The 55,031-nt window shown below is 34.4% G+C and carries 44 protein-coding genes; 30 read left to right on the top strand and 14 right to left on the bottom strand.

All coding sequences use genetic code 11. The features are described 5' to 3' along the window. The 17 genes from dut to Q0L29_RS04450 form a co-directional block, all read left to right on the top strand. Window positions 1–218 (top strand): dUTP diphosphatase (gene dut / locus Q0L29_RS04530; protein ID WP_296619451.1); only part of this gene is annotated, 218 nt, incomplete at its 5' end. Between the two features lie 366 nt (window positions 219–584). Further along, window positions 585–1,595, top strand: coding sequence for a sugar phosphate nucleotidyltransferase (locus Q0L29_RS04525; protein WP_296619450.1), 1,011 nt, complete (start codon window positions 585–587; stop codon window positions 1,593–1,595). Further along, on the top strand, window positions 1,588–3,363 hold the full coding sequence (locus Q0L29_RS04520; RefSeq protein ID WP_296619449.1) for a tetratricopeptide repeat protein: 1,776 nt from the start codon (window positions 1,588–1,590) through the stop codon (window positions 3,361–3,363). Before Q0L29_RS04525 ends, Q0L29_RS04520 begins: the two co-directional genes overlap by 8 nt. Further along, window positions 3,347–4,093 carry a DUF4292 domain-containing protein gene (locus tag Q0L29_RS04515; protein ID WP_296619448.1) on the top strand — a complete coding sequence of 249 codons (747 nt, stop codon included), beginning with the start codon at window positions 3,347–3,349 and terminating at the stop codon, window positions 4,091–4,093. Before Q0L29_RS04520 ends, Q0L29_RS04515 begins: the two co-directional genes overlap by 17 nt. Further along, window positions 4,083–5,288, top strand: a complete 1,206-nt coding sequence (locus tag Q0L29_RS04510) for a peptidoglycan DD-metalloendopeptidase family protein (protein ID WP_296619447.1) — start codon at window positions 4,083–4,085, stop codon at window positions 5,286–5,288. The genes Q0L29_RS04515 and Q0L29_RS04510 overlap by 11 nt, the downstream gene beginning before the upstream one ends. A gap of 138 nt (window positions 5,289–5,426) precedes the next feature. Continuing rightward, complete coding sequence (locus Q0L29_RS04505; RefSeq protein WP_013455447.1) at window positions 5,427–5,669, top strand: twin-arginine translocase TatA/TatE family subunit; 243 nt, start codon at window positions 5,427–5,429, stop codon at window positions 5,667–5,669. Between the two features lie 2 nt (window positions 5,670–5,671). Then, window positions 5,672–7,096, top strand: coding sequence for an Asp-tRNA(Asn)/Glu-tRNA(Gln) amidotransferase subunit GatA (gatA, locus tag Q0L29_RS04500; RefSeq protein ID WP_296619444.1), 1,425 nt, complete (start codon window positions 5,672–5,674; stop codon window positions 7,094–7,096). A gap of 22 nt (window positions 7,097–7,118) precedes the next feature. Continuing rightward, window positions 7,119–8,591 carry a lytic transglycosylase domain-containing protein gene (locus tag Q0L29_RS04495; protein ID WP_296619442.1) on the top strand — a complete coding sequence of 491 codons (1,473 nt, stop codon included), beginning with the start codon at window positions 7,119–7,121 and terminating at the stop codon, window positions 8,589–8,591. An 11-nt stretch (window positions 8,592–8,602) separates the two neighbouring features. Beyond that, window positions 8,603–9,709 carry a DUF4837 family protein gene (locus Q0L29_RS04490; RefSeq protein WP_296619441.1) on the top strand — a complete coding sequence of 369 codons (1,107 nt, stop codon included), beginning with the start codon at window positions 8,603–8,605 and terminating at the stop codon, window positions 9,707–9,709. Window positions 9,710–9,845: 136 nt separating this feature from the next. Beyond that, complete coding sequence (locus Q0L29_RS04485; RefSeq protein WP_296619439.1) at window positions 9,846–12,125, top strand: NADP-dependent malic enzyme; 2,280 nt, start codon at window positions 9,846–9,848, stop codon at window positions 12,123–12,125. Continuing rightward, the gene (gene ruvA, locus Q0L29_RS04480; RefSeq protein ID WP_296619437.1) at window positions 12,122–12,715 is read left to right on the top strand and encodes a Holliday junction branch migration protein RuvA; all 594 of its coding nucleotides are present in this window, start codon (window positions 12,122–12,124) and stop codon (window positions 12,713–12,715) included. Before Q0L29_RS04485 ends, ruvA begins: the two co-directional genes overlap by 4 nt. Window positions 12,716–12,836: 121 nt before the next feature. Beyond that, on the top strand, window positions 12,837–19,877 hold the full coding sequence (gene sprA / locus Q0L29_RS04475) for a cell surface protein SprA (protein ID WP_296619436.1): 7,041 nt from the start codon (window positions 12,837–12,839) through the stop codon (window positions 19,875–19,877). Window positions 19,878–19,951: 74 nt separating this feature from the next. Next, complete coding sequence (gene gcvH / locus Q0L29_RS04470; protein WP_296619435.1) at window positions 19,952–20,332, top strand: glycine cleavage system protein GcvH; 381 nt, start codon at window positions 19,952–19,954, stop codon at window positions 20,330–20,332. A 41-nt stretch (window positions 20,333–20,373) separates the two neighbouring features. Then, window positions 20,374–20,706: a VanZ family protein gene (locus tag Q0L29_RS04465; protein WP_296619434.1), complete on the top strand. Its 333-nt coding sequence runs from the start codon at window positions 20,374–20,376 to the stop codon at window positions 20,704–20,706. A gap of 84 nt (window positions 20,707–20,790) precedes the next feature. Next, window positions 20,791–21,468 carry an energy transducer TonB gene (locus Q0L29_RS04460; RefSeq protein ID WP_296619432.1) on the top strand — a complete coding sequence of 226 codons (678 nt, stop codon included), beginning with the start codon at window positions 20,791–20,793 and terminating at the stop codon, window positions 21,466–21,468. A gap of 143 nt (window positions 21,469–21,611) precedes the next feature. Next, entirely contained in the window at window positions 21,612–22,940 is a 1,329-nt protein-coding gene (rmuC, locus tag Q0L29_RS04455) for a DNA recombination protein RmuC (protein WP_296619431.1), read from the top strand. Between the two features lie 89 nt (window positions 22,941–23,029). Beyond that, window positions 23,030–23,782 carry a carboxypeptidase-like regulatory domain-containing protein gene (locus Q0L29_RS04450; protein WP_296619430.1) on the top strand — a complete coding sequence of 251 codons (753 nt, stop codon included), beginning with the start codon at window positions 23,030–23,032 and terminating at the stop codon, window positions 23,780–23,782. 32 nt (window positions 23,783–23,814) lie between these two features. Here Q0L29_RS04450 and Q0L29_RS04445 read toward each other — a convergent pair whose 3' ends face one another. The 4 genes from Q0L29_RS04445 to recQ all read right to left on the bottom strand — a co-directional run bounded on the left by Q0L29_RS04445 (window position 23,815) and on the right by recQ (window position 29,307). Next, the gene (locus Q0L29_RS04445) at window positions 23,815–24,249 is read right to left on the bottom strand and encodes a gliding motility lipoprotein GldH (RefSeq protein ID WP_296619428.1); all 435 of its coding nucleotides are present in this window, start codon (window positions 24,247–24,249) and stop codon (window positions 23,815–23,817) included. Window positions 24,250–24,278: 29 nt separating this feature from the next. Then, window positions 24,279–25,523: a regulatory iron-sulfur-containing complex subunit RicT gene (locus Q0L29_RS04440; protein WP_296619426.1), complete on the bottom strand. Its 1,245-nt coding sequence runs from the start codon at window positions 25,521–25,523 to the stop codon at window positions 24,279–24,281. Window positions 25,524–25,624: 101 nt separating this feature from the next. Continuing rightward, window positions 25,625–26,908, bottom strand: a complete 1,284-nt coding sequence (purD, locus tag Q0L29_RS04435; protein ID WP_296619424.1) for a phosphoribosylamine--glycine ligase — start codon at window positions 26,906–26,908, stop codon at window positions 25,625–25,627. A 221-nt stretch (window positions 26,909–27,129) separates the two neighbouring features. Continuing rightward, window positions 27,130–29,307 (bottom strand): DNA helicase RecQ, encoded by a 2,178-nt coding sequence (recQ, locus tag Q0L29_RS04430; RefSeq protein ID WP_296619423.1) that lies wholly within the window; start codon window positions 29,305–29,307, stop codon window positions 27,130–27,132. 400 nt (window positions 29,308–29,707) lie between these two features. Between recQ and Q0L29_RS04425 the strand changes: the two genes are divergently transcribed. Further along, on the top strand, window positions 29,708–30,781 hold the full coding sequence (locus Q0L29_RS04425) for a mannose-1-phosphate guanylyltransferase (RefSeq protein ID WP_296619421.1): 1,074 nt from the start codon (window positions 29,708–29,710) through the stop codon (window positions 30,779–30,781). Between the two features lie 14 nt (window positions 30,782–30,795). Here Q0L29_RS04425 and Q0L29_RS04420 read toward each other — a convergent pair whose 3' ends face one another. Both Q0L29_RS04420 and Q0L29_RS04415 read right to left on the bottom strand, forming a co-directional pair. Beyond that, window positions 30,796–31,089: a hypothetical protein gene (locus tag Q0L29_RS04420; RefSeq protein ID WP_296619420.1), complete on the bottom strand. Its 294-nt coding sequence runs from the start codon at window positions 31,087–31,089 to the stop codon at window positions 30,796–30,798. Between the two features lie 7 nt (window positions 31,090–31,096). Beyond that, window positions 31,097–31,825: a VIT1/CCC1 transporter family protein gene (locus Q0L29_RS04415; protein WP_296619418.1), complete on the bottom strand. Its 729-nt coding sequence runs from the start codon at window positions 31,823–31,825 to the stop codon at window positions 31,097–31,099. Window positions 31,826–32,319: 494 nt separating this feature from the next. Here Q0L29_RS04415 and Q0L29_RS04410 point away from each other — a divergent pair, with 494 nt between their 5' ends. The 5 genes from Q0L29_RS04410 (at window position 32,320) to queG (ending at window position 36,994) form a co-directional block, all read left to right on the top strand. Next, window positions 32,320–32,709, top strand: coding sequence for a BlaI/MecI/CopY family transcriptional regulator (locus Q0L29_RS04410; RefSeq protein WP_296619415.1), 390 nt, complete (start codon window positions 32,320–32,322; stop codon window positions 32,707–32,709). After that, complete coding sequence (locus Q0L29_RS04405; protein WP_296619414.1) at window positions 32,706–34,235, top strand: M56 family metallopeptidase; 1,530 nt, start codon at window positions 32,706–32,708, stop codon at window positions 34,233–34,235. Before Q0L29_RS04410 ends, Q0L29_RS04405 begins: the two co-directional genes overlap by 4 nt. Window positions 34,236–34,305: 70 nt before the next feature. Continuing rightward, entirely contained in the window at window positions 34,306–34,887 is a 582-nt protein-coding gene (locus Q0L29_RS04400; protein ID WP_296619412.1) for a TonB-dependent receptor plug domain-containing protein, read from the top strand. Between the two features lie 152 nt (window positions 34,888–35,039). Next, window positions 35,040–36,068 carry a Holliday junction branch migration DNA helicase RuvB gene (gene ruvB, locus Q0L29_RS04395; protein WP_296619411.1) on the top strand — a complete coding sequence of 343 codons (1,029 nt, stop codon included), beginning with the start codon at window positions 35,040–35,042 and terminating at the stop codon, window positions 36,066–36,068. Then, a complete protein-coding gene (queG, locus tag Q0L29_RS04390; protein WP_296619409.1) occupies window positions 36,068–36,994 on the top strand; it encodes a tRNA epoxyqueuosine(34) reductase QueG in 927 nt (308 codons plus the stop codon). The genes ruvB and queG overlap by 1 nt, the downstream gene beginning before the upstream one ends. Window positions 36,995–37,073: 79 nt before the next feature. Here queG and Q0L29_RS04385 read toward each other — a convergent pair whose 3' ends face one another. The 5 genes from Q0L29_RS04385 to Q0L29_RS04365 form a co-directional block, all read right to left on the bottom strand. After that, window positions 37,074–38,135, bottom strand: coding sequence for a BF3164 family lipoprotein (locus Q0L29_RS04385; RefSeq protein ID WP_296619408.1), 1,062 nt, complete (start codon window positions 38,133–38,135; stop codon window positions 37,074–37,076). Window positions 38,136–38,190: 55 nt separating this feature from the next. Next, entirely contained in the window at window positions 38,191–38,403 is a 213-nt protein-coding gene (locus Q0L29_RS04380) for a hypothetical protein (protein WP_296619407.1), read from the bottom strand. A 261-nt stretch (window positions 38,404–38,664) separates the two neighbouring features. Beyond that, window positions 38,665–39,270, bottom strand: a complete 606-nt coding sequence (locus tag Q0L29_RS04375) for a hypothetical protein (protein WP_296619405.1) — start codon at window positions 39,268–39,270, stop codon at window positions 38,665–38,667. A gap of 207 nt (window positions 39,271–39,477) precedes the next feature. Then, a complete protein-coding gene (locus Q0L29_RS04370; protein WP_296619404.1) occupies window positions 39,478–40,140 on the bottom strand; it encodes a hypothetical protein in 663 nt (220 codons plus the stop codon). Between the two features lie 202 nt (window positions 40,141–40,342). Continuing rightward, on the bottom strand, window positions 40,343–41,527 hold the full coding sequence (locus tag Q0L29_RS04365; protein WP_296619402.1) for a DUF1343 domain-containing protein: 1,185 nt from the start codon (window positions 41,525–41,527) through the stop codon (window positions 40,343–40,345). Between the two features lie 22 nt (window positions 41,528–41,549). On the opposite strand from Q0L29_RS04365, the gene Q0L29_RS04360 reads away from it, so the two are divergent. Together Q0L29_RS04360 and dnaE are read left to right on the top strand one after the other, a co-directional pair. Further along, a complete protein-coding gene (locus tag Q0L29_RS04360; RefSeq protein WP_296619401.1) occupies window positions 41,550–42,767 on the top strand; it encodes an FtsX-like permease family protein in 1,218 nt (405 codons plus the stop codon). A 483-nt stretch (window positions 42,768–43,250) separates the two neighbouring features. Continuing rightward, on the top strand, window positions 43,251–47,552 hold the full coding sequence (gene dnaE / locus Q0L29_RS04355; protein ID WP_296619399.1) for a DNA polymerase III subunit alpha: 4,302 nt from the start codon (window positions 43,251–43,253) through the stop codon (window positions 47,550–47,552). A 92-nt stretch (window positions 47,553–47,644) separates the two neighbouring features. Here the strand turns inward: dnaE and Q0L29_RS04350 are convergent, their stop codons facing one another. Next, window positions 47,645–48,037, bottom strand: coding sequence for an Hsp20/alpha crystallin family protein (locus Q0L29_RS04350; RefSeq protein WP_296619398.1), 393 nt, complete (start codon window positions 48,035–48,037; stop codon window positions 47,645–47,647). Between the two features lie 191 nt (window positions 48,038–48,228). On the opposite strand from Q0L29_RS04350, the gene Q0L29_RS04345 reads away from it, so the two are divergent. The 5 genes from Q0L29_RS04345 to Q0L29_RS04325 are packed head-to-tail and all read left to right on the top strand — an operon-like array spanning window position 48,229 to window position 52,814. Beyond that, the gene (locus Q0L29_RS04345) at window positions 48,229–48,918 is read left to right on the top strand and encodes a glycosyltransferase family 2 protein (protein ID WP_296619396.1); all 690 of its coding nucleotides are present in this window, start codon (window positions 48,229–48,231) and stop codon (window positions 48,916–48,918) included. 2 nt (window positions 48,919–48,920) lie between these two features. Next, window positions 48,921–50,396: a cellulose synthase family protein gene (locus tag Q0L29_RS04340; RefSeq protein ID WP_296619452.1), complete on the top strand. Its 1,476-nt coding sequence runs from the start codon at window positions 48,921–48,923 to the stop codon at window positions 50,394–50,396. A gap of 1 nt (window position 50,397) precedes the next feature. Continuing rightward, a complete protein-coding gene (locus Q0L29_RS04335) occupies window positions 50,398–51,696 on the top strand; it encodes a hypothetical protein (RefSeq protein ID WP_296619395.1) in 1,299 nt (432 codons plus the stop codon). A 16-nt stretch (window positions 51,697–51,712) separates the two neighbouring features. Then, complete coding sequence (locus Q0L29_RS04330) at window positions 51,713–52,198, top strand: rhodanese-like domain-containing protein (RefSeq protein WP_296619393.1); 486 nt, start codon at window positions 51,713–51,715, stop codon at window positions 52,196–52,198. Next, window positions 52,191–52,814 carry a TIGR04282 family arsenosugar biosynthesis glycosyltransferase gene (locus tag Q0L29_RS04325; protein WP_296619391.1) on the top strand — a complete coding sequence of 208 codons (624 nt, stop codon included), beginning with the start codon at window positions 52,191–52,193 and terminating at the stop codon, window positions 52,812–52,814. The genes Q0L29_RS04330 and Q0L29_RS04325 overlap by 8 nt, the downstream gene beginning before the upstream one ends. Window positions 52,815–53,134: 320 nt before the next feature. Here Q0L29_RS04325 and tsf read toward each other — a convergent pair whose 3' ends face one another. Both tsf and rpsB read right to left on the bottom strand, forming a co-directional pair. Beyond that, on the bottom strand, window positions 53,135–53,965 hold the full coding sequence (gene tsf / locus Q0L29_RS04320) for a translation elongation factor Ts (RefSeq protein WP_296619390.1): 831 nt from the start codon (window positions 53,963–53,965) through the stop codon (window positions 53,135–53,137). A gap of 216 nt (window positions 53,966–54,181) precedes the next feature. Continuing rightward, window positions 54,182–55,006: a 30S ribosomal protein S2 gene (gene rpsB, locus Q0L29_RS04315; RefSeq protein ID WP_296619388.1), complete on the bottom strand. Its 825-nt coding sequence runs from the start codon at window positions 55,004–55,006 to the stop codon at window positions 54,182–54,184. Window positions 55,007–55,031: the final 25 nt, after the last annotated feature.

Below are 55,031 nucleotides of genomic sequence, written 5' to 3'. Positions count from 1 at the left end.
GAATTACGGTTTTGAATAGCCCTGGCACGATTGATGCAGATTACAGAGGAGAGATTAAGGTTTTATTAGTTAATTTATCAGATGAAGCTTTTTTTATTGAATCTGGAGAAAGAATAGCCCAAATGGTAGTTTCTAAGCATGAGCAAATTAATTGGGAATTAGTAGATAGTCTGGAAGATTCTGAAAGAAGTGCAGGCGGTTTTGGAAGTACGGGCTAAAGCCCCCTAACCCGCCAGCTGGCGGGGAACGCTCACAGATTAAAATCAGCAAAAACAGCATGTTTCATCACTTTTTTTCTCATTCCATAAGTTAAAGATTCAATGAAGCGATACTATATCAAATTAAAATGCAAATGTGATTCCGTGCCACTCTCCCTATTCCCCCTTTGGGGGTTAGGGGGCATGGCTAGGGGCTTTAAGCAGCAGAACTAAGTTTTTGACATAATAACAAGCTGAAACAATAATTTTACTAATTTTACTAATTTTAAAAGTGATAGATAATTAAATTAAAAAACTAAAGGTCTTCTTTGAATATTCCCCCTTTGGGGGCTAGGGGGCTAGGGGGCTTTAAAAATATAAATAGTTATGAACATTATCATTCCAATGGCGGGCATGGGAAAACGCATGCGACCACATACATTAACAATACCAAAACCATTAGTACCTATTGCGGGTAAGCCAATCGTACAACGCTTGGTAGAGGATATCGCAAAAGTTTGCGGAAGTGAAGTCGATAAAATTGGATTTATTATTAAATCTTCATTTGGTAAAGAAATAGAGCAAAGTTTAATAAAAATTGCTGAATCTGTGGGTGCAGAAGGCTCCATTCATTATCAGGAAGAAGCTCTAGGAACTGCTCATGCCATTATGTGCGCCAAAGATTTATTGGATGGAAATACAGTTGTGGCATTTGCAGATACCCTTTTCAAAGCAGATTTTAAATTGGATACTTCTGAGGAGGGTATCATTTGGACTCAAAAAGTGGATGATCCATCTGCTTTTGGGGTGGTAAAAGTTAATAATGATAACGTTATTACGGATTTCATTGAAAAGCCAAAAACCCCTGTTTCTAATTTGGCTATTATTGGTATTTACTATTTCCAAAAAGGAGAGGATTTAAGGAAAGAGCTTCAATATCTTTTAGATAATGATATTAAAGACGCTGGCGGTGAATTCCAGATCACAGTTGCATTAGAAAACATGAAAGATAAGGGAGTGAAACTGCGCCCTGGAACGGTCACGGAATGGCTAGATTGCGGGAATAAAGATGCAACAGTTTATACCAATCAACGCTATTTAGAGTTTATAAAAAGTGAAGAATTAATAAGTAAATCTGCTAAAATAGAGAATACTGTTATCATACCACCAGTTTATTTAGGTGAAAATGTATCAATTAAAAACTCTGTGATAGGTCCGCACGTTTCCATCGGAGATGATACTGAAATTGAAGATAGCAGAATAATCAACAGCATAATCCAAACAAATTCCATCATATCTGAAGCACAAATTAAAAACAGTATGTTAGGTAATTTTGTATTATATCAAGGTGCAGCTAAAGATTTGAGTATAGGAGATTTTAATAAGGTGATTGAATAAGGAAAGAGTGAATATTAGGGCAGGGTATAGCATAAGTTTATTAGTTATTATAACTCTCTTGATGAGTCCGTTTGTGCTTTTAGCTCAAGTTCCGGAAACTCCTCAACATGAAGATGTATTGCCTGATGCCGATCCTTTAAAGGTTGACCGTTTTAATGTGGAGTTTTTGATCGTGGAGGGGATGCATTTCTTATCCATTGAAAATCCATCTAAAGCATTGGACAGCTTTATGAAGGCTCACCAAATCATGCCTGATAATGCAGCTATTAATTTCAAGATAGCTAAAATTCTCAAAGACAGTGAAGATACTGATCAAGCCTTATTTTATATCTCAAAAGCAACAGAAAAGGAAAAAGACAATTATTATTATCAAGTCTTAAAAGCAGAAATATTAACGGATAAGGGAGATTTGTCAAATGCTATTTCTACATATGAGGATTTATATGAATTTTCGGATGACGCTCCTGATGATTATTTACTAGAATTAGCTGCTTTATATCTTTACAATGGAAAGCCTGATATGGCGTTAAAAACCTATGACAGAATTGAGAACCGATTAGGGATATTAGAAGAAGTAAGTACGCAAAAGCAGAAAATCTATTTAAAACAAAACAAACTAAAAGAAGCAATTGCTGAAGGCAAAAATTTAGTAGAGGCTTATCCTAAAATTGGTGAGTATGCAGTTTCCGTTTCACAAATATTAGTTTCTAATGATAAGAAAGAAGAAGCTATTGAATATCTGAAAGAGTATTTAGATGAACACCCTAATCAAGCGGTAGCTGAAATGGAGTTAGCCAAACTATACAGACAGACTAATGAAATTGAACTTGCACTGGATTATTTTGAAAAAGCTTTCAGTTCTGAAGAAATTCAATTGGAAGACAAACTGAATAACTTTGTTGCACTTATTCAAAAGCTTTCAAAGGACGAGGATTTATCAAGATTAAAAAATTTAGGAAGAAGTATTTTAGAGGTCCATTCCACCGATGCCAATGCTTTTGCTGCTAATGGGGATCTTTATTTTGCACTAAAGGAGAAAGACAGTGCAAAATTTTTCTATAAAAAAGCAGTAGATATTAATGGTAATAATCTTCAGTTGTGGCAGAATTTATTGTCTTTAGAGATGGAGAATAAAAATTATCAAAAGGTAATTGATTATGCTGATGAAGCAATATCCTTTTTTCCGAATCAACCGGTATTATATTTATACGCTGGGTCTGCCCATTTTTCTTTGAAGAATTTTAAGAATGCCATAATGTTCTGGGAACAGGGTAAATCCATAGTTTATGGAAATGATAGACTAAAAAGTACTTTTGCCGCTCAATTAGCTGATGCCTATCATGCCAGTAAGCAATATCAAAAAGCCTTCAAAACTTATGAAGAAGCCATAAAGGCGAATCCTACCAATTATTTCGCTATTAATAATTATGCTTATTACTTATCTCTGAAAAAGCAAAATTTGGAAAGAGCAAAAGAATTATCTACAAGAATGGTAGAAGCTAACCCTGATAATGCTACTTTTTTGGACACTCACGCTTGGGTTTTGTTTCAGAAAGAGGAATATCAAGAAGCCTTAAAATATTTAGAGAAAGCGGTGCAAAATCAATCTTCTGCAACCATAATAGAGCACTATGCTGATGCGCTCTATAAAACCGGGCAGAAAGAAAAAGCATTGGAACAATGGAAGAAAGCCAAATTAATGGGTGGGGCTTCTGATTTAATTGATAAAAAAATATCTGAAAAAAAATATTATGATGCGTCTATTTAGTGTGTTGATTTGTTGTGCAGTTTTGATTTTTTCCTCTTGTGGTAAAAAGCTTTTACCTACATCCTCTGTGGAGAAAGAATACGCATTGGAGAAGTTTGATTTTGAGTATCTTCAAGCTAAATCTAAAATTAGGTTTAGCTCACCTGACAAAAGCTTAAGTTCAAGTGCTACTATCAGAATGAAAAAAGATAGTATTATTTGGGTATCGGTTTCACCAATTTTTGGCATTGAAGCAGCACGAGGATTTATTAGCCAGGATACTATTGTTTTTATGGATAGGGTCAATAAGGATGTCTATCGATATAATTATGAAAGTTTGAGTAACACTCTTAATTTTGAAGTAGATTTTGAAATGATACAATCTATTATTTTAGGAAATCAGGTTTTTGATTTTGAAGGAGATGATAACTTTTCAAAGAAATCTGGAGAGCTTAAAATTGATCAGAAAAGAGGTAGATTTGAATTAGAAACTTCAGCTTCAGTAAAAAATAGAAAAGTGGAAAATATTAAGGTTCGGGAGATACCCGATGGAAGTAAAATGGAAATTATCTTTTCTGAATTTAATGTTGTAGCAGAACAAGCATTTCCGTTTAGTACTTTTGTGGAGATTATATCACAAGGAAATAATGGAGATGAATCTACCCAAGTGGAAATCAATCATTCTAAAGTAGAGGTAGGCAATACTCCAATGTCTTTTCCTTTTAGCGTGCCCGGTAGATATGAAAATTAATTTTTTCCATATTGGTTTATTTGTATTCCTATTTACATTTGGTCATTTAGCTAATGCCCAAAAATCAAGGGAAGAACTCGAGAAAGAAAAAAAAGAAAATCTCGAGAAAATCAGTCAGGCAGAAAAAATATTAAATCAAACCACATCCAAAAAGAGGGCTACTATTGGTCAATTGAATGCCCTGAACTATAAAATTGAAGCTCAACAATCCTTAACGAATTCTATTTCCAATGAGCTTAACTTGTTAAACCAAAGACTAAATGAAATTGGCAGCATCATTAACTCTATGGAAAGCGATCTGGACAAAATGAAAGCAGAATACGCCAGCATGCTTTATGCTACCCAAAAAAGCAATCAGTCCTTAAGTAAACTAGCCTATATTTTTGCTTCCGAATCTTTTTATGAAATGTTTATGCGCCTAAAATACATGGAGTATTACGGGAAAATGCGGAGACAACAGGCAACTCAAATTGAGATGATTAAAAATTTATTAATTGGTCAAAAAGAAAGTGTTGAGGAAGTAAGGTTAGAAAAAAGCACTTTGTTACAGGAACAAATTTTTAGAAATAGGGAATTAAATAAATTAAAGCAGCAACAGAGTAGCCTGGTTGCAGAGCTGAATAAGAGGGAAAAACAAGTTAAAAATGAGATTGACAATAGGAAAAAGGCAGTTGAGAATCTTGAAAAAATTATAGCTGATTTAATTAAGAAAGAAATTGAGAAAAGTTCTAAAGGAGCTTCTTCTACTAAATTTGCTTTAACTCCTGAAGCTAAGGAGTTGTCTGATTCATTTGCTGGCAATAGAAATAAATTATTTTGGCCTGTTAACTCAGGTTTTATTTCTCAAAAGTCTGGTACCCATCCACATCCTGTCTATAAAAATATTCAAATCAATAATGATGGAATAGACATCCAGACTAATGAAAATGAGGAGATAAGAGCTGTTTTTGATGGAGAGGTAAGAAATGTGGCCTTCATTCCAGGTATGAACAATGTGGTGATGGTGCAACACGGAGAGTATTTCACGGTTTACGCCAAACTAAAAGATGTAAAGGTGAAGAAAGGAGATACAATAACTGCTAAAGAGACCTTAGGCATTGTTTACACAGATAGTGATGGTACCTCCGAAATCCAATTCCAAGTATGGAAGAATAACCAGAAACTAAATCCAGAGCAATGGTTGTTTAAGAAGTGATCATTTAATTCTCAACCCCTGAACTATTCTCCCGTTCTTAACCTATAAGATAAACAAGTAAGTAATTTTTTGATGAGTGATTGCTTAGGCAGTCAAATATTATTTAACTTTACGATCACATTTATAATTTAATAAGCAATGAACACAGTATTTGCATTTTTAGGAGGATTAGGAGGATGGGAAATTCTTCTGATCATGTTGGTAATTTTAATATTCTTTGGTGCTAAAAGAATTCCAGACCTTGCAAGAGGTTTAGGTAAAGGCATTAGAGAATTTAAAGATGCTACAACAGAAATTAAAGACAATATAGAAGACGGAGGTACTAAAAATACTACCTCTAAAACAGATAGTACTGAAAGTAGCAATACTAAAGACCAATAAAATTGGAGACCTATCACAGTCTATTTCAACTTCAGCAGGAGTTGAAGCAAGAAAAGTATTTCCTAAAATCAGTTGTTGAGCATTATTTAAAGCAAGTTGAGCAGCAAAAGGACCTCAATGTGTTTTTAGATGTTTATGAAACTGAAGCCTTGGCGAAAGCGGATGAACTTCAAAAGAAGTTAGATGAAGGAAAGCCATTAGGAAAACTATTTGGATTAGTGGTAGGCATTAAGGATGTATTGGTTCATAAAAATCATGAAGTCCGATCTGCATCTAAAATATTAGAAGGTTTTGAATCTCAATTTACAGGAACAGCAGTTCAAAGATTGATAGAGGAAGACGCCATTATCATTGGAGCCCAAAATTGCGATGAATTTGCAATGGGCTCTTCTACTGAAAACTCTGCTTACGGGCCAACCTTAAATGCGGCTGATAACTCAAGAGTGCCTGGTGGTTCTTCCGGAGCCTCCGCTGTTGCCGTTCAAGCAGGTCTTTGCATGGCTTCATTAGGAACTGATACAGGTGGTTCTGTAAGGCAGCCTGCAGCTTTTTGTGGAGTAGTAGGCATAAAACCTACCTATTCAAGAGTTTCTCGATATGGATTAATAGCTTTTGCTTCTTCTTTCGATTGCATAGGAGTTTTTTCAAACAATATTGAGGACAATGCACGCATCTTGGAAGTAATTGCAGGTCATGATGAATTTGACAGCACAGTTTCCAGAGAAAAAGTACCAGCTTATGCTGACAATCTACAGCTTAATAAAAAACTGAAGATTGCGTATGTAAAGGAAACTTTAGAAAACGAAGCTCTACAAGCTGAAATTAAAGAAGCTACTCTTTCTAAGTTAGAGTGGTTGAAGAGTGAAGGACATCAAGTAGAAGAAATTACTTTCCCGCATTTAGATTATCTATTACCTACTTATTACATATTAACTACGGCAGAAGCAAGTTCTAATTTGTCCCGATTTGATGGCGTACGCTATGGATACAGATCACCAGAAGCACACAATATGGAAAGTATGTACAAACTTTCCAGAACCCAAGGATTTGGTGAAGAAGTAAAACGCAGAATCATGCTGGGAACATTTGTGCTTTCCGCTAGCTATTTTGATGCTTATTATACTAAAGCACAAAAAGTTAGAAGAATCATTAGAGATGAAACCAGAGCCATTTTTGAGCACTATGATTTTATTATAATGCCGACCACACCAACTACTGCTTTTCCTTTGGGTGCTAATAGAGATAATCCTGCTGAAATGTACTTGGAGGACATTTTTACCGTTCAAGCTAATGTGAGCGGTATTCCGGCTATTTCTATTCCAAATGGCGTAGATACTCAAAATATGCCAATAGGCTTACAAGTTATGGCCGATATATTCAAGGAGAGCGAGTTATATGCATTTGCTGACTATTTGATGCAATCATAATCTAATTATTATGCAGGGAAAGGTGAAAAAATTATTGAGTATTGGATTGTGTTGGGCTTTTGCGGTTTCGTCTATTTATGCCCAGCAAACTGATTCATTGTCAATACCTACTGCAATTGGTTCCTTAATGGTAAGCATACCAACCGATTCTACTTTTATTACTGAAGATACTTTAAATAAAAGATTGATTCAATTTTCTCATCAATATGAATACATTCCTGAATACGAGCAAGAAATCATACAAGAGCGATTAACTCAAATTGAGAATGAAATACCATTGACCTACAACCCCATAGTCAATTCATTCATTAGTTATTTTACAGTTACAAACAGGGAGTACACTGAAAAAGTAGCCAAGTTACAAACAAAGTATTTCCCGATGATTGAGCGTTATTTGGAGAAATATGATTTGCCTGATGAATTAAAATATTTGGCTATAGTCGAATCTGGCCTAAACCCAAAAGCTAAATCTCCTGCAGGTGCTGTTGGCTTATGGCAGTTTATGCCATTAACTGGTAGACTTGATTACGGCTTATCTGAGAATTGGTATTTGGATGAAAAAATGGATATGGAAAAATCTACAGATGCAGCTTGTCGATATTTGTCTTTTCTCTATAAATATTTCTATAATGATTGGCCACTGGCGTTAGCTGCTTATAATACGGGTCCCGGGAATGTTCGTAAGGCAATTAGAAGAAGTGGTTACAAGAAAGATTTCTGGGAGATTTATCCGTATCTATATAGGGAAACCAGATCCTATGTTCCGCAATTTATCGCCATTATGTATAGCATGAATTATTTAGAGGAGCATAATTTCTTTATTGAGGAGTTCGAATATATGCCTGATTATGAAACCATTCCTATTTCTGGATTCTTAAGCCTACCCTTATTTGCGGAGCATTCTGGTATTTGTTTAGAGACTTTAAATGATCTTAATCCTGAGCTTAAGCGAGGTGTGATTTCTGATAATCACCCAATGTATAAATTGCGTATCCCTACGAATCAAATAGATTTTGTTACTGAAAATTTAAATGATATTATGCGATTTGCTGGTCAAGGAAAAGAACACTTTGAACGCTTGGCTAAAAATGAGGTAGGAAGTACTTATGGAAGACAAAGACTAACTTATAAAGTGAGGTCAGGGGATGTTTTAGGTAAAATCGCCCAAACTTATAATGTTAGAATTGCCGATTTGCAACAATGGAATAATCTTAGAGGAACCGTTATTAGAGTAGGACAACCATTAAACATTTGGATAGCTGATGATTTTTATGATAATGTAAATAAACAACTCACCGCAATAAGCCAAAAAGGGGTCCCAAATCAGGATGCAGCTTTGAAATCAGGTGAATACAGAGTTCAAAATGGAGATACTTTATGGGACATTTCCAGAAAATTTGATGGATTAACGGTTGAGAAGTTGAAAAAATTAAATAATTTGGACGGAAATGGGATAAAACCCGGTCAAGTTCTTAAGATTAAAGAAAATTCATAAAATTCAACACTATGTTAAAATTCAATAAATCATACTTCCTAGTTATCGTTTTAATTGTATCCTTTTTCATGATTTCATGCGATGATGAAGGTAAAGGCGGACAAGAAGATCAAAACTCAAGCTCCACTTTGCAAAAAGCCAGAGGCGAAACAGGAGAAGTGATTCTTGTAATCCCTCCAAGCTTGTGGGATGGAAAATTAGGAGATTTATTGAGAGAAGTTTTCACATCTAACGTTAAGGTTCTTCCTCAAGATGAGAAATTATATGATTTGAAACCCGTTGACCCAAGTAAATTCAATAGCGTATTTAAAGCATCACAAAACTTGATGTTCGTGGCCACTTTAGATAATCAAAAACCTGAAGGGAAATACATGAAAAAATATTTTACGGAAAATTCTTTAAATCAAATTGAGAAAAATCCTGATTTGTTTTCTTTCAATCAACAAGATGTTTATGCACGTGGGCAAGAAGTACTTTACTTGTTTGGGCGAAATGAAGAAGAACTCATTAAAAATATAAAAGGTAATAAATCAGGCATTAAAGAATTTTTCAACGACAAAGAAGCTCAAAGACTAGTGTCATCTTTCAAAAAAACAGCTCAAAAAGGAATAATGAATTACATAGAAGATTCATTGAATCTGGAATTAATTGTGCCTTTTGGATTTGATATTGCAGCAAAAAGCAATGATTTTATTTGGCTAAGGGAATTAGATAGTAAAGAAGAATATAATATTTGGATCGTTAAAATGCCTTATAATGATGAGTCTGTTTTTGATCCTAGTAAAATTAAATCACTAAGAAACTCTTTAGGAAGAAAATATATCACTGATAAAGATCTCCCGGATTTACATTTAACCAGTCAGGATGAAATTGATTTTGTAATCGATACAATCAATCTTAATAATCAATATGCATTAAGAACAAAAGGCTTATGGAAGTATTCTGATAATTCTAGAGGTGGTGCATTTGTTAGTTACCTTTTTGCTAATGAGGAAACCGGTGATTTATATTATCTGGAAGGTTATTTAGATGCCCCGGGAGAATCTAAGCGTGAACCTATGCGCAGGCTGAAAGCCATATTGAGTACAGCCAAAATTCCTGAAAATATTAAGGACTGATCTGTTAAAAAACATGATCAAAGCTGTATGTTTATTGCAGTCTTTTCTAAATTTACTTTAATATTTACTTTTTTCAATTTAGGAAACTTTAGTATATTCCTTATTGACCAATTTATAACAACTATATAGATTTATTATGCCAAAGAAAGTTCGCAGACAAGATGCCTTGAATTATCATATGCAAGGCACTCCAGGGAAGATTGAAGTGGTGCCTACCAAAATGTTAAGCTCTCAATCAGATTTGGCATTAGCCTATTCACCCGGTGTGGCTGAGCCTTGTAAAGAAATTGAAAAGGATAAAGAAAATGCTTATAAATATACTGCTAAAGGAAATTTGGTAGGTGTTATCTCGAATGGAACAGCTGTTTTGGGTTTGGGTGATATTGGGCCTGATGCATCAAAACCGGTAATGGAAGGAAAGGGCGTTTTATTCAAGAAATTTGCTGGAATTGATGTTTTTGATATTGAAATACAAGAGAAAGATCCGAAAAAATTGATCCAAATAATTAAATCCCTTGAACCTACTTTTGGTGGAATCAATTTGGAAGATATAAAAGCACCGGAATGTTTTGAGGTAGAGACTGCACTAAAGGAACAAATGAATATTCCTGTAATGCATGATGACCAGCATGGTACTGCCATTATTTCGAGTGCAGCATTACTCAATGCATTGGAATTGGTAGATAAGAAAATTGAAGATATTAAAATTGTAGTGCTTGGAGCTGGTGCTGCAGCAATTTCTTGCACAAAACTTTATCATTCGCTAGGAGCAAAGCTTGAAAACATCTTTATGTTTGATAGAAAAGGCTTGCTTACAAAAGATAGAGATGATTTAAGTGAATCAGGGAAAATGTTTGCTTCTGGTAATACTAAAATTAAGGAAATAATAGATGCCATGAAGGGAGCTGATGTCTTTTTAGGGCTATCTGCCGGTAATGTTATTAATAAAAAGCATATCAAGGTAATGGCTGATAATCCGATTGTGTTTGCATTGGCAAATCCTGATCCGGAGATTCCATACGCTGAAGCAATGGCGGCTAGAAAAGATATCATCATGGCCACAGGAAGATCTGACCATCCTAATCAAGTGAATAATGTGATTGGGTTTCCTTATATATTCAGAGGAGCTTTGGATGTAAGAGCTACAGCTATCAATGAAGAAATGAAATTAGCCGCTGCTTATGCTATTGCTGAATTGGCAAAGCAACCTGTTCCTGAGTTGATTAATAAAGCTTATGACGATCAGAAAATTGTTTTTGGTAGAGAGTATTTGATTCCAAAACCCCTTGATCCACGCTTAATTACTACCATTTCTCCAGCTGTTGCCAATGCTGCAATGAAATCCGGTGTGGCGAAAACCAATATTAGGGACTGGGCTCAATATGATATAGAACTCCAAAAAAGAATCGGAGTTGATCAAAAATTGATGAACAGAATCTTAACGAAAGCTAAGAAAGATCCTAAGCGTGTTGTTTTCTCTGAAGCGGATAATGCAAATATCCTGAAAGCTGTTCAAATGGTGATTGATGAAGGAATAGCGGAGCCAATTTTATTGGGGAATCGAGAAAAAATTGAGGTACTAATTGAGACACACCAATTAGATTTAGGAGGTGTAACTATCATTGATAACTTCCTTGACGATACAAAGCGTAAAGAATACGGAAAAGTCCTTTATGATAAAAGAAAAAGAAAAGGCGTTACTGAGTATGAGGCGGTCAAATTAATGCGTGATCGAAATTATTTCGGTAGTATGATGGTGGAGTTGGGAGAAGCAGACGCCATGATTTCAGGACTTACTAAAGATTATCCTAAAACAATTCGTCCCGCTTTGGAAATCATTGGAGCTGAAGAAGGTAAAAGAGTAGCGGGTATGTATATTCTATTGACCAAAAAGGGTACATTCTTTTTCTCTGACACTACTGTAAATACAAATCCTACAGTTGATGAACTTGTAGAAATTATTGGTTTAACAGCTAGAGGAGCAAAAGTATTTGGTTTTGAGCCTCGAATGGCTGTGCTTTCATATTCTAATTTTGGAAGTAGTAAAGGTGAAATACCTGAGAAAACCGCTAAAGCAAGAAAGATTGCAAAAGAGAGATGGCCAGAGTTAATTATTGATGGTGATATTCAGGCAAATATTGCAGTGAACGAAGAATTATTAAAGGAAGCTTATCCTTTTAGTGAACTGGCTGAGAAAGGAGCTAATACCTTTATTTTCCCTAGTTTGGCATCCGGAAATATTGCCTACAAACTTTTGATGGAATTAGGAAATGCTGAAGCAATAGGCCCAATTTTATTAGGTATGAACAAGCCGGTTCACATATTGCAATTGGGTAGTTCGATAAGAGAAATAGTAAATATGGTGGCAATCTCCGTTGTAGATGCGCAAAACTATCAGAACCGATCAAATTTATGATTTCATATTTAAAAGGAATTTTAATTGAACTAGAACCTACTCACCTGATCATTGAGGTTGGGGGTGTAGGTTATAAAGTAAATATTCCTATGTCCACTTTTGATGCTTTTAAAAATCAAAAAGAAGCAAAGGTTTTAACTCATTTTCATGTTAAAGAAGATTCTCAAACGCTTTATGGTTTTCATCAACCAGAAGAAAGGACTGTATTTCTAGATCTTTTAGGAATTTCAGGTATTGGCCCTTCTATTGCAATTGGAATGTTGTCTGCCATGAATCCTAATGAGATTAAGTCTGCAATAGTAGCTGAAAATGTAAAACATATTCAATCTATTAAAGGTATAGGTGGTAAAACGGCCCAAAGAGTAATTCTGGAATTAAAAGACCGATACAAAAAGGAAGGTTTAATTTCAGAATCTGGTCAATCTTCTATTGTTTCAAACAATAGCCTAAGGAATGAAGCGTTATCTGCTTTGATAAATTTAGGGTTCGCTAAAAATTCTGCTGAAAAGGTTATTGATAAGATATTGCAAGCTAGTGATGAAAATATTACTTTAGAGCAATTAATTAAGCAAGCCTTAAAATCAGCCTAAACTTAATTGTATTTTGCAGAGTAGAAGCTTTCAAGTTCTTTTACGGGTAATTTTTATTTTATCCTTCATTATTGGAGGCCAAAAATACCTATATGCAAATCTCAACAAGAATACTTTTGTTTTGTTTCAAGAGGTCCAACAGGCTCAGGACACTGTAAAAGCTAAAACTGATAGTGCAAAGACCGATAGCGTAAAAAATTACCAACCCAGCAGGAGACCAACCTACCAGGCCCAAGACCGCTATGGTGATCCATTTTCAAATGATTTAGGGAATAGCCCATTGTTATTGGAAGATCCTGCAGCTTTAAATCTTGAGGTCGAAATCGATACAGGATTTAATTATTCTATATATGAAACCATTGGAGATATTGATTTTAGACCTACTTCCTCTATGTCTTATGATGAATTTTCAAATTATCAAGATGAGCGTATCTTAAAAGAATATTGGAAAGAACGCTCGCTAGGTTTGGATGGGGAAAGTGCAGTTAGTGGACGTTCGTTGATTCCGCCTCTTTATGTGAGCCCGGTATTTGATAGACTCTTCGGAGGTAGTTTTGTAGAATTAATACCGAATGGTTTTATCACATTAGATTTCGGAGGAAGGTTTACTAGGAATGAAAATCCAAATTTGCCGGTTCAGCAACAACGATATTCTAGCTTTGAGTTTGATCAGCAGATCAATATGAACGCTGTTGGAAAGGTGGGTGAAAAGTTAGCCGTAACTGCCAATTTCGCAAATAACAATTCATTTGATTTTCAAAATGACCTTAAAGTAGAATATACAGGTTATGAAGAGGAAATATTAAAGAAAATTGAAATCGGTAATGTCAGCATGCCAGTAAATAACTCTTTGATGTCTGGTGCTCAAAATCTCTTTGGAGTAAAAACTCAAATGCAATTTGGTCATTTATTTATCACCAGTGTTGCGTCTACCCAAAGAGGAAAGGCTGAAAGTGTAAAGGTTGAGGGAGGTTCTCAAAGACAAGAATTTGAAGTAAGATCCTCTGATTATGATGAAAACAGACATTTCTTTTTAGGTCATTTCTTCAGAAATAATTATGAAAGATGGTTGAGCGCACTTCCTAGGGTTAATTCTAGTTTGGATATCAGAAGGGTGGAGGTTTATATTCTTAATCGTACTCAAAATACTCAAAATCTAAGATCTATTGCTGCCTTTATGGATTTAGGAGAGGCTAACCCTAATGATATTTATCAATCACAATATTTGCAATCAGGTACTCCAAATAATAATCCAACAGATAATGATGCCAATAGTTTATGGGGTGAAATCAATAGCTACACCAAGAATTATGATAATTTCCTTAATTCCTTAGAATCTTCAAGCCCGGCTTTATCAAGAACAGTTGATTATGAAATTATTAATGTCGCCAGAAAGCTTGATGCTACAGAATATGATTTCAATAAAGAATTAGGTTTTATTTCATTAAGAAGGCAATTGCAAAATGATGAAATGCTTGCTGTAGCTTATGAATATACTTACAATGGACAACGCTACCAAGTTGGAGAGATGGCTGAAAATTATGGTAGTAGATCAGATGATGAAGTCGTTTTACTTAAATTATTGAGGCCCTCCAAGATTAATGTAGATGTCCCTACCTGGGATTTAATGATGAAAAATATTTATAACCTACAGGGAAATCAAATTAGCCAGGATGGTTTTCAGTTAAGAGTTATCTATAGAGATGATAGAACTGGACAGGATAATCCAAGCTTGCATGAAAGTTCTTTAAGAGATATTCCATTATTAAGAGTATTCAATCTCGATAGTTTAAATCAGAATAATGACCCACAACCTGATGGAAACTTTGATTACATTAACGGGGTCACGATCAATCAGCAGGAAGGGAAAATAATTTTTCCTGTTTTAGAGCCATTTGGGAGCAGCTTAGCCCAACAATTTAGAGATGATGAACAGACTTTTAAAAGCAAATATGTCTTTAATACTTTATATGAGTCAACTAAGAATGATGCCCAACAGCTTACTTCTAAAGATAAATTCTTCATCAAAGGACAATATGAAAGTGGTTCATCTACTGAAATTGCCTTGCCAGGCTTAAATATTGCTGAAAATTCAGTTAGGGTGAGTGCAGGTGGAACCCCGCTTCAAGAAGGTATTGATTTTAGGGTAGATTATAATTTAGGAAGAGTCATTATTTTAAATGAGGGAATTCTGAGTTCTGGTAGAGATTTAGATATTGACTTTGAAACTGAGGATATGTTCAATTTCCAATCTAAAACATTGATTGGAACCAGGTTTGACTATGTGGTCAGTGATAAATTCAATGTAGGAGCTACAGTTTTAAGACATACCCAACGTCCTTTGGGAGTTTCCAGATATACAATAGGTTCTGAACCCTCAAGTAATACTAAATGGGGTTTAGATTTAAATTATAGTGATGAAGTTCCTTTTTTAACTAAAATGGTAGATTTCCTTCCTTTTTTAGATACTAAGGCTCCCTCTTCCTTAACTTTTAGAGGTGAATTTGCTCAATTAATTCCTGGTACAAGCAGTCAGGTAGATGGGGAAGGTACGGCATATTTAGATGATTTCGAACAGTCAGTAACGGTTAATAATTTAGGAAGTGATTTTGTTAGTTGGAATTTAGCAGCCACACCTAAGACACAAGACAACCGATATATGGGGCAGGGCAAATACGGTGAAAATAAAAAGCGTGCGAAATTAGCATGGTATAATATTGATAATACTATTTATAATACTACAGGTCAAAACCTACCTGAGATTTCCGAATCAGCTAAGGAAAATCATTATGCTAGAAGCGTATCTATTCAGGAGATTTATAAAAATAGAGACAGGAATATCGGGATAAATCTTCAACAAACTTTTGATATGGCTTATTTTCCTGATGAAAGAGGGATGTACAATTTTAATAGTGATTTGACCTCTGATGGTCTTTTGAAAAATCCTAAGCAAAATTGGGGTGGAATTACCCGAGCTATAACTTCAGAGGTTGATTTCGATAAAAATAATATTGAATACATAGAATTCTGGTTGTTAGATCCATTTATAGAAACTGAAAGAGGGATAGTAGATGATGGCTCAGCGGACGCAACTAATAATACCACTGGAGGAAAACTTTACTTCAATCTTGGAAGTGTTTCTGAAGATATATTACCAGATAATAAACTGGCTTATGAAAACGGTCTTCCAGCTAATTACGATAATGCATCGGAAGTAGATATTACTGAACAAGGTCGTGTGCCATCAAATTCACCAATAACGGATGTTTTTTCTACTGATCCTGCTGCAAGAGCAAATCAGGATGTGGGATTAGATGGCGTGAGGAATGATCTGGAAGCTGAATTCTATAGTGAATTTGCGAATGAGATTAATTCAAATCCTTCAATTTCTGAGGAGGCAAAGGATAGAGTTTTAAATGATATATCTGCAGATAATTTCACCTATTTCTTAGGAGATGAATTTGATGAAAGAGAAGCGCCTATAGTGGAGCGCTATAAAAATTTCAGCAATACAGAAGGCAATACGCCTGCTGGTAATGGAGGGGAGAATTTTAATCCGTCCGGTAGTAGGTATCCTGATTCTGAAGATCTTAATAATGATAGAACGGTTTCTACTTTAGAGGAATATTATGAATATGAGGTACCCCTAACGAAAAGTAATTTAAATGTAGCGAACAACCCATTTATCGTGGATGAAGTGACTGCTTCTGGTGAGAACGAAAATGTTAAATGGTATTTATTTAGAATTCCAGTAAGAAACCCCAGTAGAACTCAAGGGGATATTCAAGGCTTTAAAACAATTCGGTATGTAAGGACTGTTCTGACAGATTTTGAACAACCTGTCGTACTAAGAATGGCAGATTTTAGGTTGGTAGGTTCTCAGTGGCGTAAATATAATGGCTCACTAGCTAAAACCGGGATAATTGAAACCCCAGAACAGAAACCTTCTAATTTGGTGATTTCTGCTGTTAGTATTGAAGCAAATTCAGAAAGTGGTCAAGGGAAAGTTCCTTATGTTTTACCACCCGGCATTACACGAGATCAAGACATAGCAGCAGTAGCCAATCCTGTAAGGCAAAATGAAAAATCTATTCAATTGTGTGTGGATGATTTGGAAGAAGGTAAGGCGGTAGCAGCATTTAAAAATGTGAACTTCGATTTAGTAAATTATAACACATTAAAGTTGTTCTTACATGCTCAGGGGGCAAATATAAATGATGATGATGTGACAGCTTTTGTTAGGTTAGGAACTGATTTTGATGATAACTATTATGAAATTGAGATCCCTCTAAAAATCACTCCTTATCAAACCACTTCTGCAAGAGATATATGGCCATTAGAAAATGAAATCGATTTAGATATCAATAAACTTTATGAGCTAAAATCTAGGAGAAATAGGGTTTTAGGTAATCAAAATATTTTATTACCCTACTCTGAGCAATTTGGTAAATACACCCTTACTGTTAGAGGTAGGCCTGATATGAGTTCCGTGCAAACCATGATGATTGGTATTCGAAACCCTGATGGAGGAAGTACTTTACCAAAGGATGTTTGTGTATGGGCTAATGAAATGAGGGTAACGGATTTTGATCAAACGAATGGATGGGCAGCAAATGCTACTCTAAATGCTAAACTTGCTGATTTTGCTAATGTCACAATGGGTACTAATTATTCTACTGTTGGCTTTGGGGGAATTGAACAAAATATTGCACAAAGATCAAGAGAAACTACGCAAGCTTACGACATTTCTGCAAATTTTAGTCTAGGTAAATTTTTTGGTGATGAATCAGGAATTAAAATACCTGCTTATTTAGGGTATCAAACTTTTACTGCTACTCCATTTTTTGATCCTAGAGATCCGGATATACCACTAACAGCCGCATTAGAGAGCTTTGAAACTGCCGAAGAAGCCGAAGATTATCGGAATATAGTAGTAGACCAAGAAGTGAGAAGAAGTATAAATTTCACAAATGTTAGAAAGGAAAGGAAACAAACCGATAAACTTGTGTTACCTATTGCTATTTCTAATTTTGATTTTACCTATGCTTATAGTGATATTAACAGAAGTAATCTTCAAACTGCACAATTTGAAACTCGGAATTATAAGGGTGCGATAGGTTATAATTATGGATTTCCAAATGCAAGTATTGCCCCACTAAAAGATGTTGGGTTCTTAAATTCGCCTTACTTACAACTAATCCAGGATATTAATATTAATCCTTTACCAACAACTTTTGGCGTGCGTGCTGATTTAGATAGGAGTTATATAAAAACACAATTACGAAATGACCAATTGGGAATAGAAGGGATAGAGCCTCAGTTTCAAAAGTCATTCACGCTCAACCGAAATTATAATTTAGATTGGAACCTTACAGAAAACCTAAATGTAAATTATTCAGCCAGAGCATTTTCTATTATAGATGAAGAGGCTGGAGAAATAAATACAGAAGCTAAGCGAGATAGTATATTGACAAACCTCCAGAATTTAGGGAGGATGAAAAACTTTGACCAGAGCATAGTGACGGGTTATCAATTGCCTTTAGGGAAAATACCATTTACAGATTGGATGTCTGCAGAGGTTCGCTATAAGGTCGATTTCAACTGGACCTCAGGTTCTTTAAATCAAATTGATACTTTAGGTCACCTGATTCAAAACAGTAGCGAGTGGGGAGTAAACTCTCGTTTAGATATGAATAAGCTTTATAATAAAGTGAAGATCTTGAATAGTATTAACAACCCACCTAGGCTGAGAGCTAACCAAGAAGATACTACTTGGACACAACCAGGAGCGCCTATTATGAAAGGCCTTTTAAAACTATTAATGTCTGTTAAGAATATTACGGGTAGTTATAGTGAAAGAGGAGGTACATTATTGCCAGGTTTCAGACACCGAGCTTATCTTTTCGGACTTGATTCCTCTTTAACTGCCCCCGGGATTCCTTTTGTTTTGGGTAGTCAGGATCCCAGTATCAGATATCGGGCGGCAGAAAATAATTGGTTGGCAAAATCCAACTCTCAATCAAATTTTTACACCCAGTCTATTGTAAAAACCTTAGATTTAAAAGCAACGCTCGAGCCGGCAAAAGATTTGAGCATTCAGTTGGATGTAAATAGAACAGTAAATGAAAATTATAGTGAGCTATTTAGATTTAGTGATGAAGCTGATGCTTTCGTAAACTTAACTCCTACCAGAAGTGGTAATTATATTATGAGTTATAATATGATCAATACTTCATTTGTTTCTACTGATGAAAACAGTTCTCCTTTATTTGAAGAAGTAAGGCAAAACAGAGAAATACTTCAGCAAAGACTATCTGCTAACAATCCAAATGGAGGTGAATATCAGTTAAATCATCAGGATATATTAATCCCTTCTTTCTTAGCAGCTTATTCAGGAACCTCTGCCAATGAAATATCAACTAATCCTTTTCCTAAACTTCCTTTGCCTAATTGGAGGGTAGATTATAAGGGACTTTCAAATATTAAAGCGGTTAAAGAAGTATTTCCAAGTGTTAGTTTAAGCCATGCCTATGTATCCACTCTCACTATTAATAATTATATTAATAATGCGTTTTACAATGGCGAAGGTAAGTTGAACTTAAGTAACAATATCGAAAATTATCCACTCCCCTCAGTTGTGTCGGACAGTGGATTTTATTTACCTGTTTATACTATTGGGCAAGTTTTAATTTCTGAGCGTTTTTCACCTCTAATTGGAGTAAGTCTTAGAAGTAAGGGAAGGCTAACTGCAAAATTCGAATATAAAAAGGAGAGAAATGTAGCCTTAAGCACTGAAACTTCCCAGATAACAGATCAAAAAAGCAATGATATAGTAATCGATATAGGTTTTACTGATCCTAATTTTACCCTTCCCTTTAAAGTAAAAGGCAGAACGGTATCTCTTGATAATGATTTAACCATGCAATTAAGTATTACAGTCAGAGATACGGAGGTAGTGCAAAGGACCCTTGATGATGGAAGAAATGTGTTGGTGGATGGAACCATAAATTTTCAACTGAGACCAACAGTTAATTATACAGTAAATGATAGGTTAAATCTAAATTTTTATTTCCAAAGAAATTTCAACGAACCTAGGGTTCAGAACTCATTTCCAACTACAAATACAGCCTTTGGTGTACAAGTTCGCTTTGGATTGCAATAATTATTTTTGCATCCGGAAAAAGAGTGTAATTTTGGGAAAGATTAATCAATAGCCACTTTAAAATTAATTGAAGAATGAATATTCCTGACAATTTAAAATACACCAAAGATCACGAATGGGTGAGGGTAGAAGGTGATGAAGCCTATATAGGTATAACAGATTTTGCACAGCGTGAGCTGGGTGATATTGTTTATGTAGAAGTTGAAACTATAGATGAAGAAATTGAAGAGGGTGAAGTTTTTGGAACTGTGGAAGCAGTAAAAACTGTATCTGATTTATTTATGCCTGTAGGAGGAACGGTCTTGGAGTTTAATGAATCTTTAGAGGATGCTCCTGAGTCAGTAAATGACGATCCTTACGAAAAAGGATGGATGATCAAATTGAAACTTTCCGATCCTTCATCTGTAGATAAATTATTATCTGCTGAGGATTACAAAGCATTGATTGGGGAATAAGAATGTTTTTCAGGTATAATCTGTTTGGGATAATCTGGTTTTTGCTCATCTTATTATTGGGTCTTACTCCTGGGGAGTCCATGCCAATCACAAATGTTTGGGATTTTTTGAGTTTCGATAAAATCGCACATTTTTTTGTATTTGCTGTTTTGGTATTCCTTTTTATCTTGGGTTTTTCTAAGCAATATACCTTTTTATTCTTTCGTTATTATGCAGTGCCTTTAGCAATAGGCATTAGTATTTTATATGGATTGATCATTGAAATAGGGCAAACCTTTATTCCTGAAAGAGGTTTAGAGCCATTAGATATTCTTGCTAATACTATTGGAGTTTTTGCAGGATGGTTTGCATTTTACATGATTTATAAAATTTAAATTTAATTTATCGAAAAAGATTGTATGGATAATTTGAATTTAAATCATTAAATAATAGTTTTACTATCTAAACGATGTTTTATTATGGAACTTAAAAAGAATCCGAAAGCAGACATCAATAAAAGGTCAACGCTTTTTTTGAATATAGGATTGGTTGTATCCATTTCCTTGGTGTTTTTTGCTTTTGAATACAAATTTTATGATGAAGGACCGGCTATGGATTTAGGTCAGGTCAGTGATGATATGGAGGATATAATGGAGATTCCGCCTACGGAGCAGCCACCCCCCCCACCACCAAAAGTTAAACTTCCTGAAATCATAGAGATTCCTGATGAAGAAGAAATTGAGGAGGAAATCGAATTAGATCTAGATATGGATATGACAGAAGATGACGCCATTGAAGATATCGTGTTCGAAGAAGAAGCTGAAGAAGAAGTTGATAAGGTTTTCCAAATTGTAGAGCAACAGGCTGAACCAGCCGGTGGTATACAAGCTTTCTATGATTACGTAGCGAATCAATTATCTGATAAATATCCACGTCAAGCACAAAGAATGGGTATTGAAGGTGTTGTTTATGTCCAGTTCGTAATTGAGAGAGATGGATCTTTAACTGACGTAACAGCTGTAAAAGGAATAGGTGGAGGTTGTGATGAAGTAGCAGTAGAAGTTGTGAAAAACTCTCCAAAATGGACTCCAGGTAGACAAAGAGGTAGAGCAGTGCGATCTCAGAGGGTAATTCCAATTAGATTTGTATTGAACTAAAATAATATAAAATAATTAGCATAGTAAAAAGCCGGTAGAACCGGCTTTTTTTATGTGCTGTTCAAAAATCTTATTTAAATAATAAGCAATCTGTCCTTTTGAATCTTTAATTTTGTTCTATAAAATAATATCTTAATAATCTAATGGAAATTATAGCAGTAATAATTGGTTTGGTAGTTGGAGTAGTACTGGCTTACTTTATTCTAAAATCTCAAAATAAAAATGGTGATGAATTAGAAGGTGTAAAGGAAGAGAAGCAACAATTATTGACCGAACTGAGTGTTATAAAAAGTCAAAAAGAGAATCTGTTTGCTGAGCTGAAGAGTGAAAAAGAAGCTCATACTCAAGAGAGAGAAAAAAATGTTCAGCTAAACAGACAATTATCAACAGTTGAATCAGATTACAAAAACCTAAAAATTAAATTGGATGAGCATAAATCCGAATTGGCTGAACTGCAGCAACAATTTAAAAATGAGTTCAAAAATTTAGCTCAAGAAATTTTTGAAGAAAAGAGTAAAAAATTCACAGATCAGAATAAGACTAATATTGGTGAATTACTGAATCCATTACGTGAAAAGATCGATAAATTTGAAGAAAAGGTTGAGAAAAGTAATAAGGAAAACTTAATCTGGAATAGTGCGCTAAAAGAACAGATTACCTCTCTCAAAGAATTAAATCTTCAGATCACTAAAGAGGCTGAAAATTTAACCAGAGCTTTGAAGGGTGACTCCAAATCTCAAGGTAATTGGGGAGAGATGCAACTGGAAGCCATTTTAGAAAAAGTAGGTTTACAAAAAGGCGTGCATTACGAAAAAGAGAAGAATTATAAAAATGAAGAAGGTGATAACCAAAGACTGGATTATATCATCAAAATGCCAGATGATAAATATCTAGTTTTAGACTCTAAAGTATCCTTAACCGCCTATAGTAATTATTTTGATGCAGATGATGACGTAAAGCAAGCTCGATTCCTTAAGAATCATCTAGATAGTATGTATTCTCATATTAAAACATTAGGGGACAAGAACTATCAAAATCTTTACGATATCAATCAGCCTGATTATGTCTTAATGTTTATTGCTAATGAACCGGCCTTAACAATTGCCTTGAAAGAAGACCATAATCTTTATGAAAAGGCTCTGGATAAAAATATCGTCTTGGTATCCACGACCACTTTAATGGCAACACTTAGAACTATCTCCTATATCTGGAAACAAGATTTACAAAATAAAAATGCTATTGAAATTGCTACCCAAGCGGGAGCATTGTACGATAAATTCACCAATTTTACTGATGACTTATTGAAGGTTGGTAATAATTTGAAAACGACACAAAATAGCTATTCTGATGCTATGAAAAAGCTTTATGATGGAAAAGGTAATTTAATTCGAAGGACAGAAATTTTGAGAGAGCTAGGAGCAAAGACTACTAAAAATATAGATAAACGACTTTTAGATAGGTCATCTGAATAAGTTTTTTAGATTTATAAAAAATTGCTTAATAGAGGATTACTTTCTTCCTAAATTATACTATTTTTTGATCTACTTACGTTAATGTTTTGATGAGAATAATTATTACACTCATTTTACTGTTTACAGTATCCTTCTGTGTTCAAGCTCAAAAGGTAGAGGGAGAAGTCACTTCAAGTGGTGATAGCTTACCAATTGAAGGCACTCATATTGTGAATACTACTGCGAATAAAATGGCTATTTCAGATGAAAAAGGCCGATTCCACTTAGTAGCTAAAAAAGGGGACACTTTGGTAGTTTCAAATGTAAACTTTAATACTAAGCAATTTATTGTTAATAATCAGACCTTCTTAAAAATCAGTTTAAATCCTGCTGTTATTCAACTCGATGAAATCCGGGTAAGTAATTTACCTGAAACTGAGTCGGAATTCAGGAAGAAAATACTTGATATGGAGGAAATTGAGGATAACTCGATTAAGATTGATGGCTTGATGCCTACCAAGCCAAAGGGTAAAGTTCCCAAGAATTATGATCCTAATTATACGAATTCATTAGGTTATGCTATCAATAAACCCATATCTTTCATTGTTAAGAAACTAAGCAAGTCTCATAAAAATAAGTTAAAATACTATCAAACGGTAGCCAATCATGGAAACACTATTTCTAATAACAAGAAATACAATCCTCAAATTGTAGAAGAGTTGACAGGCTTAAAAGGAGATGATTTAACTGATTTTATTCATTATCTGGACCTTGATCCTGCCTTTGTGAAAAGGGCAAGTGAATATGAAATTGCTGCTAGAATATTAAAAGAATTTGATACTTATAAATCTCAAAAAGGCTAAATTAATAATCCTTTAATATTTTTATAAAAACTTTATCGTAATTGCTCAATTCTAATTCCGGCAGAAACCATTCCTTTTAATTCTTCTTCGCGCATATACTGTTTTAACGCTATTTTATATTTTCCTTTTTCTGGGAAATAAACAGAATCTTGAAGTATTAATTGATGTGAATAGATATCACTTTGATGGTTTCCATAGGGTTTTCCAGTTTTATCCTCAAATAATTTTAAGTTTAATAACTTTTCTTCCATCAAATAGCTTGAGTCTTTAAGTTGATATTTGATATATAGATTTCTATAAGGATAATCCATCGTATTTCTAATATTCAATTTGATTTGATAGGGAAGCTCTACGCTATCAATTTCAAAATTAAATTCAGCTGTTTCCTCCATGTTCCAGATTCTATCATTAAAATCATAGTTATCCTCAAAATATCGTTCTTCTGTGCAGGAAATTAAAAGAAACATGCAACATATAATACTAAATAATGACCTCATTAATCTTTCTTGTTATTATTTGGATTGCTCTTATTTTTGTTAAATCTTTTTTTGTTTTTATGCTTTTTAGCATTGCCTTGAGGCTTTTCTTTATTGGTTGAATTTGGGCCATTTTCAGCCTTTATTCTATTAGGATTAAACTTACCACCCTTTTTCTTTTTCTTCTTAGGTTTAGAAAATTTGCGGTCTAATTTAATTAAGTCACTATTAATCTGAACTGTTTCTTCAATTTCAAGAATGTCTTCCATTAAAGTGTCAGGTTTTTCTCCCTGCTTGTTTAAGGTAATTATTTCGGCTACCCTTTCTACTTTAACAGGATGCCATATATTGTCTTCAGAATAACTAAACCACATGATTTTACGAAAGATATCTGTCTTTTGTAATGTCAAGCTTCCTCTCTTGGTTTGAATTGGTTTTTCTACCTCAGGGATACCACTTAAGGCCTCCATATAAGTATCCAATTCATAGTTTAAGCAGCATTTAAGTCTACCGCATTGCCCTGAAAGCTTACTTGGATTCAATGATAAATTCTGGTATCGAGCAGCACTAGTGGAAACACTTTTGAAATCAGTTAACCAAGTACTACAGCATAACTCTCTTCCACAACTTCCGATTCCACCTATTCTTCCAGCTTCTTGTCGAAGTGAGATTTGGCGCATTTCTACTCTTATTTTAAACTCACCTGCAAGCTTTTTAATGAGCTCTCGAAAGTCAACTCTTTCTTCAGCAGAATAATAGAAAGTGGCTTTTGAATTATCAGCTTGAAATTCAACATCAGAAAGCTTCATTTTCAATTTAAGCTCTTGTATGACCTCCCTGGCTCGATACATAGTGGGCATCTCTCTGTTTTGAACCTCATGCCATTTTTCTAAGTCCTTATCAGTTGCAACGCGATAAACGGCTTTAATCTCATCGTCATTTTTAACCTTTTTCTTTTGCATCTGTAAGCGAACCAATTCACCCTGCATAGAGATATATCCAATATGATGACCATTAGGTACATCTACTACAACTGCATCTCCCGTAACTAAATCAAGGTTGTGTATATTTCTAAAAAACTCTTTTCTACCTCCTTTAAACTTGATTTCTACTATATCGAAATTATCATAATTAGGGAAATCCATATTGGATAGCCAGTCGAACGAATTCATTTTATTGCATCCGCCTGTGCTGCATCCCCCATTATTTTGACAACCAGTAGTGACTCCTTCTTTATTTTTAGTTCCGCATGATGAGCATCCCATAATATATTTATTTAAGCTGTATTTATTTACAGCATTCTACATTAGATCGAAGTGAATACCATTTCCTCAAAAGAAAAATAAAGGGATATTCATCTTATAATCTATTCTAATGCCAGTAAGTCCTGACCAATATCTTTTCTGTAATATATATCATCCCAGCAGACTTTATTAGCACCTGCATAGGCATTTTTTAAGGAGATATTCAAATCATCTCCAATTCCGGTAATGGCTAAGACCCTTCCTCCAGCTGTTACTATCTCATTATCATTTTGTGCAGTTCCCGCATGATAAACTTTTGCATTCTCTACATCTTCTAAGCCTTTTATAACTTTCCCTTTTTCATAACTTTCAGGGTAGCCACCTGCTACTAAAACAATTGTAGCTGCAGTTTGCTCGCTAATTATGAATTCTTCCTTATTTAATTCTTGGCTTTTTAAGCTTTTAAAAATGGATAATAGATCACTTTTCAGCCTTGGTAAAACTACTTGAGTTTCAGGATCACCCATTCTTACATTATATTCAATAACATAAGGTTCCCCACCTACATTCATTAATCCAATAAAAATAAAGCCTTGATAATCTATTTTATCTTTTTTCAATCCATCAACTGTAGGTTTGATGATTTTGGACTCAACTTTTTCCATGAAGTTTGCATCTGCAAATTTCACGGGAGAAACTGCTCCCATACCACCAGTATTTAAACCAGTATCGCCTTCACCAATTCTTTTATAATCTTTTGCTGCTGGTAAGATTTTATAATTTTCGCCATCAGTTAATACAAAAACAGAAAGCTCTATACCAGATAAAAATTCTTCTATCACTACTTTTTCACTAGCGGCTCCGAATTTTTCATCTCTCAGCATTTCAGTAAGGCTTTTTTCAGCTGTAGGTAAATTCTCACAAATTACAACGCCTTTTCCTCCTGCCAAACCATCTGCTTTTAAAACATAAGGTGGTTTTAGAGTTTGTAAATAGGAGAGTCCTTCAGATAAAGTGGATTTATTAAAAGTCGAATATGCAGCAGTAGGTATGTTGTGTCTATGCATAAAACTTTTGGCGAATTCTTTACTGCCTTCTAGCTCTGCTCCTGCTTTTCCAGGACCTATGATTTGTATTTGTTTTAATTTCTCATCGCCCTCAAAATAATCTCGTATTCCTTCAACAAGTGGTGCTTCAGGGCCCACCACTATCATGTCAATATTATTTTCTAAGCTGAATTTAGCTATACTTTTAAAATCAGTTGGTGAAAGATTGATATTTTCAGCTATTTGAGCCGTTCCGGCATTTCCAGGAGCTACAAATAGTTTTTTACATTCAGTGCTTTTAGCTATTTTTTCAGTAAAAACATACTCTCTTCCACCGGAGCCTAATATTAATATATTCATGTGTATTTCAATGCTTTTAAGTCGTCACCCCGATTAGTCGGGGCAGGCTATGGAATCTTTGATTAAAAATTCAGATTCCCTTTCTATTAAATTTGAACCTGAATTTTTAAAGTTGATTTCATTTATTCAGTTCAATTTTATTTATTCTCAACTAAGAAAATGACATTTACCTAAAGTAAAATTAATGAAAAAAATGACTGCTAATAAAGCAGTCATTAGAATTAGTTTGCATAAGTTGATAAAAACTTAATGCGCATAAGCCTTAAATCTTCTTCACTGAATTCGTCCTCAAATTCATCCATTGCATCATCGATGCTATCAGATTCAGCTGAAAGAAAATAATCCATAATTTCCTCCTGCTTATCATCATCAATGATTTGATTTAAGTAATAATTTAGATTTAAGGTGGTACCTGAGTAGCAAATATGTTCTATTTCATCAATAAGTTCCTCAAAAGAAATATCTTTCATTTCAGCTATTTCTTCTAAGTCCATTTTCTTGTCCACCTGCTGAATGATGAAAATTTTCATCTTGGATTTATTCACTGATGATTTCACCATTACATCAGCAGCCGTGATGATGTCATTTTCATCAACATACTTCTTAATCAACTCCATGAAAGGTTTTCCAAACTTCTTAACTTTCCCTAAACCAACACCATTGACAGCTGCCATTTCCTCATTTGTTGTAGGATAGGTAGTGGCCATTTCCTCTAAAGAAGGATCTTGGAAAATCACATAAGGAGGTAAATCCTTAGATTTCGCAACCTTTTTTCTTAGCGCCTTAAGCTGAGTATATAAAGTTTCGTCAAATGCTTTAGCTGAAACAGAGTCTTTTTCAATATGATCTTCATCACCATCATCTGTATAGATATGATTTACAGTGAATTGAATATCAGTTGGATTCTTTAAGAAATCTTCACCTGCCTTATTGATCTTGAGCACTCCAATGTTTTCGATATCTTTCTTCAAATAACCATAAAGCATGGTTTGTCTAATAACTGATTTCCAAAACTCAGGATCTTGATCAGCACCTACTCCATGAACTTCCAGTTTATTATGATCATAGCTAGTTACATATTGATCTTTTGAACCTCTTATAACATTCACTAAGTGATTAATACCAAATCTTTCATTAGTTAATTTAACAGTTTTTAAAACTGTTGTCATTTCATCTTTTGCCTCAAACTTTTCTTTAGGGTGCAAGCAATTATCACATTTCCCACAGTAGTCGGCAAATTCTTCCCCGAAATAATGGAGTAATTGCTTTCTTCTGCATACAGAAGATTCTGCATAAGAAGACATTTCTTCTAAAAGCAGTTTAGCATTTTCTTTTTCTGTTACGGGTTTGTCCTTATTGAATTTTTCGAGTTTAAGAATATCGTTATAACTGTAAAACATCAGACAATCACCCACAAGACCATCTCTTCCTGCTCTACCTGTTTCTTGATAGTAGCCCTCTACTGATTTAGGAGTATCATAATGAATTACAAATCGAACATCAGGTTTATCGATCCCCATTCCAAAGGCAATAGTTGCTACTATAATGTCTACATCCTCATTTAAGAAGTTGTCTTGATTTTTCATTCGAGTACCACCTTCCAGTCCGGCATGATACGGAGCAGCGTTAAACCCATTTACATTCAGAAATTCGGCAATCTCTTCTACCTTTTTCCTACTCAGGCAATAAATCACACCACATTTCCCTTTTCTTTCATTTAAGAATCTAATGAGCTGTTTCTTTGCCTGGTTTTTAGGTCTTACCTCATAATACAGATTTTCTCTATTAAAGGAAGATTTAAAGACATTAGCTTCTTCCATATTCAGGTTTTTCTGAATATCCAACTGCACTTTAGGAGTGGCAGTAGCTGTAAGGGCTATGATTGGGATATTAGATATTTGCTGCAATATGGATTTTATTCTTCTGTATTCAGGCCGGAAGTCGTGACCCCATTCCGAAATACAATGCGCTTCATCTATAGCGGCAAATGAAATATTGGCTTGTTTTAAAAATTCAACGTTTTCTTCTTTGGTTAAAGATTCCGGAGCAACATAAAGAAGTTTTAAGTTACCTGTCATAACTTCTTTTTTCACCCTTTTGATTTCGGTTTTTGTTAATGTTGAATTTAAAAATGCGGCATTAACTCCTAAAGCAACTAAGGTGTCCACCTGATTTTTCATTAACGCAATCAATGGAGATACCACCAAAGCCGTTCCTTCTTGCGAAATAGCGGGTAATTGGTAACAGAGTGATTTCCCTGCTCCTGTAGGCATGATCACAAAAGTATTCTTGCCGTTTATAAGGTTTTGCATAATCAATTCTTGGTTTCCCCTAAACTGATTATAACCAAATACCTCTTTTAATTTTTCTTTTAAAGTAGCTTCTTGCTCTTCTATCATTTCTTTAGCACAAATTGCTTAATTATAAACTTATTTATTCAATCTCATGTCAAATTTAATAGCTAATCATGAGATACTTTGAATTTAGTAAAAAATATTAAAAACATTGTCTTAAAATCTGTATTTAATAATGCTTCGAGTGTAATAATATTATTAATAATGTTACATTTCTACATTAAACTCATTAACTGGGTTTATAACGAGTCGTCATAATTCCGATTTGAATTTGTTATATGGTTTTTCAATGCAATTATTATTCTGCATTTTTGGATTCAAATTTTTCAGCTAATAACTTTTGTATTGATAGGGGCGTTAGAATGCTTAGAACCTTAGTCAATCTATTTAATGAAGATTTTTTCAATTCAGGCAGTTTATAATCATGCCTGAAACTATAAAACTTATGAATCAAAATAATTATGTCATCATCATGGCTGGTGGAACCGGAACCCGCCTTTGGCCAGTAAGTACTTCCAAAAAGCCTAAGCAATTTCATGATTTATTAGGAGTAGGTAAAACATTACTCCAAATGACTTATGAAAGGTTTTTGACGAAATTCCCTAAAGAAAATATATATATAGTCACCAACAAAGAGTACGAAGATTTAATTCATGAACAAATTGAAGGGTTAGGCAGTCAACAGTTACTTTTAGAGCCATATAAAAGAAATACAGCTCCTTGTATTGCTTATGCAGCTTATAAAATTGCCAGTAAAAATCCTGACGCTTCCATGGTAATTGCTCCAGCCGACCATTTAATTTTAAAAGAAGATGTTTTCCATCAGTCTGTTGCCGTGGCCTTGGATAGTGCATCCAAAAATGATCAATTGGTAACTTTAGGAATGCACCCTAATAGGCCTGAAACTGGTTATGGTTATATTCAATTTATTCCTGATTCTGCTACCATCAAAAAAGTAAAAACATTTACTGAAAAACCAGAGATTGGATTAGCACAAAAATTTATTGAAAGTGGTGATTTTGTTTGGAATGCAGGTATTTTCATATGGTCTGCTAAAAGTATTTTAAAAGCATTTGAATCTTATTTACCTGATTTAGCAGAGGTTTTTGCTGATGGAGAATCACAATACTTCAGTGCTAATGAGAGCTTATTTGTGAATAAAGCTTACACTCAATGTGTTAATATCTCTATTGATATTGGAATAATGGAGAAAGCAGATAATGTATTTGTGCTATTGACAGATATAGGATGGTCAGATTTAGGAAATTGGGAAAGCCTTCATGAAATTAGAGAGAAAGATGATCAAGGAAATGCTTCTCCAAGTAATGTAATGAGCTTTAATTCCTCGGGAAATATTGTGACCACCGATAAAAGCGATTTAGTAGTAATTCAAGATTTACATGATTTTCTGGTTGCTGAGCAAGATGGTGTGATTTTGATTTGTAAGAAAAATGCCGAAAAAGAAATTAAAGAAATTGTGAATTCAGTAAAATCTGAAAAAGGAGATAGTTTTATATAATCTCCTCTTTCAGATTATTTTATCAAAAGTAGTTGGCTATCCATTGGCGATTCAAGCCAATGCTTTACATCAGCTTTTATTTCTACATAATTTCCCGGATTAAGCTCATTTTCATTACCCTCTTCATCTTTATAAAAAGCTTTTCCATCAATACAGATTAAAAGTGCATCAGTTTTAGAGCTGTGTTCTTTTAAAGTTTCATTTTTCAATAACTGAATTGCAGTTGTATTTCCACCCAAACTGCTTTTGAAAATTGGTTTGGCTGAAACCCCTTTATTGCTGTCATGTAATTCGCTTATGTGTCCCATGCTTATTTTATTTTATGATATGTTCTAAAAAATCTCCTACAAAGTAAGCTACAAGTGCAGCTAATGCTCCTAAAAGCAAGGTTTCTGAAATCCCTTTAATTATTGAATTATTAGTCACCTTGGATTTTAAAAAACCAATTATAATAAAACCGATGCCAGTCATTACACTTGACCATAAGAATTTGTTATTGACTTCAATATTTAAGTAATCAGCTACAAAAACCAATAATGGGATCAACCCTATAATCAAAAAAGAAATAAAAGTATAAAGTCCTGTCTGAAAAGGAGATTTTTCCTCTTCTATCAGTCCCAGTTCATATTTCATCATCACATCCACCCAACGGTCTTTATCTTTTGTAATTACTTCCACCACCTGGCTTAATAAGGGATCTTCAAAACCTTTTTCTCTATATATATCACGGATTTCCTCTCTTTCTGTTTCTGGCATATTATCCACTTCCCAGTATTCTATGGCTTTCTGTTTATGGAAATTTTGTTTCTCAGATTTTGCAGACATATAAGCCCCAATCGACATTGAAAATCCATCAGCAAATAAATTAGCAAATCCTAAAATAATGATAATGGCATTATCCAATCCAGCACCTACAGCACCAGCTACGACCGCAAAAGTGGTGATACTGCCATCAATTCCACCATAGACAAATTCTGATAAATAATTTTGATGCTTGCCTAAAAAGCTACTTTCCTGATGTATAAATTCTTCGCTTTTCTCCATTTCAATTTAATGTATAAAAGTATTCTAAGAAGAACGGATGGTTGCATTTATTGATTAGATTATTCTGAAAATAAAAAAAAGTGGGTTTTTAAAAACCCACCTTTCATGTGTATATAACTGTTTTTAAGTTGTCACATGGAATTCGATAAATTTTATTCATCCTCGTTTGGTATGTTGAGGATGAATAAAATGTATGCTCATTTCATGTGATTAAGAAAAATTAAGAACTAGGACTATGATGATCATGGTGGTAATTATCCCTATTACCACAGGCCAGTTCACTTGTTCTTCATCGGGTGGAGTGGCAATGTTTTGATTTATATTTTTCATTTTATTGTGTTTACAGAAAATACTGTAACAAGCTAATTTACGGATATTATATAAAAAGGTGAGGGAATTTGAAATAAATATTTTTGATGTAATACGACATTTGTCGTGAGAAAATTTGCTTAATACGACAAATGTCGTTTAATTGCTTTTAAATTATAAAAGAAATGGATAGAAGCAAGCAGAAACCTTCGGAAGCAGAACTAGAAATTCTTCAGGAATTGTGGGATAAACCCGGGCAAACAGTAAATGAAATTCATGATCGTTTGCACGAAAGGAAACAGGTGGGCTATACCACAACATTGAAACAAATTCAAAGAATGTTAGAAAAGCGGATGTTAAGCAGAAAAAAAGAAGGGAAAATTTATGCTTATTTCTCTGAGCTTGATGAACAATCAACCAAGAATAATATTTTTAATAAGCTTTCTGATACCCTTTTTAAGGGGTCGGCTAAAGAAATGGTCATGCACTTATTGGGGAATCAAGAAACTAGTCCTGAAGATTTGAAAGAATTAAAGGAATGGATTGAGAAGCAAGAGAAAGGAGGTGCAAAATGATGGATTTATTACAAAACTCAACTTTAAGTTTAATGGGAATATGGGTTACTGTCAGTTGCTTAAGTGGTCTTTTAGTTTATTTGCTTATTAAGCTTTTTGATTTTTTATATCCAAATCAATCTTCTTCGGATAGATACCACAAAAGTATAGTTGGATTGGTATTTTTCTTTCTGATTACTATAGCCAGTACCTACGTTTTCAATGATAATATCAAAAATGAAAATACTACTTATTGGGAATTAGAAAGTGTTAATGAATTGACTGTCGAATCCTCCTTAATTAATGGAAGACAAGAAAGTAAATCCGTCATAGCACCAGAAAAAAGTGATTTTATGACAAGTAGTTTAATATTTAAATCACTTGGTATTTTTTGGTTGATAGGCGCTTTTGTTTTTTCTATAAAGATGATTGGTGGATATTATTATACCCAAAATTTAATAAATCAAGATCAGGGAAGTATTTCTCAAAAATGGAATAAATTTATTCAGAATCAATTATGGCAACTAAAGATTAAGAGGGATGTAAAAGTATTTGAAAGCCAGAGAATTACTTCTGCTTTAACTTTTGGTTTCATAAAGCCAGTAATTGCATTGCCTTTAGGCTTTTTTGCCACCTTACCTGCTGACCAAATTGAAGCTGTTTTATTGCATGAACTTTATCACATTAAACATAAAGATTATTTAATTAACCTGCTAACTATGACTTTTGAGGTCATATTCTTTTATCATCCATTAATGTGGTGGTTGGCTAAAAGTATTAGAGTTGAAAGAGAAAACAGATGTGATGACCAAGTCACTCAAATTGCAGATAAGCAAGTTTATGCACATGCTCTACTTAATATGGAAAGCTATAGACAATCGATGAACTATGCTATTCCATTTTCAAATAAACAATCTAACCTTAAAATGAGAATTATGAGAATTTTTGAACAAAAACCAGAACATAACATCGGTTTAAAACCATTTTTAAGCCTTTTGATGATTGTTGTTTTTCTGATGGGCTTTACTTTTTATAAGCTGGAAGAACCAAAAGAGGAATCAAAACTGGTAAAAACAGCTGAACAGAAAGTAGAGGAGATGGAAAAACAAATTCCTCAAAAACCAGAGGAGAAAGTACTTTTCAAATCAGAAGACAGCCGTCTTGGATTAGTCTTGGAAATGACTAAGAATACTTTGATAGCAAAAACCGAAAATGAAAAAGTTAAGCTATTTGTAGATGAAAAATTATTTCCTTTAAATCAAAAAATACCCTTGGGTGAGCAAGATATAGCTACCATGTATGAAATAGAAGAAAATACAGCTTATCATTTTTTTAGCATAAATTACTTTAAATCAAATAACAGGGCTAAGTGGGAAAAGGAAAATGAAAATCGAAATACTTATATTTTTGATAGGAAGACTGAGTTTTTCACCTTTAGACCAGCAAAAGATTTTGCTTCAGAACCTGATAATGTTAGTGATGAGGAAATGGAAGAGATGATTTTCAGAAGCTATAAGACCTTCAAAATTAATCGAGAAGCTAGATAACAAGCCAGCTAATGTCTCAGAGATCAATATACCTGGACCTGTTCAAATTCAGTTTGAAGATGGATTTGGTATGACTGGAGACTCAAGTAATCTTGAGGTTTTAAAGAAATTGGTCAAAAAATTCGGATCAGATGAAAAGGCTGAAGTGACCGTGAAAATTGATGGTAAATTGATCAAGAACGAAACTGACTTAGAAAAAATATTAGGAAATAGAGAAATTAGAAATATCCGAATTGTTTTGCCTTCAGAAAATGCAGAACAAGGACTTATAGAAATTATTACTGATAATGTTGTAAAAGTGAGGATTGAAGAAGTTGCTTCTGATGAAAATGAAAAGACAGCAATTAGTGAAGTACCCGAAAATGACAATACTATTACCATCAGTGTTTTTTATAAAACAAATGATGGAGATTTTTCAGGTGAAATGAAGATGGATGTTGAAAAGGAAAGTGTTTTGGAGGTTTTAGGTTTTAAGAGTTCTGAAGTTTTATTTGTTATTGACGGAGAGGAACAAACTTTAGGCTACAGACCAAATGATGTTGATCCAAATAAGATTGATAGTATTTCAGTATTGAAAGACAAAAAAGCTACCGATAAATATGGTGAAAAAGCTAAGAATGGAGTAGTAGAAATATATCTCAAAAAAGAATAAGAACCGGTAAACTATCAATCTTAAAATGGCTTGTCAATGACAGGTCATTTTTTTTATTCGAAATTTCTACAACGTAACATTTTAAAAGACAACCTATAAATTCACTTCAAAATCCTCTTTTTTGATTAACTTGCCATAAATATTAAGGTGATATGAGAGAAGATTTCCTGACAGGAGATGATGAAAATTTAAACCCAGAAGAGAAAGAGTTTGAAAAAGCACTTCGACCACTCTCTTTTAGTGACTTTACTGGTCAGCAAAAGACAGTGGATAATATTCAGGTATTTGTTCAGGCTGCAAAAAAGCGATCAGAGCCTTTGGATCACGTACTATTGCATGGCCCTCCAGGATTAGGGAAAACTACGCTATCTCATATCATAGCCAATGAATTAGGTTCTAGTTTGAAAGTCACTTCTGGCCCAGTCTTGGATAAACCCGGGGACCTAGCCGGTTTATTAACCAATCTGGAAGAAGGAGATGTTTTATTTATAGATGAAATCCACAGACTTAATGCAGTAGTAGAGGAATATCTTTATTCTGCCATGGAAGATTTTCGCATAGATATAATGTTGGACAGCGGGCCTAATGCTCGATCGGTTCAGATTAGCTTGAGCCCATTTACCTTAATTGGAGCTACCACACGCTCAGGATTGTTGACTTCTCCATTAAGAGCTCGTTTTGGTATTAATGCTCGTTTGGAATATTATGATGCTGAATTGTTAAAGAAAATTATCAAGCGTTCTGCTTCTATATTAAATACTCCTTTAGAAGAAGATGCTGCTTTTGAAATTGCCAGAAGAAGTAGAGGAACGCCAAGAATTTCTAATACGCTTTTAAGAAGAACCCGTGATTTTGCCGAAATAAAAGGCGATGGAACCATCACCAAGGAAATTGCGGAATTTGCCTTAAATGCACTGGATGTAGATCAACATGGATTGGATGAAATGGATAATCGAATTCTAACTACCATTATAGAGAAATTCAACGGAGGACCTGTTGGCCTGGGAACAATAGCGACTGCAGTTGGAGAAGAAGCCGATACTATCGAAGAAGTTTACGAGCCATTTTTAATTAAAGAAGGATATTTAAAAAGAACCGCCCGTGGTCGTCAAGCTACTGAATTAGCTTATAAACATTTAGGAAGTGTGCCTCCGGGCAGATTAGGGACTTTGTTTGATTAATGTCATTATCTAAAGAAAAAAATACCAAAATCATCAAATCCATAGCCTCCGATTTGGGCTTTGATTTCTGTGGCGTGTCCAAAGCTGGGTTTTTAGAAGATGAAGCCCCTAAGTTAGAAAATTGGCTCCAAAAAGGATACCATGGCAAAATGCATTACATGGCAAATCACTTTGATAAGCGACTTGATCCCACAAAACTAGTCGAAGGTGCAAAATCAGTGGTCTCTTTAATGTACAATTATTATCCCGAGCAAGATTTAGCCAAAAGTGATTCCTATAAAATAGCCAAATATGCTTACGGCAAAGATTACCATTTCGTCATCAAGGATAAGCTGAAAGATTTCATGTCCCGCATCCATAAAGAAATAGGAGAGGTGGACGGAAGAGTTTTTGTGGATTCAGCTCCTGTTATGGAAAGGCAATGGGCGGCTAAAAGTGGATTGGGCTGGTTAGGGAAAAATAGCTTGTTGCTCAATAAGCAAAGAGGAAGTTTCTATTTTCTAGCGGAATTAATCATTGATTTAGAGTTGGAGGAAGATGGCCCTATGCAGGATTATTGTGGAACTTGCACCAAATGTATTGATGCTTGCCCGACTGACGCTATAGTGGGTGATGGAATAGTGGATGCTTCCAAATGCATTTCGTATTTAACTATCGAACTCAAAGACGATTTACCAACAGAGTTTTCCGATAAAATGGAAAATTGGGTTTTTGGCTGCGATATTTGCCAGGATGTTTGTCCTTGGAACCGTTTCTCAAAACCTCATCAAGAAGAGGCTTTTCAACCGCATTCCATATTAACCGAAATGGATAAAAAAGACTGGGAAGAAATGACTAAAGAAGTTTTTAATGAAGTATTCAGAAAATCTGCAGTGAAACGGACTAAATATAGCGGTTTGATGCGGAATATTGATTTTATAAAATAATAATAACCATTGATTCGTATTTGTTAGGAGTTGGTAATTTGACTTCAATGACCACTCCTGAATTAAATGATCTATTTAATTACATATTAAATACAGCTATCCCCGGATTTTCATCTGTTGTAATCCCGTAAATTTTAGATTCTTTTTCATCAACATGTATACTCTGTAATGAAAAATCTAACTTATAAGAAGAAACCAAATTGCCATCATAAGAAAATTTATAGATAATCTTCGCAATATCAGAGTGGTTTTGGTTTACATTTATTGAAGTTTCCCCGGAATATAGTCCATAAATATAATTGTCACTTAGGTAGGCTCCATAATAACAATACACATCAGTTTCTCTATCAGTTAAAGCCATAGGATATCCAGCAGAATAATCAACCGTAAATTCAGGAATTATATTTCCGGGTCCTCGGATTGATAAAATGCTGGAATCTTTTAAGTCAAGTACTTCGATCATATCTCTATTTATGCAAGCTAAAGCAAATTTATTCTGCTGTGGATTAGAAAATAATTTTCCTTGATGAACTGAAGAGATTACATTTTTGGGGATATCCTCTGATTTTTCAACATAACCTTCCCAAGTATTAAAACCTGCAATTTCTTTACCATTTGCTGAAAATTCCGCAAACTGGTAAGAACCATCTGCTTTTATTCCGATAAAAGAATTTCTGTAGCTGGGGGCAAATTGAACAGCCAATACATCATCAGAAGTTTGCTTATATGTTTTTACAATTTCACTTTCAGTTATGTTATAAAGTGTTGATATTTTTGTTTCAGGGCAATATATCCAGAATTTATCAGGTTCAGAGGAAGGATACAAATTCCAAATTTTATAAAATTCACCTGGCCCCATTCCTTCTTTACCGAATTTATAATCAAAAGTCATTTCATCGGCATTTATAACACTTATTAAAGTATCTCCTGCCAATTCAGTTACTATTAATTTGGAATTCACTTTTATTATGCTGTTCGGTACTCGTGTTTGATCAAATACATGTTTTTCGCCTATTAAGGGTTTGTATTGGATATTGCTATGATTAAAAGTATTGATTTGATAATTCTTTTTAGAATTTGTCCTTTGACAGGAGACAATAAGAAAAATCAATATTATTGAAAGTATTAAAGATCTATTCATATTTTATTTAATTTTAAAAAAAAACTGCAGCGTATTTTCACGCTGCAGAACTACTTTATGGGCAATATGGACCACCCGAATACCATTTCGCTCCTAGGAATGTCATTCCATTGGGATGATAGCATACACTCCCAAAATTATCACAACAAATACCACCGTAATCTATTGGTTCTGATATAGTTTCCGGCTCATTTTGAGAAAATAAATAACTGCTCGACATTATTCCGCCAATTAACAAAATAGCAGTTGCAATTTGTTTTTTAAACATTTTCATAATTTAAATTTTAAATTTTAAAATAGAATTAAAAATTTAATCAAAGCGGCAGTAGAATTGGGATATCGACCTTTGGCCGGAAGGGATAAGTACAATTCACTTTATAGGTTTGGTTAAAATATCGACTAGTAAAATATTTAATCAATCTATTCACTTTGATTAATTATATAATTCAAATCTATCAATAAATTAATATAATGCAAAAAAAAACGGTTTTAATTATAATTGTACGTTAAAACATTAAGTAACTACCTTTCAGGGCTGAAAAATAGCTGGGATAACCTTTTTTAAATCCTCAGAGTGCACTACATATTGCACATAATCAGGTAGATCTTTCAAAGGCATCATTAATAAACCAATTTTTTCACTTTCTGCATATTCATGATAGTCAGCTACAGAATGAAGGTGTAATTTGATGAATCCTAAGGGTTCAAAAAATCTTTTAGTTAAATTCACTAATTTTTGTTCTTTCAATCGGTTGTTTTTGCTAAGTGCATAAGGTGAAATAATAGTGGCAGGAATGGCGGTTTGTGGCAAAAAGGGTTTGATTACTTCAAATGAGTTCTCAAAGTTTTCATGGCCTGTGAATTTAATGAGCACTTGTTCTTTAATGGGATGGTTGCGATGGTAGAATAAAACAGGTCGGTCAAATTTTGCTAAACTTTTAAGGAAATTGCCTAAATCAATTTCAAAATCCTTTTCTTTTAATTTTGAAAGTGGCAAAACAAGCTGATCCTTATTTTCATGTTTCGATAAACAACTATTGCAAATTCCGTTTTTACAGGTATAGAATGATTTGGCTGAAACCCAGTCATTGGGTTGTGCCTGTCCTCCTTGATTTTGAATCTCTTTAGCTACCATTTTTCCCAATTGTTTTTCACAAAATTCGCAAAATTGTGATGGAACTGTACTGAGATTAATAAGGAGGTAATATGATTAATGTCATGGTTTTTTGGAGAGTCAAGATTTAAGAGCCAGGAAACCAGACAGAACTTCGAACTTCTAAATTTCCAATTTTCATTTTATCACTATTTTTAGGAAAGTAACTAGCTTTAGAGACCCTAGAAATCATTTATGAAGTTTTAATTGCTCATATTTTTCTACTAACAATATATAACTTTCTGGAGATTTTAATTTTAGGTTCTCATTTGATATGAAATTTTTTAATTCTTTTTCTTTGTCGCTAAAATGGTCAAGGATATTTTTTTTATCTACCTCTTGTACAGTAAGAGAATTTAAATCAATTAAATAATATTTATATCTTTCATATCTATTGAATCCACTAGTTTTATATGGAGTGTACCTTCCATCGACTCCAGTTGCAATCCCAGTGTTCACCTCTTTTACTATGTTAATTTCATTTCTACCAAATAAAAGTAATTCTGAGCCATTATAAAGCAATTCAGCAAATACTTTATTACGTTCCAGTTTTATAGAATAATAGTGATGCCTTTTCATATTACTACTATCCATATAAGAAAACTCCAATACATTATAAACATTAGCTACTATTAAATTATCATCTTTGTTTATTTTTAAAATTCCCTTTGGTGCTAATTTATTAAAGGATATTTCACCAGTAAATTTCTCCCCATTTTTAAAAATGACTTCCCCATATACCCATTTATCTGGTTTATTTTTTTTTAATAATTTATTAATAAGCTGTGATTGAGCAGAATATTGAAACAGGAAAAATGAAAGAATGGCAATTGCAATAAATTTGATATGCATAAAAAATATTTTTTTCCAAAAATAATAATTACTATAAACTAAAGGTGTATTCTACAGGGTTTTGTGATTATCTTGAGTAGTTGAGAATATGGGTTATTACCTTATTTTTATTTATATCATTTTATAATTTCTAGTTTAGCCTGTAATATTAGCCTAGTTTCCTTTCCTCTAGTACCCGTCCTTTCTCACTAGGCAATGCTGACTACTTATATAACAAATAACCATTTCTCATCTCTTTATATTCCTCTAGACCAGCTTGCCAACTCATTTTAATTTCCTCTTCTGAAAAACCTGCTTCAATCTGCTGGCGTAATGATTCTGTTCCGGCTAATTTTGTTAAGAAACTATTGAAGTATTCATTTTTATCTGGAAATGCTTTATAGAAATCAATCAAATACTTTAATGAAATTCCTTCTTCGAAATCTTTTGTCTCAAAATCAATTCCATAACACTTTTGATCCTCAAAAGGAGGGTGGGTACTACTTCCAGGCATGCTAATGGGGGTGAAAGTATGTTTAAAATCTTGTAATAATGGATGGCCAATTTGCTGAAAAGGTTTTTCAGTTCCTCTGCCCACACTGATGGCAGTTCCTTCGAAAAGGCAAAGAGAAGGATAAAGCGCAATACTTAAATCATTTGGCAAGTTCGGTGAAGGTTTAATGGGTAAGGAATATGAATCACTGTGACTATAATTTTTATTTTCTATAATTTTTAATTCACACTGAACTTCATTTTTCAACCACTTTTCACCATTTATCATTTGAGCTAGCTCAGCTACAGTTAAACCATGCAAAATTGGTATGGGGTGTATCCCTACAAAAGACAGATGTTCCATTTCCAAAATAGGGCCGTCTATATACATTCCGTTTGGATTGGGTCGATCTAATATTAATAATGGAATATTATTTTCCGCACAGGCTTCCATTACATAATGCATGGTGCTGATATAAGTATAAAATCTTACTCCCACATCCTGTATGTCAAAGATCACCACATCCAGATCTTTCAATTGCTCATTACTAGGCTTTTTATTTTTACCGTATAGAGAAATAATAGGCAATCCTGTTTTTTCATCAAATCCTGACTTTATTTTAGCTCCAGCATCAGCCTCTCCACGAAAACCATGCTCAGGAGCAAAAACTTTTATTATATTAATATCATGCGATCTTAAAGTATCAACCAAATGTGTTTGGTCAATGGTAGAAGTTTGATTCACCACCATTCCTACCGATTTTCCTTTTAAATAAGGAAGATATTCTTCAGTTTGATATGCTGCAGGAATTGGTGAATTTTGTTGTGCTACGCAAGCATTTATCAAAATCATAAAAAATAGAGCGCAAAGCGGAATGAGTTTGCTAATGAAATTGTAATTTGCAGTTCTAATCATAAATCAAAAATAAAGTTAATTCTTGAATCTACCTGATTTTATAGCGAAACGTACGATTAATTCTAAAACCGGACAATTTTCCGGCAGTATTTATAAAATTGCCATCAGCAGTATTGCTATTGGGTTGGCTATAATGTTGATCGCACTCCTGATTTTAGGAGGATTTCAAAAGACCATAAAAGATAAAGTTTACAGTTTTGCAGGTCACATGCAAGTAACGAAATATACACTTAGTAATTCTTTTGATGAGTCACCAATCTCAACTGAGACCAATTTTTTTCATAATCATCAAGATTTACCTTTCATTCGTCACGTGCAGGGAGTTGCTTATAAAACTGGATTATTGAAAACCGAAGAAGCGGTAGAAGGGGTGGTGATTAAAGGAATAGGTACTGATTATGATACTGCGAATTTTGCCTCCAACTTAATTGAAGGAAGATTTCCCAATGTCCATGCTGAAAATTATAGTACGGAAATTATCATCAGTAAAGAGATAGCACAATTATTAAGACTGGAATTAGATCAAAAAGTCATTATGTATTTTGTTCAAAATCCTCCAAGATACCGACAGCTGGAAATTGTTGGGGTTTATGAAACTGGTTTAGAAGATTTTGATGAGCGAATGATTATTGGAGATATCAGAATGATTCAAAGATTGAATGATTGGAAAGAAGATCAAGTGGGGAGTTATGAGGTTTTTATAAAGGATAATATTGATGAAGAAGAAGCAGAATCTATTGTTTTTGATAAGGTGGAATCCGATCAATTTGTAAACCTCACAAGTAAAAAATACCCTCAATATTTTGAATGGCTGGAGTTACTTAATCAGAATGTAAGATTGTTCTTAGCTTTGATTTTGTTTGTGGCCTGCTTTAATATGGTAGCCGTCATTTTCATCCTTACCATGGAAAGAACACCTATGATAGGTATGTTGAAATCAATGGGTGGTCAAAATAAATTGATACGAAATATATTTTTAATGAGTGGTTTGCGATTGACTTTTAAAGGCTTGCTTTACGGAAATTTAGTAGCAATAGGAGTTGCTGCATTACAATATTACTTTCATATCATTCCTCTAGATCAACAAAATTATTATATGAGTTCTGTTCCTATCCTCTGGGATTTTAAGATGATCATAGGCTTGAATTTATTAGTATTAATTGTCGTACTGATTTCTCTTTTCCTCCCTGTTTGGTTTATAGCTCGTATGAAACCCATTAAGGCTATCCGTTTTGATTGATGGGTGGTGATTTTCTTCCCAGCCTAGTGCAATAATGCCACCCTAACAGGGCTTGGGTAGTCTGCTATCATCATACTTACCATAATATCATCCCTCTGGGACTTTGTTCTGCGGTTTGACGGTTAAAACCGTCTAATCGCTGATGGCACTGTCCTGGAATATCGGTCAGACGGAAATATGGGGAATTCTCAAGATGAAACCTATCACTACATTATTTTGATTTGGGCATAGTTTATGATTTTGATATCCGTCAGACCGAAACTGCTGGCAATCCAACATCCAACATCCAACAACATCCTACACCCAAACACCCTACTTCCATCTCATAGCTTCCATCTTCTTCAACCTGCTAACATAAAACCTATTCACATAGTCACATCTATACCCCATCACTTAAGAAATTTTCATTTTTTATCTTCCTATTCTTAGCGTCTTTCACTAATTTCAAACTCTGAATTATACCACCTTCTCAGCAAATATTTTATGTATTTAGTTTACGATACCGAGACCACCGGATTACCAAAAAATTACAATGCTCCATTAAGCGATGCAGAAAATTGGCCACGTTGTGTTCAGATTGCCTGGCAGTTACACGGAGCAAATGGTGAGCTTTTAGATGCACAGAACCACATCATCAAACCAGAAGGATTTGATATTCCATATAATGCGGAAAAAGTGCATGGAATTTCTACTGAAAGAGCTCAAAAAGAAGGTAAACCACTGATTGAAGTTTTAGAAGCTTTCAAAACTGTTCTGGAGAAAACGGATGTGGTGGTCGGACATAATATTAGCTTTGATGTTTCTATTATGGGTGCTGAAATGCTGAGAAAAGAGCTTTCTGAAAAGGTTCTTACAGAAAAGCCCATAATCGATACTAAAGAAGCGGGAACAGACTTCTGTAAAATTCCAGGAGGAAGAGGAGGGAAGTTTAAGTGGCCAACCCTAACAGAGCTTCATAAAAAACTATTCGGAAAGGATTTTGCCGATGCACATGATGCCGCTTATGATGTGGATGCTACTGCCAAATGTTTCTTTGGTTTGATTAGCGAACGAGCAGTAAAGCCATTGGGAGAAACTCCAATCGAAGCAATCAGTTATGAGCCACCCAAACTGGATGTAGCAAACTTTGCTGCAAGCTCAAAAAATGAAGAAAAGGCAGCGTCTGATGCGCTAAAGCAAGCTAAAAATGCTGATATATCAGAATTAAGCGATACTAATTTTGTCCATCTTCATTGTCATACGCAATTTTCTATTTTGCTATCTACTACAGAAATTCCTTCCATGGTCAATAAGGCAAAAGAGTTGGGAATGCCAGCTATTGCTATGACAGACCATGGCAATATGATGGGGGCCTATAATTTTGTGCGTGATGCGAATAAAGCCGGAATCAAACCAATAGTAGGTTGCGAGTATTTCCTTACGCAGGACAGAACTAATAAGAAAAATAAAGATGATGGTTTCCAAACTGTCCTTTTGGCAAAAAATAAAGCTGGATATCATAATTTAGCAAAACTATCTTCCATCGCCTTTGTAGAAGGTTTTTATTATGTTCCTCGAATAGATAAAGAAGCATTAATACAATACAAAGAAAATATTATTGCCACCACTGGTGGATTATGGGGGGAAGTCCCATTTTTGATTTTAAATGCAGGAGAAAGTCAAGCGGAGGAAGCTTTCGTTTGGTGGAAAGAACAATTTGGTGAGGATTTTTATATAGAATTAAATCAGCACGGTGTTCCTGAAGAACAAAAGGTAAATGAAGTATTATTAAAATTTGCCAAAAAGTATGATGTAAAATATTTCGCAGCTAATAATACCTATTATACGAATAAAGAAGATGCAGAAGCGCAAGATATTCTACTTTGCGTAAAAGATGGTGAGACAACTGGTGAGCAAGGAAAGCCTAAGAAGTATGTAGGGAAAAGAGGGCGTGAATACCGCTTTGGATTGCCTAATGATGAATTCTATATCAAGTCTCCGGATGAGATGAAGAAGCTATTTGCCGATTATCCAGAAGCCATTGCTTGTACGGCTGAGATAGCAGATAAAATTGAAGGTTTTGAATTAGCAAGGGATGTGCTATTGCCAAAATATGATATTCCGCAAGAATTTATTGATCCTAAGGATACCGAAGATGGTGGAAACAGAGGAGAAAATGCCTATTTACGCCATATCACTTATGAAGGAGCGAAAAAGCGCTATCCGGAAATCACCGATGAAATTAAAGAACGAATTGATTTTGAGCTTGAAACCATTGAAAGAACAGGCTATCCTGGTTATTTCCTGATCGTTCAGGATTTCACAACTGCTGCTAGGGAAATGGGCGTGTCGGTTGGTCCAGGCAGGGGGTCAGCAGCCGGTTCAGCAGTGGCCTATTGTACAGCAATCACCAATATTGATCCCATTAAATACGATTTACTATTTGAGCGTTTTCTGAATCCAGACAGGGTTTCATTGCCCGATATTGATATTGATTTTGATGATCACGGTCGCCAAAAAGTAATAGATTATGTAATCAAAAAATATGGTGCCAATCAGGTAGCTCAAATCACAACGTATGGTACTATGGCTGCTAAATCAGCCATTCGGGATACTGCTCGTGTGATGGAACTACCTCTGATGGATGCAGATAGGATTGCCAAATTGGTACCGGATATCAAGCTGAAAGCCTTATTCGAATTGGCTACTGATAAAAAGAAATTATCGGCTAAGTTGAAAAATAATGGGGAGGCCATCAGTAAAGCAGAAGAATTATTGAACTTGGCAAAAGCAGATGATGCTTCTGCAAAAGTAATCAACCAAGCCAGAGTATTGGAAGGCTCGGTGAGAAATACCGGTATTCATGCCTGTGGAGTGATCATTACTCCTGATGATATTACCAAATTCGTTCCCGTTGCCTTAGCTAAGGATTCGGATATGTACTGCACGCAATTTGATAATGCAGTGGTGGAAAATGCAGGTCTTTTAAAAATGGATTTTCTGGGGTTAAAAACCTTAACACTGATTAAGGATGCAGTCAGAATTGTGGAGGAAAGACATGGTATTAAATTAGATCCGGATGATTTCCCGATAGATGACCCCAAAACTTATGAGCTTTTTCAGAAAGGAGAAACAGTAGGGATTTTCCAGTATGAATCTGCCGGTATGCAAAAATATTTGCGGGATTTAAAGCCTACGGAATTTTCGGATCTGATTGCGATGAATGCCCTTTACCGACCAGGTCCGCTAGAATATATTCCGAATTTCGTAAAGCGTAAAAATGGTCTGGAGGAAATCAGTTATGACCTTCCTGAAATGGAGGAATACCTAAAGGAAACTTATGGTATAACCGTTTACCAAGAGCAGGTGATGTTGCTTTCACAGAAATTAGCAGGCTTTACCAAAGGTGAGGCAGATGTTTTGCGTAAAGCGATGGGTAAAAAAATCTTTGCCCTGCTGGAAGAGCTGAAACCGAAATTTATTAATCAGGGAGCTGAAAAAGGACATCCCAAAGATGTGCTTGAGAAGATATGGAAGGATTGGGAAGCCTTTGCAGCTTATGCATTTAATAAATCACACTCGACTTGTTATGCTTGGATAGCATACCAAACCGCCTATTTAAAAGCACATTATCCTGCTGAGTACATGGCTTCTGTGCTGAGTAATAATATGGGCCAAATTACGGATGTTACTTTTTTCATGGAAGAATGTAAACGTGCGGGCATAGAAGTATTAGGACCGGATGTGAATGAATCTAATCCTGGATTTACAGTAAATGAAAATGGTCAAATCCGATTTGGACTGGCTGCCATAAAGGGAGCTGGTTCTGCTGCAGTGGAAAGTATTATTCAGGAGCGTAAGGCTAATGGACAATACAAGGATATATTCGATTTTGCAGAGCGAATACCTCTAAAGAGCGTCAATAAAAAGACATTCGAGTCACTAGCTATGGCAGGTGGCTTCGATTGTTTTAAAGAATATCATAGAAAGCAATTCTTGGTTTCCGATAATGGGGAAGGCACTTTAATTGAGAAAATCATTAAATATGCTCAAAAACTACAGCATGAAAAAGACAGCGCCCAAACTTCCTTATTTGGTGGAGACGGAGGAGTAGCAATTCCACCACCAAGAGTAGTGGAAATGGAGCCTTATTCCGAGTTGGAAAAACTGAATATTGAAAAAGAAGTAGTAGGGCTTTTCATTTCGGGCCATCCATTAGATGCATATAGATTTGAAATGGAAAGTTTCTGCAATACACAGGTTTCAGAGTTGAATGATATAGAGAGTCTTGCATCTAAAAATGAAGTAAAGGTTGGAGGAATAGTCACGGCCATAGCCCATAGACAAACCAAAACAGGAAAACCATTTGGTACTTTAACTCTGGAAGATTACGGAGGGTCATTTACCTTTTTCCTTTTCGGAGATGATTATTTGGGAAATAAGCAATTTTTCGAAAATGGGTGGTTCATTTTTATTTCAGGAAGAGTTGGCAAAAAACCATGGGGAGATCAGGCATTGGAGTTTAAAATCAGTAAGGTTGAATTACTATCCGAATTAAGAGATAAAAGAACGAAGAGTCTCGCTATTAGCTTGGATTTGAATGCCATAACAGAAGATTTAATAGTGGAGCTTGATAATTTATGCCAGACATTTAAAGGGGAATGTGAAGTGAAATTGGAATTGCAGGATAAAATAAACGGTTATAAGGTAGAGACCAAATCCAGAAAATATAAAGTAAATCCAAGTAATGAGCTTATAGAAGGGCTTAACAGAATTCCAGATTTGAATTATAGGATATTGACTTGATCTAAATAAAAAATCCTCATCTCATAACATTAATGTTAAGATGATGATTTGTGAGTTGAAATTCAATGCAGACCAGCAGCCTACACACAGGTTTATATTTGTTTGATATTAACTTCTTTTTTATTGTTTCTGCTATTTTTGCCAATTGGAACGAATATTTCCAATCTGTTATCATGGTGAACTGCATCTACATCATCTGTATTGGCAAAAATTGGTAATTCCACTTTTCTGTAAAATAATGGGATAACTACCCCAGAATTTACCGCAGGGTGAATTATTGTAGCAAATATTTGTAATGAATTTTGATCTGATATAACTTTTAATTGTTCTGCCTCAATGCTTGGTGCATTTACCATAATCGAGAATCCATCATCCAGATTTTCAATGCTAAAATCTATTTGTGTAACGCCTCCGCCCAAGGTGTTTAGCTGGTCACCTTGATATAATAAGTTTCTTAATAGGTCTTTATTTTTAAGTAAATTCATAATCCTTGAATTTTAGTATTCAGTGTACAAACATCAAAACTTGATCCAATGATTATTGTTTATGGATTTAAGCCATAATGACGTGCTGCACTGATTTTGACTGACATTTATTCAGGTTAATTAAAGAATTTTGTCTATGCTGAGACATATTAAAAGTATCGAATTCGTACTTTTGCAGTCTAATAAATAAAATGGATTCAAAAATAGTAGTCATTATTCCTGCCTTTAATGAAGAAAATGCCGTTGGTAAGGTAGTAAAAGCTATTCCAAAGGAATGGGTAGAGGAAATAGTAGTTGTAAATAATAATTCTACGGATCAAACTCGACAGGCAGCAGAGCAGGAGGGGGCATTGGTTTTGGATCAACCCATTAAAGGCTATGGAAATGCCTGTTTAAAAGGGATGGAATATGTGAAATCTAAAACAAAAAAGCCTGATATCATCGTTTTTTTGGATGCAGATTATTCAGATTATCCTGAGCAATTGCCTGATTTGGTCAAACCAATATTAGAAGATAGGATGGACATGGTAATAGGGTCAAGGGCTTTAGGTGAAAGAGAAGGAGGGAGTATGACTTTCCCTCAGGTTTTTGGAAATAGGTTAGCTACCAGGTTGATTTGGCTTTTTTATGGTTATCGTTTTACGGATCTTGGTCCGTTTAGAGCTATTCGCTGGGATAAGCTAATGGAAATCAATATGAAGGATAAAACTTTTGGTTGGACTGTAGAAATGCAAGTGAAGGCAGCTAAAATGAAAATGAAATGCACAGAAGTGCCAATGGCCTACAGGAATCGAATTGGAAAGTCTAAGGTTTCAGGCACAGTTTACGGAACTGTTATGGCAGGATATAAAATTTTATACACCATTTTTAAATATTTATGAACATGACTTGGGAATGGTTAATTATTGTGCTTTACGGACTCAGCTTACTGTTCATATTCTTTTTCAGTTTAGGACAGTTGCACCTAACCTATTATTATATAAAAGCTAAGAAAAAACAGAAAAAAGGAGCTCTGAAAACACCTACAATGAACGGAGATTACCCCAAGGTTTGTGTTCAGTTACCCATTTTTAATGAAAAATATGTAGTCAACAGATTGGTAGATGCAGTTTGTGAATTAGATTATCCCAATGAATTATTGGGAATCCAGTTGTTGGATGATTCAACAGACGAAACAACCGAAATTCTGGAAGCCAAAACACAATATTGGCAATCGAAAGGTAAAAATATTCAACTCATCAGAAGACCTGAAAGAGTTGATTTTAAGGCGGGAGCTTTGAAATATGGAATGGAAAGGACAGATGCTGAGTTCATCGCGATTTTTGATGCTGATTTCTTACCACAACCATATTTTTTGAAAGCTACAGTTCCTCATTTTCAAAATGAGAAAATTGGGGTTGTGCAAACTCGCTGGGGGCATGTTAATAAGGAATATTCAATTCTCACTCGCTTACAGGCTTTTGGACTGGATGCGCATTTCACGGTAGAGCAAGTAGGTAGAAATACTGCAGGTTCATTTATCAATTTTAATGGAACGGGTGGTGTTTGGCGTAAAGAAACTATTAAAGATGCCGGAGGATGGTCGGCTGATACTTTAACAGAGGATTTGGACTTGAGCTATCGTTCGCAATTGAAGGGTTGGGAATTTCTATACCGAGAAGATGTTGAATCTCCTGCTGAATTACCGATAATTATGCCTGCCATTAAATCTCAACAATTTAGATGGAACAAAGGAGGAGCAGAAACCGCACGAAAGAATTTCTTGAAGGTATTGAAAGCACCGATTGGATTCTCCAATAAGCTACACGCATTTTTCCATTTATTTAATAGTTCTATTTTTATTGCTATTTTGATAACTGCAGTGCTGAGTGTTCCTATGCTTTGGATTAAAAGTATTCATCCTGAGTTAGCTCTTTTATTCCAAATAGGAAGCGTTTTTCTGCTTGGTTTTTTCTCTATTGCTATTTTCTATTGGGTAGCTAATAAACACTTGATGAAAGGAAAGGGTCATGGTAAATATTTCTTTAAAACCTTTCCGCTTTTTATCACGGTATCCATGGGTTTGTCATTGCATAATGCCCTGGCTGTGGCGGAGGGCTTATTGGGATTTAAATCTGCTTTTATAAGAACACCAAAATTTAATATTTCTGATAAAAATAAAAGCTGGAAAGATAATCAATACATCAAATTGCAGTTCAGCTGGTTAAGTGTTTTGGAAATGATCTTGGCGCTGTATTTTGCCTTTGCGATATTTTTAGGATTTAATTTAGGTGATTATGGTTTAATCATTTTCCATTTGATGTTAATGTTGGGATTTTTAATGGTTTTTTATCATTCGGTAAAACCACAACTCAAATAGATTGAAAAATTCTTTAAAGTATATAGCTGTCATGATAATGGGTGCATTGCTCATAAGCATCAGCTATTTTACTTTAAGATATGAAAGTTCATTTCTGATTGGACAATTTATATTGCTCTTTGCTCTTTATTTATTTTTGACTTACCAAAAAAATAAATTCTCTTTAAAGGAGATTATTTTAGTTGGGATACTTTTCAGATTGATTTTATTGATTTTGATGCCCAATTTATCAGAAGATGTATATCGTTTCCTTTGGGATGGTAAATTATGGTGGGAAGGAATAGACGCTTATGCGTGGTTACCTTCCGAAATTGCTAAAGAAAATATTCTAAGTTCTGAGTTATTTGCTCAACTCAATTCGCCTAATTATTATAGTATTTATCCACCAATTAATCAATTGATTTTTGCAATAGCTGGAATTTTTGAAAATACTACTTTTGGGATTATTGCTATTCGACTTTTTATCATTTTGGCAGAACTTGGAACTCTAATTCTGCTCCCTAAAGTTTTGATGCACTATGAAAAGAATTCCAAACTTTTGATTTTCTATGCTTTCAATCCTTTGGTGATTTTGGAATTAGCAGGGAATCTACATTTTGAAGCTTTTGTAATATTCTTTTTGCTATGGGCTGTTTATGAATTTGAAAAAAGGAAAGTTTATAAAAGTGCCTTAGGAATAGGATTAGCTATAAGTTTTAAACTTGTCCCCATCATTTTGCTGGCAAGCTTTTTTAAGAAATTTGCTTTAAGGCAATATGTGAAATTTGTTATGCTGGCTAGTTTAGTGGCAATGTTAAGTTTTCTACCCTTTCTATTTTCCGATGCAGTTAAAGGAATTATAACCAGTACATCACTTTATTTCCAGAGTTTTGAGTTTAATGCTAGTATCTATTATTTGATTCGGGAAATTGGTTTTGCTGTAAAAGGCTATAATATCATTGCCACGTCAGGTCCGCTGATGGGTATTTTTGCATTTTCTGGTATGGCAATTTTTAATTTGTTAGCCTCTTCAAAAATGAACTTGCCTGAGAGAATGTTATGGACTTATGTGATATATTTCCTTTTTGCTACTACAGTTCATCCCTGGTATGTTTTACCAATTCTAGTGCTAGGAATTTTAAGCGACTATAAATTTCCAGTATTATGGACTATTACCATATTCTTCACTTATTGGGGTTATTCTCAAACTGGATATCAAGAACATTTATGGATAGTTGTAGTTGAATACATCTCATTGCTAGCTTTTTTCGTATTTGAATTGATACAAAAATCTAAAAACTGGAAAAAACTTTATGCTTAAATTCTGGCTTAATATCATGCTAATATCATTTATTCAAACCTTAGTTGCTTGTGGTCAGCAAACCTATGATCAAAAGCTGCAATCGCTTTATAGTAATACAGTGTCTCTGGTCCAGCCTCAAGAAGTAAAAAAAAAGCTAAACGAGAAAGAAGTGGTTATTCTAGATACACGTTCTGCTAAAGAATATAGTGTTAGTCATCTACCTAATGCCCGATTTGTTGGTTACGACCACTTTGATATTTCTCAAGTGAAAGATATTCCAAAGGATAAAGAAGTAGTGGTTTATTGTTCAGTTGGGTATAGAAGTGAGAAAATAGGGGAGAAGCTCAAAGATGCTGGATTTGAAAATGTGAGCAATATGTATGGAGGTATTTTCCAATGGAAAAATGAAGATTTTGATGTAATCAACCAAAAGGGAGAAGTTACCGACAGCGTTCATGTTTATAATAAACGCTGGGGTAAATGGTTGGAAGAAGGAAAAGGTATAAAGGTCTATGAATAAAAAGCACTTACTGATTATTTTTGTAAAAAATCCTGAGCTAGGTAAATGTAAAACCCGATTGGCCGCCACCATAGGTAATCAAAAAGCATTGAATTTTTATAAGAATATGCTTAAAAGAACCAAAGAAGTAGCAGAGGATGTCAATGCAGATAAAGCCGTTTATTATTCTTCATTCATAGATGAAAATGATTTATGGTCTAATCAGCGGCCTTTCTACAAGTATCTACAAAACCTAAATCCTGATTTGGGAATTAAAATGCAATCTGCCTTTGAAGAAGCCTTTCAGGGTGGATATGAGTCAGTTTGTATTATTGGCAGTGATTGTTACGATTTAGATGAGAAAGTTGTCGATCAAGCCTTCAAGTCATTGGAAAGTAAAGATGCTGTTTTAGGGCCATGTAATGATGGAGGTTATTATTTACTAGGTATGAACCAATTACATCCAGAGCTTTTCAAAAATAAAAATTGGAGTACAGAAACTGTAGCTTCAGATAGTATTCAGGATTTCAAAAATCTTAATTTAAAATATGTTTTATTGGAAGAGTTGACTGATATAGATAATGAGGAGGATTTAATGTCTATTCCAGATGAGGTTATTGAAGAATTTTTATCCTAATATTTATGGAGTATTTTATAAATAAGTGAAAACTTTTTGCCTAAAAACAACCACCCCGTCCTTCGGACACCCCTCCTTTTTTAAGGAGGGGAGCTTCTTCGAGCAAATAAATGCTCTATATTTCAATTTTTATACTGATCGTCTTGTTTTTGAAAACCGATATCTTTCGTATATACCCATGGATGTTTTGCACATCCTGCTGCTCCCCTGTTTTAGGGGAGCTGTCCGAAGGACTGAGGGGTTTTAAACACAAAAAAGCCCTTGAATAATAATCCAAAGGCTTTTATCTAATATCTAAAGTCTAGACTCTAGAATCTATCTTATCCAATAGCTACTCTCTTGAATTCAGTAACGGTCATTCCTTTGTTAACTGAATCTAAGTATTGAGCAATAGAAGTTTTGTTATCTTTTACGAAAGCTTGAGGTAATAAAGTGCTCTCTTTGAAGAATTTGTTCAATTTACCTTGAGCAATTTTTTCTAACATTTCTTCTGGCTTGCCTTCCTGACGAGCAGTTTCTTTTCCTATTTCGATTTCTTTTTCAATAACAGAAGAATCAACACCGTCTTTATCAACAGCAACAGGGTTCATTGCAGCAATTTGCATCGCTACATCTCTACCAGCATCTTTAACATCAACACCACCAGTGTTTTTCAAAGCAACCAAAACACCTAATTTAGCTCCAGCGTGTACATAAGAAACTACTTTCTCGCCTTCTAAAGTTTCATAGTGGCTGATTTCGATTTTCTCTCCAATTTTACCTACCATTTCAATCACTTTTTCACCAATAGTGATGTCTTCGTAAGGAATAGCTTTCAAGGCATCTAAGTCAGCTGGTTTTTCGGCAGCAACTTTACCGATAATTTCTTCACCAAATTTCTGGAAGTCTTCATTTTTAGAAACGAAGTCAGTTTCACATGTTAAAGAAATTAAGAAAGCTTGAGTTTCATCATCATTAGTTTTGATGAAAACATTACCTTCAGTAGTTTCTCTATCTGCTCTTTTTTCAGATAACTTCTGTCCTTTTTTTCTTAAATATTCGATGGCTTTGTCAAAATCACCATCAGCTTCAGTTAATGCCTTTTTGCAATCCATCATGCCGGCACCTGTTATTTCTCTAAGCTTTTTTACTTCTTGTGCTGTAATAGCCATGCTTATTTGATTTTAAGTTTAATATTATAATTTAGAATGGGGTATTATGAATCATGAAATAAAACTAGACTAAACTTTGATATTTCCTGCTTATTAAATGATTACTATAGTTATTTTGAATAATTACTTAACAGACACTGTAAAATAAAAAATTGAACACCTGAGCTAGTCTGATGTTCAATTTTTGTATTTATTCAATATTGTTCATTAGAAGATTTATTCAGCAGATTTTTCAGAAGTTTCTTCTTTCTTAGAATCTTCCTTCTTAGGTTCTTCTTTTTTAGAATCCTCTTTAGCATCTACTGCTTTTTTCTCTTCTTCAGCTTGTTTCATTTTAGCATCATCTTTCTCTGCCTTTCTTTCCATCAAGCCTTCTTCAATAGCTTTACCGAAAGATTTTAAGATCAAGCTAATTGATTTCCATGCATCATCATTAGCAGGAATTGGATAATCAACTTGAGTAGGATCAGAGTTAGTATCCACCATTGCGAAAACAGGGATGTTTAATTTCTGAGCTTCTTTGATTGCGATGTGCTCTCTTTTGATATCGATTACAAAAAGTGCAGAAGGAAGTCTGTTCAAGTCAGCTATACCGCCTAAAACTCTTTCCATTTTTTCTTTCTCTCTTTGAATCATCAATCTCTCTCTTTTTGCAAGATTAAGATATGATTCTTCTTTTTGCATTTTATCGATGTTAGCCAATTTTTTTAATGACTTTCTGATAGTTGCAAAGTTAGTCATCATACCACCTTGCCATCTATCTACTACATAAGGCATATTTAATCTTTTAGCCTCTTCCATCACGATGTCCTGTGCTTGTTTTTTTGTAGCAACAAATAAAACTTTTTTACCAGAACGAACATGGTTCTTGATAGCATGACATGCTTCATCTAAAGCGGCCAAAGTTTTATTTAAGTCAATAATGTGGATGCCATTACGCTCCATGAAAATGTAAGGAGCCATTTTAGGATCCCACTTTCTTGTTAAGTGTCCGAAATGGACACCAGCTTCAAGTAAGTCGTTGTACTCAAGCTTAGCCATAAGTTTTTAAATTTATATGTTGTTG

Source organism: Marivirga sp. (genome assembly GCF_024636815.1).
GTDB lineage: Bacteria > Bacteroidota > Bacteroidia > Cytophagales > Cyclobacteriaceae > Marivirga.
This window is presented reverse-complemented; position numbering and strand designations above follow the sequence as displayed.

Bases quoted from the DNA above. Each gene is read 5' to 3' on its own strand.
- Q0L29_RS04400 (WP_296619412.1), top strand. From the start codon at position 34,306: ATGACTGGAGACTCAAGTAATCTTGAGGTTTTAAAGAAATTGGTCAAA.
- Q0L29_RS04525 (WP_296619450.1), top strand. From the start codon at position 585: ATGAACATTATCATTCCAATGGCGGGCATGGGAAAACGCATGCGACCA.
- dnaE (WP_296619399.1), top strand. From the start codon at position 43,251: ATGTATTTAGTTTACGATACCGAGACCACCGGATTACCAAAAAATTAC.
- ruvB (WP_296619411.1), top strand. From the start codon at position 35,040: ATGAGAGAAGATTTCCTGACAGGAGATGATGAAAATTTAAACCCAGAA.
- Q0L29_RS04485 (WP_296619439.1), top strand. From the start codon at position 9,846: ATGCCAAAGAAAGTTCGCAGACAAGATGCCTTGAATTATCATATGCAA.
- rpsB (WP_296619388.1), bottom strand. From the start codon at position 55,006: ATGGCTAAGCTTGAGTACAACGACTTACTTGAAGCTGGTGTCCATTTC.
- gcvH (WP_296619435.1), top strand. From the start codon at position 19,952: ATGAATATTCCTGACAATTTAAAATACACCAAAGATCACGAATGGGTG.
- Q0L29_RS04345 (WP_296619396.1), top strand. From the start codon at position 48,229: ATGGATTCAAAAATAGTAGTCATTATTCCTGCCTTTAATGAAGAAAAT.
- ruvA (WP_296619437.1), top strand. From the start codon at position 12,122: ATGATTTCATATTTAAAAGGAATTTTAATTGAACTAGAACCTACTCAC.
- recQ (WP_296619423.1), bottom strand. From the start codon at position 29,307: ATGATAGAAGAGCAAGAAGCTACTTTAAAAGAAAAATTAAAAGAGGTA.
- Q0L29_RS04370 (WP_296619404.1), bottom strand. From the start codon at position 40,140: ATGCATATCAAATTTATTGCAATTGCCATTCTTTCATTTTTCCTGTTT.
- Q0L29_RS04405 (WP_296619414.1), top strand. From the start codon at position 32,706: ATGATGGATTTATTACAAAACTCAACTTTAAGTTTAATGGGAATATGG.
- Q0L29_RS04340 (WP_296619452.1), top strand. From the start codon at position 48,921: ATGACTTGGGAATGGTTAATTATTGTGCTTTACGGACTCAGCTTACTG.
- Q0L29_RS04380 (WP_296619407.1), bottom strand. From the start codon at position 38,403: ATGTTTAAAAAACAAATTGCAACTGCTATTTTGTTAATTGGCGGAATA.
- Q0L29_RS04385 (WP_296619408.1), bottom strand. From the start codon at position 38,135: ATGAATAGATCTTTAATACTTTCAATAATATTGATTTTTCTTATTGTC.
- Q0L29_RS04460 (WP_296619432.1), top strand. From the start codon at position 20,791: ATGGAACTTAAAAAGAATCCGAAAGCAGACATCAATAAAAGGTCAACG.
- Q0L29_RS04325 (WP_296619391.1), top strand. From the start codon at position 52,191: ATGAATAAAAAGCACTTACTGATTATTTTTGTAAAAAATCCTGAGCTA.
- Q0L29_RS04440 (WP_296619426.1), bottom strand. From the start codon at position 25,523: ATGGGATGCTCATCATGCGGAACTAAAAATAAAGAAGGAGTCACTACT.
- Q0L29_RS04350 (WP_296619398.1), bottom strand. From the start codon at position 48,037: ATGAATTTACTTAAAAATAAAGACCTATTAAGAAACTTATTATATCAA.
- tsf (WP_296619390.1), bottom strand. From the start codon at position 53,965: ATGGCTATTACAGCACAAGAAGTAAAAAAGCTTAGAGAAATAACAGGT.
- purD (WP_296619424.1), bottom strand. From the start codon at position 26,908: ATGAATATATTAATATTAGGCTCCGGTGGAAGAGAGTATGTTTTTACT.
- Q0L29_RS04445 (WP_296619428.1), bottom strand. From the start codon at position 24,249: ATGTTTCTTTTAATTTCCTGCACAGAAGAACGATATTTTGAGGATAAC.
- Q0L29_RS04420 (WP_296619420.1), bottom strand. From the start codon at position 31,089: ATGGGACACATAAGCGAATTACATGACAGCAATAAAGGGGTTTCAGCC.
- Q0L29_RS04415 (WP_296619418.1), bottom strand. From the start codon at position 31,825: ATGGAGAAAAGCGAAGAATTTATACATCAGGAAAGTAGCTTTTTAGGC.
- Q0L29_RS04425 (WP_296619421.1), top strand. From the start codon at position 29,708: ATGAATCAAAATAATTATGTCATCATCATGGCTGGTGGAACCGGAACC.
- Q0L29_RS04505 (WP_013455447.1), top strand. From the start codon at position 5,427: ATGAACACAGTATTTGCATTTTTAGGAGGATTAGGAGGATGGGAAATT.
- Q0L29_RS04515 (WP_296619448.1), top strand. From the start codon at position 3,347: ATGATGCGTCTATTTAGTGTGTTGATTTGTTGTGCAGTTTTGATTTTT.
- rmuC (WP_296619431.1), top strand. From the start codon at position 21,612: ATGGAAATTATAGCAGTAATAATTGGTTTGGTAGTTGGAGTAGTACTG.
- Q0L29_RS04365 (WP_296619402.1), bottom strand. From the start codon at position 41,527: ATGATTAGAACTGCAAATTACAATTTCATTAGCAAACTCATTCCGCTT.
- Q0L29_RS04410 (WP_296619415.1), top strand. From the start codon at position 32,320: ATGGATAGAAGCAAGCAGAAACCTTCGGAAGCAGAACTAGAAATTCTT.
- Q0L29_RS04375 (WP_296619405.1), bottom strand. From the start codon at position 39,270: ATGGTAGCTAAAGAGATTCAAAATCAAGGAGGACAGGCACAACCCAAT.
- Q0L29_RS04450 (WP_296619430.1), top strand. From the start codon at position 23,030: ATGAGAATAATTATTACACTCATTTTACTGTTTACAGTATCCTTCTGT.
- queG (WP_296619409.1), top strand. From the start codon at position 36,068: ATGTCATTATCTAAAGAAAAAAATACCAAAATCATCAAATCCATAGCC.
- Q0L29_RS04510 (WP_296619447.1), top strand. From the start codon at position 4,083: ATGAAAATTAATTTTTTCCATATTGGTTTATTTGTATTCCTATTTACA.
- Q0L29_RS04490 (WP_296619441.1), top strand. From the start codon at position 8,603: ATGTTAAAATTCAATAAATCATACTTCCTAGTTATCGTTTTAATTGTA.
- Q0L29_RS04330 (WP_296619393.1), top strand. From the start codon at position 51,713: ATGCTAATATCATTTATTCAAACCTTAGTTGCTTGTGGTCAGCAAACC.